Origin of the sequence: Devosia sp. FKR38 (genome assembly GCF_005222805.1) — a bacterium.
Classification (GTDB): domain Bacteria; phylum Pseudomonadota; class Alphaproteobacteria; order Rhizobiales; family Devosiaceae; genus Devosia.
This window is the reverse complement of the sequence record NZ_STGC01000002.1, coordinates 415,069-471,140: the sequence shown is the minus strand read 5'-3', so window position 1 is coordinate 471,140 and position 56,072 is coordinate 415,069. Positions and strand designations below refer to the sequence as shown.

The following is a 56,072-nucleotide window of genomic DNA, read 5'->3' as shown; positions in this document are numbered from 1 at the left end:
TCGATTATGCCCCGGCCTTCCAGATGGGCCACCCCAAGGCCTTCGAGCTGGCCAACCGCATCGTCGACATTGCGCCCAAGGGGCTCGACCATGTGCTGTTCACCAATTCGGGCTCTGAGTCGGTGGAGACCGCGCTCAAGGTGGCGCTGGCCTATCATCGCGTGAAGGGCGACGGCGCCCGCTCCCGCCTGATCGGCCGCGAGCGCGGCTATCACGGCGTCAATTTCGGCGGCATTTCGGTGGGCGGCATTGTCACCAACCGCAAGATGTTCGGCACGCTGCTCACCGGCGTCGACCACATGCCGCACACCCATAACCTCAGCAAGAACGCCTTCTCCAAGGGCCTGCCCGAGCATGGTGTGGACCTGGCCGATGAGCTCGAGCGCATCGTCACCCTGCATGATGCCTCCACCATCGCTGCCGTCATCGTCGAGCCGGTCGCCGGCTCCACCGGCGTGCTCATTCCGCCGGCCGGCTATCTCAAGCGCCTGCGCGAGATCACCAAGAAACATGGCATCCTGCTGATCTTTGACGAGGTCATCACCGGTTTCGGTCGCCTGGGCACGCCCTTTGGCGCCGACTATTTCGGCGTGACGCCCGACATCATGGTCACCGCCAAGGGCCTGACCAATGGCGTCATCCCCATGGGTGCGGTTCTGGTGTCCTCGGAAATCCACGATGCCTTCATGGATGGGCCCGAACACGTCATCGAGTTCTTCCATGGCTATACCTATTCGGGCAATCCGGTGGCCTCGGCAGCCGGTCTCGCCACGCTCGAAACCTATAAGGATGAGGATCTTTTGACCCGCGGCGCCGCGCTGGCCCCCGTCTGGCAGGATGCCCTGCATTCGCTCAAGGGCGAGCCCCATGTCATCGACATCCGTAACATCGGCCTGGTCGGCGCCATCGAGCTCGAGCCCATCGCCGGTTCGCCCACCAAGCGCGCCTTCTCGGCTTTCCTGAAATGCTTCGAAGATGGCTATCTGATCCGCACCACGGGCGACATCATCGCCATGAGCCCGCCGCTGATCATTTCCGAGAGCCAGATTGGCGAACTCATTGACGGCGTGCGCAGCGCCCTGCGGAGCATTGCATAATGCAGATCATCGAAAACGCCGTCGCCGGCAAACGCTATGTCTCGGCTTCCACCCGCCGCGTGCCGGTGTTCAATCCGGCCACCGGCGAAGTCTCCGCCGAACTGCCGCTGTCGACGCTCTCCGAACTCAATGACGCCGTCGCCTCCGCCAAGAAGGCGCAGGTCGCCTGGGGCAATACCCCGCCCATGAAGCGCGCCCGCGTCATGTTCAAGTTCAAGGCCCTGCTTGATCAATATGCCGACGATCTCGCCCGCGAGATTTCCAAGGAGCACGGCAAGGTGCATGACGATGCGCTGGGCGAAGTGGCCCGCGGCATCGACTGCGTCGACTTCGCCTGCGGTATTCCCCAGCTGCTCAAGGGCGAGTTCAGCCGCAATGTCGGCCCCGCCATCGACAGCTATTCCGATCGCCAGCCGCTGGGCGTGGTGGCCGGCATCACCCCGTTCAACTTCCCGGCCATGGTGCCGATGTGGATGTATCCGGCGGCCATTGCCTGCGGCAATGCCTTCATCCTCAAGCCGTCCGAGCGCGACCCCAGTGCGCCGATGTTGGCCTGGAACCTGTTCATGGAAGCGGGCCTCCCCGAGGGCATTCTCAACATCGTCCATGGCGACAAGGAAATGGTCGATGGCATTCTCGACCATCCCGATATCAAGGCGGTGAGCTTTGTCGGCTCGACCCCCATCGCCGAATATGTCTATCAGCGCGGCACCCGCGCCGGTAAGCGCGTCCAGGCCCTGGGCGGCGCCAAGAACCACATGGTCATCCTGCCCGATGCCGATCTCGACCAGGTCGCCGATGCGCTGATGGGCGCCGGCTATGGCTCGGCCGGCGAGCGCTGCATGGCCATTTCGGTGGCCGTGCCGGTGGGCAAGGACACGGCCGATGCGCTGGTCGCCAAGCTCAAGCCGCGCGTCGAAAGCCTCAAGATCGGCCCCTCCACCGACAAGGACGCCGAAATGGGTCCGGTGGTCACCAAGATGCACCGCGACAAGATCGTCGGCTATATCGACGCCGGCGTCGAACAGGGCGCTGAGCTGGTGGTCGATGGTCGTGGCTTCAGCCTCCAGGGCTATGAAGGCGGCTATTACGTCGGCGGCACGCTGTTCGACCACGTCACGCCCGAGATGACCATCTACAAGGAAGAGATCTTCGGCCCCGTGCTCTCGGTGGTGCGCGCTGATGACTATGCCCAGGCGGTCAAGCTGATCAATGACCACGAATATGGCAATGGCACCGCCATTTTCACCCGCGACGGCGACGCCGCCCGCGAATTTGCCGACAAGATCGAAGTGGGCATGGTGGGCATCAACGTCCCCATCCCGGTGCCGGTGGCCTATCACTCCTTTGGCGGCTGGAAGCGGAGCCTGTTTGGCGACCACTCCATCTATGGCCCCGAAGGCGTCCACTTCTACACCCGCCTCAAGACCGTCACCACCCGCTGGCCCGCCGGCATCAAGGGTGGCGCGGAATTCTCGTTCCCGAGCGTCAAATAGAAAGCACAGCCCATGTCTGCCCCTGGAGAAAACCTTCGTATCAATGGTGATCGGCTCTGGGATAGCCTGATGGACATGGCCAAGATTGGCCCCGGCATTGCCGGGGGCAATAACCGGCAGACGCTGACCGACGAAGATGGCGAAGGCCGTCGCCTGTTCCAGTCCTGGTGCGAGGACGCCGGCCTCACCATGGCCGTCGACAAGATGGGCACCATGTTCATGACGCGCCCCGGCACCGATCCCGATGCGCTGCCGGTCTATGTCGGCAGCCATCTCGATACCCAGCCCACCGGCGGCAAATATGATGGCGTGCTGGGCGTGCTCGCCGGACTCGAACTGGTCCGCACCATGAACGATCTGGGCATCAAGACCAAACATCCCATCGTTGTCACTAACTGGGCCAATGAGGAGGGCGCCCGCTTCGCCCCCGCCATGCTGGCCTCGGGCGTCTTTGCAGGCATCCATACCCTCGATTACGCCTATGGCCGCAAGGACATGGACGGCAAGAGCTATGGCGATGAGCTGCAGCGCATCGGCTGGGTCGGCGAGGAGCCCGTGGGCGCGCGCAAGATGCACGCCTATTTCGAATATCACATTGAACAGGGCCCGATTCTCGAAGCCGAGAACAAGCAGATCGGCGTGGTGACCCACGGCCAGGGCCTGTGGTGGCTCGAATTCACCCTCACCGGCAAGGAAGCCCATACCGGCTCGACGCCCATGCTGATGCGCGTCAATGCGGGCCTCGCCATGGCGCGCATTATCGAGGCGGTGCAGGCCATCGCCATGGATCACCAGCCCGGCGCCGTTGGCGGCGTGGGGCAGGTCAAGTTCACACCCAATTCCCGCAATGTGCTGCCGGGGACCGTGGTGTTCACCGTCGATATCCGCTCGCCCGAACTGGGCAAGTTGACCTCCATGCGCCAGCAGATCGAGGCCAGGGCACAGGCCATCTGCGCCGAGCTCGGTGTCGGCTACGCCATGGAGGCAGTGGGGCATTTCGATCCCGTGGCCTTTGACCCGACCCTGGTCGCCCGTGTCCGCGCCGCCGCCGAAAAGCTCGGCTATAGCCACATGGACATCATCTCGGGCGCCGGCCACGATGCCTGCTGGACCAACCGCGTTGCCCCCAGCACCATGGTCATGTGCCCCTGCGTCGGCGGCCTCAGCCACAACGAGGCGGAAGCAATCTCCAAGGAATGGGCCGCGGCGGGTGCCGATGTGCTGTTCCACGCAGTGGTCGAGACGGCGGAGATCGTTCAGTAAAAATTAACTATCGTCCGCCGGTTGCGAGGGGAAAGCGCCGGCGGACCAATAACCGACAGGGAACGCAGCATGAGCAAAGTCATCAAGAACGGCACCATTGTCACGGCCGATCTGACCTACAAGGCCGATGTCAGAATCGAGGGCGAAACCATCGTCGAGATCGGGCCCAACCTCTCCGCCGACGAGGTGCTGGACGCCACCGGCTGCTACATCATGCCCGGCGGCATTGACCCGCATACCCATCTCGAAATGCCCTTTATGGGCACTTATTCTGCCGATGACTTTGAATCCGGCACCCGCGCGGGCCTTGCCGGCGGCACGACCATGGTGGTCGATTTCTGCCTGCCCGGCCCCAACCAGAGCCTGCTTGAGGCCCTGCAGATGTGGGACAACAAGACCGGCAAAGCCTCTGCCGACTATTCCTTCCACATGGCGATCACCTGGTGGGGCGAGCAGGTCTGGCGCGAGATGGACGAGGTCGTCAAACGCGGCATCACCAGCTTCAAGCATTTCATGGCCTATAAGGGCAGCCTCATGGTCAATGACGATGAGATGTTCGCCAGCTTCCAGCGCTGCGCGGAACTCGGCGCCCTGCCGCTCGTCCATGCCGAAAATGGCGATGTCGTCGCCGCCATGACGGCCAAGCTCCTGGCCGAAGGCAACAACGGCCCCGAGGCCCATGCCTATTCGCGGCCCCCGGAAGTGGAGGGCGAGGCCACCAATCGCGCCATCATGATCGCCGACATGGCTGGCGTGCCGCTTTACGTGGTCCATGTCAGCTCCGAACAGGCGCACGAAGCCATCCGCCGCGCGCGCCAGAAGGGCATGCGCGTCTATGGCGAGCCGCTGGTGCAGCATCTGACGCTGGACGAAAGCGAATATGCCCATCCCGACTGGGACCATGCCGCCCGCCGCGTCATGTCCCCGCCCTTCCGCAACAAGCTGCACCAGGATTCGCTCTGGGCGGGCCTGCAGGCCGGCTCGCTCTCCTGCGTCGCTACCGATCACTGCGCCTTCACCACCGCGCAGAAGCGCAATGGCATCGGCAATTTCTCCAAGATCCCCAATGGCACCGGCGGCCTCGAAGATCGCCTGCCCGTGCTGTGGACGGCGGGCGTCAATACGGGTCGTTTGACCATGAACGAGTTCGTGGCCGTCACCTCGACCAATATCGCCAAGATCCTGGGGCTCTATCCCAAAAAGGGTGCCGTGCTGGTCGGTGCCGATGCGGACCTGGTGGTCTGGGATCCCAAGCGAGCCAAGACCATTTCGGCCGCCAGCCAGCAGTCGTCCATCGACTACAATGTGTTTGAGGGCTTTGAGGTCACCGGCCTGCCGCGCTTCGTGCTCAGCCGCGGCAAGGTCTCGATTGTCGAAAACGAGATCAAGGCCGAGCCCGGCCATGGCAAGTTTGTTGGCCGCGAGCCAAAGAACCCTGTGAACCAGGCCCTCAGCCAGTGGAAAGACCTCGTCGCACCGCGCAAGGTGGAGCGTACCGGCATTCCGGCCTCGGGGGTTTGATGCAGCAGCCGCAACTGGGCGAACCGATCACCATCGCATTGGCGGCCATCGTCAATTCGGCCGACCAGATGCTTTTGGTGCGCAAGGCGGGAACCACAAAGTTCATGCAGCCGGGCGGCAAGATCGACGCGGGGGAAACCCCGCGCCAGGCGCTTGACCGCGAACTGCTCGAAGAGATCGGCATTCGGCTCGATGGCGATGTCGCCTTTTGCGGCGTGTTCGAGGATGACGCCACCAACGAGCCGGGACGCCGGGTGCGCGGCCACGCCTTTTTTGCCCGCCGCGACATCAGCGCTACGCCCTCGGCCGAAATCGAGGAACTGCGCTGGGTGCCTCTGGCGGCGCCCGGTGATCTGCCCATCGCCCAGCTATCGGCCAACCACATCTTCCCGCTGGCCCGGCGCATGAGCGGCGCCGACCACAACACTCACCAGGATGGAGCGGCGCGCCCGTGACCGAACTCGCCCCCTCTTCGCAAGACGCCATGGCCGTGGTCCGCGCCCAAAACCTCGGGCTGACCTTTCCCACCAATGATGGCGACGTCATTGCGCTGAGCGACGTCAACCTGACCATCAACAAGGGAGAGTTCGTCTCCTTCATCGGGCCGTCGGGCTGCGGCAAGACCACGTTCCTGCGCACCATTGCCGATCTTGAGCAGCCCACATCGGGCACGCTGACCGTCAATGGCACCACGCCGTCGGATGCCCGCCTCAACCGCGCCTATGGCTATGTGTTCCAGGCGCCGGCGCTTTACCCCTGGCGCACCATCGCCCAGAACGTCGCCCTGCCGCTCGAAATCATGGGGCTATCCGACAAGGCCGAGCGCATCGCCCGCACGCTGGAGCTGGTCAACCTCACCGGCTTTGAGAACAAATATCCCTGGCAGCTCTCGGGCGGCATGCAGCAGCGCGCCTCGATTGCCCGCGCCCTGTCCTTTGACGCCGATCTGCTGCTGATGGACGAGCCCTTTGGCGCGCTCGACGAAATCGTGCGGGACCATCTCAACTCCGAGCTGCTCAAGCTCTGGGCCCGCACCAGAAAGACCATTGCCTTTGTCACCCATTCCATTCCCGAGGCGGTCTATCTTTCCACCAAGATCGTGGTGATGAGCCCGCGCCCCGGCCGGGTCACCGACATCATCGAGAGCGATCTGCCTGCCGAACGCCCGCTCGACATCCGCGAGACGCCAGAGTTCCTGCGCCTCGCCGCGCGGGTCCGCGACGGGCTGCGCGCCGGCCACAGCTACGAGGAATAGGGCGTGCGACAGCTCCTTGCCGGCAAGACAGCGCCCATCCTGATCGTCCTGCTGGCCATTGGCCTGTTCTGGTATGCCGCCGCCATCTGGATGAATGCCCCCTGGCAGACCACGCTCAACCAGCGCGCTGGGCTCGACAGCGTTGGCGCCACCGAATTCATCGGCCAGACCTGGAGCCAGGACAAGCCCGTGCTGCCCGCGCCGCATCAGGTGGCGGGCGAAATCTGGAATGCCACCGTGGGCACCGATATCGCCTCCAAGCGTTCGCTGGCCTATCACGCCAGCATCACCCTTTCGGCGACCCTGCTCGGCTTCGCGCTGGGCACGCTGTTGGGCATTGGCCTGGCCGTGGTCATCGTCCACAACGACGCCTCCGAGCGCTCGCTGATGCCCTGGATCATCGCCAGCCAAACCATTCCCATTCTGGCCATCGCGCCCATGGTGGTGGTGGGCCTGGGCGCCGTGGGCGTCACTGGCCTTTTGCCCAAGGCGCTGATCTCGATGTATCTCAGCTTCTTCCCGGTGGTGGTCGGCATGGTCAAAGGCCTGCGCACGCCCGAGGCCATCCAGCTTGACCTCATGCACACCTATAGCGCCACGCCCTGGCAGGTGTTCTCCAAGCTGCGCTGGCCGGCCGCCATACCGTTCCTCTTTGCCTCCATGAAGGTGGGCATCGCCATTTCCCTGATCGGCGCCGTGGTGGGCGAGCTCTCCAACAATGCCGGCGGTGGCCTGGGCGTGCGCCTGCTCACCGGCTCCTACAATGGCCAGACCATCCAGATCTGGGCAGCGCTGTTCATCGCCGCGGGCCTCGCGGCCGTGCTGGTCATCGCCGTTGGCGCCGCCGAGCGCCTCGTCAATCGTGCCATGGGAGCCCGGCCATGACCGCCATGACCCGCCCCACCCTCAGCCGCCTGCAACAGGGCCTGGCCCTCTTGGCCGGGCTGGTCTGCGCCCTGGCGCTGGTGCTGGCCCTGCTCAGTGGCGATGCGCCGCTGCCGCTCTTGGCCTTTGTCGGGCTGGGCACGCTGACCCTGCTGCGGGTCCGCCTGCCGGTGCCGCTATGGATCGATGGCCTGCTCATGCTGCTGGGCGCTATGGCCCTGCTGCAGGCCCTGCCGCTGTTTGCCACCGAGCCCGCCTATTTCTGGCTGGCGCTGGTCGCCTGTTGGGCCTTCGCCTGGCTGTTTGTCGAGCGCCTGTCGCAGGCCATCCGCAGCCGCCAGGTTTCGGGGCGTGTCTTCGGCCTCGTCATCCCGGTGCTCTTTGGCCTGGCGCTGCTGTTTGTCTGGGAGGTGGTGACGCGCGGCGCCAATGTGCCCCAGGTGCTGTTGCCGGCGCCCAGCCAGATCTGGACCCGGCTGCTCGCTTCGGTGCCAACCCTGGTGGCCGACTTCCAGCAGACCTTCCTCAAGGCCGTGCTGGCCGGCTATGCCATGGGCTGCGGCGCCGGCTTTATCGTGGCGATCCTGGTGGATCGCTCGCCCTTCCTCAAGCGCGGCCTGCTGCCCATCGGCAATTTCGTCTCGGCCCTGCCCGTCATCGGCATCGCGCCCATCATGGTGATGTGGTTCGGCTTTGACTGGCAGTCCAAGGCGGCGGTGGTGGTGGCGATGACCTTCTTTCCCATGCTGGTCAACACCGTCGCCGGGCTCAGCCAGGCCTCGTCCATCGAGCGCGACCTGATGCGCACCTATGCCGCCAGCTACAGCCAGACGCTGCTCAAGCTGCGCCTGCCGGCGGCAGCGCCCTTTATCTTCAACGCCCTCAAGATCAACTCGACTCTGGCCTTGATCGGCGCAATCGTAGCGGAGTTCTTCGGAACCCCCATTGTGGGAATGGGGTTCCGGATTTCGACCGAGGTCGGCAAGCTCAATATCGACCTGGTCTGGGCAGAGATCGCCGTGGCGGCGGTGGCGGGGTCTGCCTTTTATGGGGTGATAGCGCTCATCGAAAGGGCGGTCACCTTCTGGCATCCGTCCGTCCGTGGTGGACGGGCATAACTGGGGTAAGGGACGACAGAAATGAAGAAGCTTCTATTGGCATTGACCGCAAGCGCCTTCGCGCTGGCTGCAACCGCCGCGCATGCGCAGGACAAGCTGACGCTCCAGCTCAAGTGGGTCACCCAGGCACAGTTCGCCGGCTACATCGTGGCCAAGGCGAAGGGGTTCTACACCGATGAGAACCTGGACGTGACCATTGCGCCCGGCGGCCCCAATGTGGCGCCCGAGCAGGTGATCGCCGGCGGCGGCGCCGACGTGATCGTCGACTGGATGGGCGGCGCCCTGTCGGCCCGCGAAAAAGGTGTGCCCCTCGTCAATATCGCCCAGCCGTTCAAGCGCAGCGGCCTGATGATGATCTGCCCCAAGGAAACCGGCATCACCACCGAAGCCGATTTCAAGGGTCACACCCTGGGCGTCTGGTTCTTCGGCAATGAATATCCCTTCTTTGCCTGGATGAACAAGCTGGGCCTCAACACCGCCGAAGGCGGCGACGTCAAGGTGCTGCAGCAGAGCTTTGACATCCAGCCCATGATCCAGAAGCAGGCCGACTGTATCTCGGTGATGACCTACAATGAATATGGTCAGGCCCTCGATGCCGGCTACGGCCCGGACAATCTGACCATCTTCAACTATACCGACATGGGCAATGACCTGCTCGAAGACGGTCTCTATGTCATGGAAGACACCCTGGCCGATCCGGCCAAGGTCGACGCCTATACCCGCTTCGTGAAGGCCTCCATGGCCGGCTGGAAATATGCCCTCGACAATCCCGAGGAAGCCGCCCAGATCGTGGTCGACAGCGATGACACCGGCGCCGCTGAACTGGCCCACCAGCTCTATATGGTTGGCGAAGTCAGCAAGCTCGTCGATGCCGCCGACCCGGCCCTCGACATGGCCACCTATGACCGCACGGTCAAGGCGCTGCTCGACCAGAAGATCATCAATGCTGAGCCCGCCGGCGCCTACAGCACGGTCGTCACCGACGCGCTGAAATAAATCTCCATCTGGAATAATATCAGTAACGCGCTATCAGGACGGGGAGAAATCCCCGTCCTTTTTCTTGCCTCTTTTCAAATCTAGATATTGAAGTTCGATAGTCAGAACCGGCGGATTGATGCTGCTTCTGCAAATTGAATACTGAAAACTCTACTGATTTGAATGAGGGCTATCATGAATTCTATTATCTATCTCGTCGGTCTTGTTGTGATCGTTATGGCCATCCTGTCCTTTATTGGTCTTGCTTGAGTTTTTCGAGCGCTCTCGCACCCAAAAACCAGACAGGAGCTCCCACAATGAGCATTGATACAACGCCCGGCGTCATCGTGACCGATGCAGCCGCCCCCTCCCGGGAACAGTCGAGCTATGTCGATTGGTCCGCCATCATCGCCGGCATTGTCCTGGCCACCGCCATCAGCCTGGTGCTGATCAGCTTTGGCTCGGCGGTTGGCCTCAACTTCCTCGACTTCACCTATCGCAATGGTCCCAATCCTCTGGTGATCGGCATTGTCGCCGCCAGCTGGTTCCTCTGGGTGCAGATCTCCAGTTTCATGGCCGGCGGCTACCTGGCCGGCCGTCTGCGTCGGCGCCATTTCGACGCCACCGAAGATGAAAGCGACCTGCGCGACGGGGCCCATGGCCTGCTGGTCTGGGCGGGCGCAGCCATCCTCGGCGCGGTGATCGCTGTCGGTGGCATCGGCGCAGCGGCCAGTGCTGTCGGCTCTGCCGCCAGCACCGCCACCCTTGCAGCCTCCAATGTGGCTGAGGGCACGGGCGCCTCGCTCGACCCCAATGCCTATCTGGTGAACACCATGTTCCGCTCGACCGCCGGCACCGATACCGCCCCGGCCCGCTCGGAAGCCGCCGGCATCTTTGCCCAGGCAACCCTGGGTGATGGCACCGTGTCGGAAGCCGATCGCACCTATCTGGCCCAATCGGTTGCCGCAAATACGGGCCTGACCCCCGACGAGGCCAAGGCCCGTGTCGACCAGGCCGTCACCAGCTATGACGCTGCCCGTGCCGAGGCCATCAAGGCCGCTCGCCTGGCCCGCAACACCACCATCATCGGTGCGTTCCTGCTGGCCGCCTCGCTGCTGATCTCGGCGATTGGTGCCTTCTGGGCTGCCCAGAAGGGTGGCAATCACCGCGACAACAACACCGCCTTCGTCGACGTTTTCCGTCGCTTCTAGAGAAAGGACCAACCCATGTTTAGAGGACTTGCTCTCTGGCTGCTCGGCGTGCCGATCTGGCTGATCATCATCATCATTTTCTTCCTTCACTAGAGGCAGAAAACAAAAGAGGCGGGACGCAGGTCCCGCCTTTTTCTTGTCTGGAGCGTTTCGCTCTTCAGCGGATTTGCGGCTCCTTTGCCTCCCTCCCCCTTGAGGGGAGGGAACGAGGGAGGGGGTCATCCGGCGACCCACAGAACCACCCCCACCCCGACCCTCCCCTCAAGGGGGAGGGGGCGATCGAACCGCGTCAGTCGGACCTTGAAACGATCTAGTTGAACACCCGGCGCGGCCGGAACTGGCCATATTCCACCCAGCCGGTGGCCAGGGCCTCGCCCTTGTGGCTGGCCCAGCATTCCTCCAGCGACACCGGCGCCCCGGCGCCGGTCAGCAGCACCGGATTGCCATGGCGCACGCCATTGGCCTGGAGGGCATCGAGCCGGATCTCCGGCAGCGCGCCAAAGCCGGCCCAGACCGGCTTGAGCAGGCGGTCGCGCCCGTCCTGGTCCAGCGCTTCGAGCTGCTCGATGGTCACGGCATCACCGTCGTTGAACGGCCCCACCGCCGCGCGGTGCAGCAGGCTCACATGGCCCCGCGTTCCGAGCGCCTCGGCAATGTCGCGCGCCAGCGAGCGCACATAGGTGCCCTTGCCACAGCTGACCTCGAGCACCGACTGCTCGGCGCCATGCTCGACCAGGGTAATGCTGTCGACGTCGATCTCGCGCGGCTCCAGCGTCACCGTCTCGCCGGCCCGGGCCAGGTCATAGGCGCGTTCGCCATCGATCTTGAGCGCCGAATAGATCGGCGGCCGCTGCAGGATGGTGCCGGTGAAGGCCGGCAGCACCGCTTCAAGCGCCGCCCGGTCCGGCCGCACATCCGAGGTGGCGATCACCGCGCCCTCGGTATCGTCGGTGGTGGTGGCGCTGCCCCAGGCAATGGCGAAGCGATAGATCTTGGTGCCGTCCTGCACCTGCGGCACGGCCTTGGTGGCCTCGCCCAGGGCAATGGGCAGAATGCCGGTGGCCAGCGGATCGAGCGTGCCGGCATGGCCGGCCTTGGCCGCGCTGAACAGCCAGCGCACCTTGCCCACCGCCTGGGTGGACGTCATGTCATAGGGCTTGTTCAGCACCACCCAGCCGGAGATGGGTCGCTTGACGCGTTTGGGGGCGCTCAATCGGTCTCGCCGCCGTCGTCATCAAGGTCGCGCTGCACCTTCTGCGAGCGCAGCAGCGCATCGATGCGGCTGGCTTCCTCGAAGGTGTCATCCACCAGAAAGCGCACTTCGGGCGCAAACTTGAGGTTCACCTGCGGCGCCACGCGGCCGCGCACATATTTGCGATGCCGGTTCAGCGCCGCCACGATCTCGTCCGCATGGGCGCCGCCCAGGGGCATGATATAGGCATTGGCGATCTTGAGATCAGGGCTCATGCGCACCTCGGGCACGGTGATCACCGCGCCGCGCAGGGCGTCGTCATCGATGTCCCCACGGGCGAACATGTCGGCCAGGGCATGGCGGACCAATTCACCCACGCGCAGCGAGCGTTGGGTCGGACCGCTGGATTTGTTATCTTTGCTCATGGCGGGGAATTATGCCCTCCCCGCGCTCCCGTCAATCCGCCAGCGTCAGCCGGGCTTCGCTGCCGAACTGTTCGGCCCGCTGTTTGAGCCGTTCGGCATCCACCGGCCAGGTCTTGGGGTCGGAGGGATCGAACGCCTTGCCGCGCCATTCCTGATAGACAATGGCCACGCCCTTTTCGCTCTTGGCAAAGCTCACCACCATCACTTCGCCCTGGCCGCGATAGTCGGCCAGATGGTCCATATAGGCACCGCAGACAAAGCCCAGCGGCGCCAGGGCATCGCCCTGGTCTTCGCCGAAGGTGAAAAAGCCGGTGAGTTCTGGCTTGCAGGTCTGGCTATAGCCAAACATCACCGCGCTGCGATAATCGGTCAGCGGCCGCCCGGCCTCGAGCGTGATGCGCATGGCATAAAGCGTGCTCCAGGCCTTGGCATCCTCACCCTTGGGATAGAATTCGAGCAGGGCCTGCTTGGCGTCGGCATTATAGTCCGGCGTCACCAACGGCAGCACCTTGCCGCTCAGCCGCTCGGCCGGGGTCAGCCAATCGGGCAGCGGCACGCTGAAGCTGTGGCCCAGGGCATCGAGCACCAGCCCATTGCCCACTTCCTTGACGGGAATGTCAGCGCTGTCCTCAGCCAGCGCCGGGCTCACTGCCAGCAGCGCCAGACCCATTGCCGCCAAACGGCTCCATAGTTTCGCCATCGCCCGCGTCTCCTCACACTCACAGCGGTCACCTTCGGGGGCGCCGCCTCCTCAGGGGCGCCCGTGACCGGGCAGATCCATAGGCGAGATGACCCATGCCCGGCAAGCACCAATGAAATCGATTGCGATCACGTCTCCGGGCGAGGCCCCCGCGCGGCTCAGGCGCGCATGCGGCTCTCGGGCAGCACGCGATGCGGCGGCTGGTGCCCGTCCATGAAGGCGCGGATATTGACGATCACCGTCTCGCCCATTTCCACCCGCGCTTCCAGCGTTGCCGAGGCCATATGGGCCGTCAGCACCACCTTGTTGGCCTCCGCCAGCGCCAAGAGGCGCGGATCAATGCCATTGCGGTTCTCGAACACGTCGAGCGCTGCGCCACTGAGATGGCCTGTTTCGATCTCGTCCATCAGAGCCCGCTCGTCGAGCAGTTCGGGCCGGCTGACATTGACCACAAAGCTGCCTGGCCGCATCGCCTTCAGCCGCTCGGCCGAGAGCAGGTGATAGGTCTCGCGCGTCAGCGGCGTGTGCAGCGAGACAATGTCCACCGCCCGCACCATGGCGTCCAGATCGGGCCAATAGGTGGCCTCGAGCGGGGTCTCGATCGCCGGCGGGCGGCGATTGCGTGAGTAGTAATGGATGTTGAGGCCAAAGGCCCGGGCCCGCTGCGCCACGGCAGTGCCGATGCGGCCCATGCCCACAATGCCCAGCGCCTTGCCGCGCAGGCGGTGGCCGAGCATGGAGGTAGGCGACCAGCCGGCCCAGACCCCGTCGCGCACCAGCATCTGCGTGCCTTCCACCAGCCGCCGCGGCAGCGCCAGCATGAGCACCATGGCCATGTCGGCGGTGTCCTCGGTCAGCACGGAAGGCGTATTGGTCACGGTCACCCCGGCGGCGCGGGCCGCCTCGACGTCGATATTGTCGGTGCCATTGCCGAACTGGGCGATCAGCCGCACGCTGGGCGGCAGCCGGGCGATCAGCTCGGCATCGATCCGGTCGGTGATGGAGCTGACCAGCACCTCCTTGCCGTCCAGCCCTTCGATGATGTCATCGGCCGTCAGCGTCACATCGCCTTCGTTGACATCGGTTTCGAACAGGGTCGCCATGCGCGCCTCGATCGTCTCGGGCAGGCGCCGGGTCACCAGGACTTTGGGTTTGTGACTGGCCATAAGGTTCCGGTTTACGGCTGCCGCGGGTGTGGAAACCCCCACCCTTCAGCGACCATTAATCATCATGGGCTAGTGATAAGGCAATTCTGCACCATCTGCAAAGCCATGTTTGACCAGACCCCGACCGGCGTCTTCCGTCGCGTTTTTTCCGCGCTTGTCCGTTCCATTGCCCTGCTGCTGCTCGCGCTGCTCACGGTCGCGCCTGCCCTTGCCCAGTCGGCCAATCCCAGTGGCCTGCCGCTGCCGCGCTTCGCCTCGACCCGCTCTGAGCCGATCAATATCCGCGTCGGCCCCGGCACCAAATATGAGGTGGCCTGGACCTATCTCAAATCCGGCATTCCGGTGGAGATCGTCCAGGAGTTCGATACCTGGCGCAAGATTCGCGATGTCGATGGCTCCGAGGGCTGGGTGCATCAGAATCTGCTGTCGGGCACGCGCGTCGGCTATGCCACCCCGCTGACCGCCAATGGCGAAGCCGCGCTGCGCGCCAGCCCGTCCGACGATGCCACGCTGCGCGCCCGGCTCGGCGCGGGCTTCAAGGTGACCATCAAGCAATGCGACGGCGACTGGTGCGAGGTCACCGCCACCACCCAGGACGTCGGCCAGCGCAGCGCCAATTATTCCGGCTATCTGCATCAGGCCGAGCTCTGGGGCGTCTATCCCGACGAGAGCTTCGATTAGAGCGTTTCCAGCAAAAGTGGACACCACTTTTGCGGTTCGGAAACGCGACCAAACAAGGCTCTAACCCAGCTCCGCCAGCGCATTGGCGACTTGCCGGGCGCGCCGTAGGTCCTCTGACTGCTTGGGGCAGGTCGTGCAGAGCTGGTCGGGGGTGATGAGGTAGTCCAGGCAACAGCCCTTGCGCTTGACGATCAGCACCACGCGCCCATCGGGCAGGGTGACGGCCTCCAGCGTGCCTTCCCCCGCCACGCCCGCGGCGCTCAGCCAGCGCTCGGCATAGGTCAGCACTTGCGCGGGGGGGAGGCTGGGCTGCCGATGCTGCAGCCAGACCATCAGCCGCAGCAGCCGGTCGGCAAGCAGCCGCCGCGCCGGCAGCGGCTTGAGCCGCACCAGAACATTGATCTCGGCGACGAGCTGGTTGGACAATTGCGCCAGATGCGCCCCGGCCAGGGCAATGCCCTCCTCGGGGGTGACCGCGGTCTGCGCATCGGGCCGCAGGCGAAAACCATCGGCATAGATGCCGCGCCGCCGCTGGGTCAGGCTGGCGAAGTCGGGCAGCGCGCCATGCAGATGGGTGGCGATCACCGCCAGATAGGCCGGCTGCCAGATCAGATTGGTATAGAGCCGCACCGCCCAGAAGGCCGGGCCGGCCTGGGCATGGGTGGCCATCAGCGCGCCGTGCAACTGGGCGAGAAAATCGGCATTGTCACCGCCCGGACGATACCAGCCGGGCAGCGGTGCGCCCGGTTCACCCTTCATGAACCCGGTGGTCTGGGCCGCCAGGGCGAGCAGGCGCGTCGTGGCGACATCGGCATCGGTGGCGGCAAAGAGGAAAGATCGGGCCATGGCCCCGCTTCTAGCGCCCGCGTGCGGGCGTGAAAAGGCCGCCGGAGTGATCCGGCGGCCCCATTCCTCAGGCCTTGAGGATATTGAAGCGATAGAGCAGCCCGCCCAGCGCGCCGCCGACCAGCGGCGCCACGATGAACAGCCAGAGCTGCGCCAGGGCGGTGCCGCCCACCAGCACGGCCGGGCCAAAGCTGCGCGCCGGATTGACCGAAACGCCGGTCACCTGGATGCCCACCAGATGGATGGCGGCCAGGGTCAGCCCGATGGCGAGGCCGGCAAAGCCGGGCGCGGCCTTCTCGCCGGTCGAGCCCAGGATCACGACGACGAAGATGGCCGTGAACACGATCTCGAACAGCAGGGCCGCCTGCAGCGCATATTCGCCCAGATAGCCTGGACCCCAGCCGTTCTGCCCCAGGCTGGCATTGCTGCCCACAATGGCCAGCAGGATCAGGGCGCCAACCAGGGCGCCGGCAAACTGCGCCACCCAATATTGCACCATCTCGGTCAGCGACATGCGGCCCGCCAGATGCACCCCAAGGCTCACGGCCGGATTGATATGGCAGCCCGAGATCGGTCCGATGCCATAGGCCATCGCCACAATGGCTAGGCCAAACGCCAGGGCAATGCCGACCTGGCCGATGTGCTCGCCCCCCAGCACGGCCGCGCCGCACCCGATCAATACCAGCACCGCGGTGCCGATGAATTCGGCAATCAGTTTGTTCATCGCTCTTGGTCCCTCAAAAAAACGTCCCCACACCGGTCCCGAATCAGGGCCGCTGGGAAATGCTGCCTGCGGCGTCACGCCGCAGGCAAGGGATCAAGCTATTTTGGGCCCAGGATAATTCAGACCGCGGCCCGCGCTGCCGCAATCGTGGCGCGCACAAATTCGGTGTCGGTCACGGTGATCTCATATTCGCGCTCAATGGCCGTGCCGCCCATGCCGACATGCGGATTGCGGAAAGCCATGCCGCTCTTGAGCGTCTTGAGCGCGGCGAAATGCATTTCGTCGACGCCCGTCGCCCGGCGCACGCCGGCGATATTGTCCGCGTCGAGCGCCCCGCAGGCCATGATGACGATGCGGCCCTTGGCGGCATCCATGGTGTGCTTGAGAATGTCCTGGCCCTCGACGGCCGTGTCGCGCTGGCCACTGGTCAGCACGCGATCGACGCCGGCGCGGATCAGCGCCTCGATGGCGGCGTGATAGTCGGCAGTCATGTCAAAGGCGCGGTGGCAGGTCACAGCCATGGGGCGCGCCGCCTCGACCAGCGTGCGGGTGCGCGCCTCATCGATCTGGCCATCGGCGGTCAGGCAGCCGATCACCACGCCGGCAATATTGCCCATGTCGCGCAGCGCCTTGATGTCTTCCACCATGCTGTTGAACTCGACCTCTGAATAGAGGAAGTCGCCGCCGCGCGGGCGGATGATCACATGGAACGGGATGGTGGCGACGCGCACGGCCTCGCGGATCACGCCCATGCTGGGCGTCAGCCCGCCTTCGAGCAGGCTGGCGCACAGTTCCACCCGGTCGGCGCCCGCGTTCTGGGCGGCAATCAGCCCGTCGGTGCCTTCAACGCAGATTTCGATCTTGAACGGGTGCTGTCCCATGAGTGGTCTCCAATTGGTATTGCATTGGTAATGCGCGCGGCGGCCAGCGGCAAGCCGATTCCGCTGCGATGGGCCTTGACTCGTTGTTATAGTGTGCTAGTTATGTAGCACACTAACTAGGCCAAGCACATGGATGACTTTCACACCAGCCAGCCCATCTTCCTGCAGATCCGCCAGCGGCTCGCGCAGATGATCCTGGCTGGCACCGTCGCCGAAGGCGAAGCCTTGCCTTCGGTGCGCCAGATTGCCGCCGAGCTGTCCGTCAATCCGCTGACGGTCACCCGGGCTTTCGAGGCACTTGTCGATATCGGGGTCGTAGAAAAACGCAGGGGACTGGGCATGTTTGTCAAACCGGGCGGTCGCGCCGAACTGCTGACGCAGGAGCGCACCGCATTTCTCAAGCAGGAATGGCCGCGCATTCTCGGCCAGATCCGCGCGCTGGGCCTGGACCCGCGCGACCTGTTGTCGGCGCCGCAGGGCGCGCCAAACCCAACCCATGCCGAGGGGCAGCATCATGATTGAACCATCCACCACCGCACCGCTGCCATCGGTTGAGCCCATCGTTTCCGCACGGGGCCTGCGCAAGAGCTTTGGCCGCAAGGAAATCCTGCACGGGCTCGATTTCGATATTCCCCCCGGCCGCATCTATGGGCTGATCGGCCACAATGGCGCCGGCAAGACCACCACGCTCAATGCCATGCTGGGCCTGACCAATTGCCAGGGCACCATTCGCGTGCTCGGCGAGGACCCCTTCGCCAAGCGCGCCAAGCTGATGGAAAATGTCGCTTTCATTTCCGACGTCGCCAGCCTGCCGCGCTTCCTGCGAGTGCGCGAGCTCTTCGCCCTGCTGACCAATATCCATCCCAATTTCAGCCAGGACAAGGCGCGCGCCTTCCTCGAAGGCACCGACATCCGGCCGGAGATGAAGGTGAAACACCTCTCCAAGGGCATGGTGGCGCAATTGCACCTGGCCGTGGTCATGGCCATCGACGCCAAGCTGCTGGTGCTCGATGAGCCGACGCTGGGCCTCGACATCACCTATCGCAAGCGCTTCTACCGGCGCCTGCTGGAAGACTACATGACCGAGGAGCGCACCCTGCTCATCACCACCCATCAGGTCGATGAGATCGAGTTCATGCTCTCCGACATCATGTTCATCCGCGATGGCGATCTGATCCTGCACATGCAGATGGAGACCGTGAACGACAAGTTCACCCAGCTCGTCGTCAATGACGCGGCGGCCCAGCAGGCGGCCCGCGCCTATGGGCCGGTGTTTGAGGAAACCCGTTTCGGCCAGACCGTGATGATCTTTGACGGCGTCGACCGCGCTCTGCTCGAACCGCTGGGGCGCCTCTCGACCCCCACGCTGTCCGACCTCTTCGTTGCCCTCATGCAGCGGCCCACTGCCAATCCGGAGACCGCCCGATGAAGGCCTTCATCGCCCTGGTGCATCGCGAATATATCGAACACAAGGGAGCGTTCCTCCTCGGTCCGCTGATCCTGCTGACACTGCTGTTCGGCATCATCATCCTGGCGTTCACCGTCGGGCGCGTCGATATGCGCATGTCGGGTGCCGTGCTCACCGTCGTGCCGTTGATCGTCTATGAGATCGGCTTTCTCGGCCTTGGCTTTGCCTGGTCGCTCTATCTCACCGCGACCCTGTTCTTTTATTGCGCCGACGGCTTTGCCGCCGACCGGCGCAACAATGCCATGCTGTTCTGGAAATCCATGCCGGTGTCCGACTTCACCGTGCTGCTGAGCAAGCTCACCGCCGCCATCACCATCCTGCCGGCCATTGTGCTGGCCATCGCCATGCTCAGCGGCGTGCTGCTGTTCGGCGTCGCCTTTGCCACCATGCTGGTCAATGGCACCGCCACCATGGCGGCGCTGGGCGCCATCGTGGGCATCTATGGCCAGGTGGCGCTGGCCCTGACGGTGGCACTGGTCGCCTCGCTGCTGTGGTATCTGCCCTTCATGGCCATCGTCGGCGCCATGGCCACTGCCGTCGGCCGCTGGGCCATTCCCATTGCCCTGCTGCTGCCGGTGCTGGTCGCCACGCTTGAATGGGTGACCCTCGGGGGCCTGCATCCCTTTGTCACCCACACCTGGCGCTTCCTCGAGTACCGCGCTGCGCCGCCGGCCAGCAATTATGCTGACCAGTGGTTCGCCGGCTTTGAGGACCAGGTTGCCCCCAATCTCAGCACGCCGCGCTTTGACGGGCTCGGCTTTGCCGGCGACCTGTTGGGCCATTACGACTGGACCCAGATGGGCCTGGGCATCATCTTCGCTCTGGGCGTGCTCTATCTGGCCAGCGAATATCGCCGGCGCAGCAACGACAACTGACCCCTGTCCGCAACCGATGCCAAAGAGGCCGGCGCAGCCCCGCGCCGGCCTCTTGCTGTTGGGAGGTGGCCGCAGCCACCCCGGGTCTGCCCCCTGTCGCTGGAAGGCCACAAGCTTCTTGCGAATGATTTGCAATTGCACTAGAACCATCTCCGGTCCTGCCCGGAGTGTTTCATGCGTCGCCGCACATTTTCTGCCCTGCTCCTGTCCACCGCCGCCCTTGCCGCCCTGCCGGCGATGGCGCAACAGGCCAGCAGCAGCCGGCTCAAGGTCATCACCAGCTTCACCATCATCGCCGACATGGCCCGCAATATTGCCGGCGATGCCGCCGATGTGGTGTCGATCACCAAGCCAGGCGCCGAGATCCACAATTACCAGCCCACGCCGGGTGACCTGATCGCCGCCCAGGGTGCCGGTCTTCTGCTGTGGAACGGGCTCAATCTCGAACAATGGTTCCAGCGCTTCCTCGACAATCTTGGGGACGCCCCTTCGGCGGTGGTCTCCGACGGGGTCACGCCGCTCAGCGTGGGCGAGGGCCCCTATGAGGGCAAGCCCAATCCCCATGCCTGGATGTCGCCCACCGACGCGCTGATCTATGTCGAGAACATCCGCAAGGCGCTGGGTGCGGCCGATCCGGCCAACAGGGCCGTCTATGACGCCAATGCCGCCGCCTATGCCGCAGCGATCACCGCCACCGTCGCCCCCATCCGGGCGGCCATCGCGGCCATTCCGCCCGAGCGGCGCTGGCTCGCCACCTCTGAAGGCGCCTTCAGCTATCTGGCGCGCGACTTCGGCCTCAACGAGCTCTACCTCTGGCCGATCAATGCCGATCAGCAGGGCACGCCCCAGCAGGTGCGCCGCATGATCGATGCCGTGCGCGAGCACCATATTCCGGCGATCTTTTCGGAATCCACCATCTCGCCCAAGCCCGCCCAGCAGGTGGCGCGCGAAACCGGCGCCGCCTATGGCGGCGTGCTCTATGTCGATTCGCTATCCGAGCCCGACGGGCCCGTGCCCACCTATCTCGACCTGCTCAGCGTCACCGCATCCACCATCGTCAAGGGCCTCTCCCAATGACCGCCTCGACCGCGCCTGGCCTTGTCGTCGACGATATCACCGTGGCCTATCGCAATGGCACCACCGCCATGCGCCATGCCAGCTTTTCTATCCCGCGCGGCTCCATCACCGCCCTGGTGGGTGTCAACGGCTCGGGCAAATCCACCCTGTTCAAGGCCATCATGGGCTTTGTGCCGCTCTCGGCCGGCTCGGTGACCATTCTCGGCGTGCCGGGCCGGCAGGCACTCAAGCGCAACCTGGTTGCCTATGTGCCCCAATCCGAAGATGTCGACTGGAACTTTCCGGTGCTGGTCGAGGACGTGGTGATGATGGGCCGCTATGGCCATATGGGCATTTTCCGCCGCCCCCGCGCCGTCGACAAGGCCATGGTCACCCAGGCGCTCGAGCGGGTGAACATGCTCGAGTTCCGTTTTCGCCAGATCGGCGAACTGTCCGGCGGGCAGAAAAAGCGGGTCTTCCTCGCCCGCGCCCTGGCGCAGGAAGGCCAGGTGATCCTCCTCGATGAACCCTTCACCGGCGTTGACGTCAAGACCGAGGATGCCATTGTCGCCCTGTTGCGCGACCTGCGCGACGAGGGCAAGGTCATGCTGGTTTCGACCCATAACCTCGGCTCGGTGCCTGAGTTCTGTGACCGCACCGTGCTGGTCAAGGGCACGGTGCTGGCCTCGGGCCCCACCAGCGAAATTTTCACCCGCGAATGGCTGGAACAGACCTTTGGCGGCGCGCTGCGCCACTTCGTGCTGGCCGGGGCGGGCCTGCATGACGATGACGATCCCCGCCATCTCTCGGTGCTCACCGATGATGAGCGCCCGCTGGTGCTCTATGGCGAAAAGGGCAAGATGACCACCCAGCAGTCGGGGCCCGTCGACAAATGATCGATACCCTGCTGCTGCCCTTTTCCTATCACTACATGGTCAATGCCATCTGGGTTTCGGCCCTGGTGGGCGGCGTCTGCGCCTTCCTCAGCGCCTATCTCATGCTCAAGGGCTGGTCGCTGATCGGCGACGCGCTGAGCCATTCCATCGTCCCCGGCGTGGCCGGGGCCTATATGCTGGGCCTGCCCTTTTCGCTGGGCGCCTTCTTCTCGGGCGGGCTGGCCGCCGGCGCCATGCTGTTTCTGACCCAGCGCACCAAGCTCAAGGAAGATGCTGTTATCGGGCTGATCTTCACGGCCTTCTTTGGCCTTGGGCTCTTCATGATTTCGCTGTCGCCCACCTCGGTGAACGTCCAGACCATCGTGATGGGCAATATCCTGGCCGTGACGCCCGAGGACACGCTGCAACTGGTCATCATCGCCCTGGTGAGCCTGATCGTCATGCTCTTCATCTGGAAGGATTTGATGGTCACCTTCTTTGACGAGAGCCATGCCCGCTCCATCGGCCTTAATCCGCCGCTGCTGCGCGCCATCTTCTTTACGCTCCTGGCCGCCTGCACCGTTGCCGCCATGCAGACCGTGGGCGCCTTCCTCGTCATCGCCATGGTGGTGACTCCCGGCGCCACGGCCTATCTGCTCACCGATCGCTTCTCGCGCCTGATCCTGATCGCCATTGCCGTGGGCACGCTCTCGGCGCTGTTTGGCGCCTATATTTCCTTCTTCCTCGATGGCGCCACCGGCGGCGTCATTGTCGTGCTGCAGACCGTGGTGTTCCTGCTCGCCTTCGTCTTCGCCCCCAAGCATGGCGTGCTGGCCGCGCGCCGCCGCCGCAATGCCAATATCGCCGGGGAGGGCGCGCCATGAACGAGGTCCTGACCTATGCCCTCTGGCCGTTCCAGTTCCCCTTCCTCACCTCGGCCATGGCCATCGCCATCATGGTGGCGGTGCCCACGGCGCTGCTGAGCTGCTTTCTTGTGCTCAAGGGCTGGTCGCTGATGGGCGACGCCATCTCCCATGCCGTGCTGCCCGGCGTGGTGCTGGCCTATATCGTCGGTCTGCCGCTCGGCATCGGCGCCTTCGCCGCCGGCATGGGCTGCGCCCTTTCGGTGGGGTTTCTCAAGCAGAACAGCCGCATCAAGGAAGATACCGTCATGGGCGTGGTATTTTCCGGCATGTTCGGCCTGGGCATCGTGCTCTACACCTCCATCCAGACCGATGTGCATCTCGATCACATCCTGTTCGGTGACATCCTGGGCATCAGCACCGCTGACATGATCCAGACCGGCATCATCGCCCTGGTGGTCACCGCCATCGTGCTGGCCAAATGGCGCGACCTGCTGCTGTTCATCTTCGATCCCCAGCAGGCTGGCGCCATCGGCCTGCCGGTCCGTGTCCTGCACTATGGCCTGCTGTCGCTGCTGTCGCTCACCATCGTGGCAGCACTCAGCGCCGTGGGCATCGTGCTGGTCATTGCCCTGCTGGTGGCCCCGGGCGCCATTGCCTTCCTCATCAGCAAGCGCTTTGCGCCCATGATGCTGATCGCGGTCACCATTTCGGTGCTCTGCTCGGTGGTGGGGATCTACCTTAGCTTCTTCATCGACTCTGCTCCCGCGCCGACCATCGTTCTGCTGATGAGCGCGACCTTTATCGTCACCTTCCTGATCACGGCGACGCGGCGGCCCCAACCCGCCCTGGCCTGACCGGTCCGCACAGTCCGCCCCTTCCCCGATCTGGGGGAGGGGCGCCGCTTATCCCCGCCCCATCCGTCTGGCCGGATACTCCTGCAAAAGGAGATATCCCATGAACCAGACCCCCCGCCTGTCGCTGCCCTACATCATGTCCGGCCAGGCGCAGAAACACATCACCCACAACGAGGCCATCCAGGCGCTCGATGCGCTGGTGCAGGCCAGCGTTGAAAGCGGCAGCCTCACCGCGCCGCCGTCATCCCCGCTTGAAGGCGAATGCTGGCTGGTGCCGTCTGGCGCAAGCGGTGCCTGGGCCGGCCATGGCAATGAACTCGCCAGCTGGCAGGCCGGCGCCTGGCTGTTTCTCGATCCCGCCGCCGGCTGGCTGGTTTTCTGCAAGGCCGATCAGGCCCTGCTGGTGTTTGACGGCACGGCCTGGCAGCCCCTCGCGGCTCTGGGCAGTGCCCTGCCGCGCCTGGGCATCAACACCAGTGCCGACACCACCAATCGCCTTGCCGTCGCCGCGCCGGCCACGCTGCTGACCCACGCCGGCAATGGCCACCAGCTCAAGCTCAACAAGAATGCCACCGCCGATACGGCAAGCCTGCTCTACCAGACCAATTGGTCCGGCCGCGCCGAAATGGGCCTGGCCGGCGATGACAGCTGGCGCCTCAAGGTCAGCGCCGATGGCACCAGCTGGGTCAACGCCATCACAGTGAGCCCGGCGACGGGCATGATCAGCCTCGGCGGCGCGCTGCGCCCGGCGTTCGACAATGCCGTGACGCTGGGGGCGTCAGGCGCGCGCTGGTCCAGTATCTGGGCCGCCACCGGCACCATCCAGACCTCCGATATCAGGCAAAAGACCGACATTGCCCCCTGCGATCTCGGGCTCGACTTCATCCTGGCGCTGCAGCCGGTGCGCTATCGCTGGGCTGTCGGCGGCACAGAGGCGGACGGCACGCCGCGCCCTGGCCGCCGCACCCATTATGGCTTGATCGCCCAGCAGGTGGCGGACGCTGTGGCGGGCAAGGATTTTGCTGGCCATGTTCTGGCTGACCCGGCTGATCCGGACAGCGAACAGGGCCTGCGTTACGACGCCTTGATTGCGCCGCTGGTCATGGCGATCCAGGAGCTGGCTCTGCGCCTCAAAAACGCGCGAAGCTAGGTCTTGAGACCGCGCACCAGCGCCTTGATGGCTTTGCGATAGTCGGCCTGCTCCGCCTCGGGCGCCATGGCCGCCCGGTCGACCATGGCGCTCAGCAATTGCGCCAAGGGCTCGATCGGCAGGCGGCGGATGGCACCGGCCTCCATGGCGTCGTCCAGCCTATGCACCATGGCCGAAAGTCCATGCGTGCCGGCAATCGCGGCCATCGCCTCTGGTCCCAGCACGGCCGGCGCGTCCACCAGCATGATGCGTCGCCGCCCGGGATCGGCCATGGCGTCCAGAAAGGCGTAGCAGCCGCCCAGCACCACCTTGATCGGCCCCGGCTCGTCCTCGCCGGCCGCCGCCGCATTGACCGCCATGGCGATCAGCAGGTGCTCTTCGGCCACCACGGCGGCGAACAGGGCTGCCTTGTCGGCAAAGTGGTGATAGAGGGCCCCGCGCGTCACCCCTGCCGCCACCGCAATCTCCGGCGTGCTGGTGCCGGCAAAGCCCTTGTCGGCAAACAGCCGCCGGGCTGCGGCAATCAGTGCCCGCCGCGTCTGCTCCCGCCGTTCCGCCTGGGTCTTGGTCGCTCGCAAAACAAACGTCCTGAATCGCTATCTATACAAACAGCACGTATCTATGCCTGCCAGCCACCAGTAAGTGAAGCTCTTTTCATAGCGGACTTCCACGCCGCGGCGCCCTGAAACGCATCTCCGCCAACTCCAGAAAACACATTCTGCGCAATCCAAATAAAATGGCCGCACCGGCTGGCGCGATGCGCCCGACATCGCTAGTTTGCCGCCATATTCTGAGGAGGATTGCGCAAATGACCACCAAGCGCCTTGGCGTCGGCTTCATCGGCACCGGCAATATTTCGTCCGCCTATCTGCGGGCGATCACCGGCCATGACAACCTTGCGGGCTTTCCCATGCTCGATATCAAGGGCCTGGCTGACATGCGCCCCGAGGCGTCCGAGGCCCGCGCGAGCGAGTTCGGCCTGAAATCGATGTCCATCGACGCCATGCTGGCTGATCCGGAAATCGCGCTGATCGTCAACCTCACCATTCCGCGCGCCCATGTCGAAGTCGGCCTCAAGTGCCTGGCCGCCGGCAAGCATGTCTATTCCGAAAAGCCCCTCGGCATCAATTATGCCGAAGGCCGCAAGCTGCTCGACGCCGCCAACAAGGCCGGCCTGCGCATTGGCTCGGCGCCCGATACCTTCCTGGGCGGCGCGCATCAGCAGGCCCGTGCCGTGGTCGATAGCGGCGTCCTCGGCCAGATCATCGGTGGCACCGCCTTCATGCAGGTGCCGGGCCATGAAGCCTGGCATCCCGATCCGGCCTTCTACTACGATATCGGCGGCGGCCCGGTGCTCGACATGGGCCCCTATTACATCACCGATCTGGTCAATCTGCTGGGCCCGGTCGCCCGCGTCTCGGCCATGGCTTCGCGCCTGCGCAAGCAGCGCCCCGTGCTGTCCGAGCCCAAGAAGGGCCAGATCATGGATGTGCATGTCGATACCCATGTCACCGGTTCGCTCGGCTTTGCCAATGGCGCCATCGTCCAGGTCGGCATGAGCTTTGACGTTGCCGCGCACAAGCATGTGCCGCTCGAACTCTATGGCACCGAGGCGAGCCTGATCATCCCCGATCCGAACCTGTTCGGTGGCGATGTCGAGCTGCGCAAGCGCGGCCGCGACGAGGCCTGGGCCGGCGTGCCGGTCACCCAGCCCTATGCCGATGGCAATTATCGCTCGCTCGGCGTCGCCGACATGGCCCTGGGCATCCTGGGCAATCGTCCGCATCGCGCCAATGGCGATCTGGCCCTGCATGTGCTGGAGGTCATGGAAGCCTTCGAGATCGCCGCGCGCGAGGGCCGCACCATCGACATCAAGACCCCGGTCGAGCGCCCGGCGCCGCTGGCCACCTCGCTCAGCAACGGCGCCCTGGCCTGATCCCAGCGCGCCGGGGGTGACAGGGCAGTGCCTGCTGGGCTAACACAGCCCGGCACCTGCCCTGTGATCCGGACGGCCATGACCACTGCCTTGCCCACCATCGTCAGCTTCTGGCACGGACCCATGAGCTGGCTGGAGCGGCTGAGCATTGCCTCTTTTCACCGGGCTGGCCATCGCGTGGAGGTCTATGCCTTCGACCCCATCGTCGGCCTGCCGCCCGAAGCCATCGCCTGCAATGCCGCCGATGTGCTGCCGCGCGAGACCCTGGTGTTCTACAAGGGCAAGGGCACGCCGGGCGTGTTCTCGGACTATTTCCGCATGATGGCGCTGCGCCAGGGCCGCGGCGTCTATGCCGATCTCGACGTCTATTGCGTGCGCGCCATCGAAGGCCCGCCCGACTATCTGATGGCCTATGAGCGGCCCGGCTCGATCAATGGCGCCGTGCTGCATATCCCGCCCGATGCGCCCCTGCTCGATGATCTGCTCTCGATCTTCACCGATCCCGAACGGCCGCTCCTGGAGCCGCATCTGCCCATCTTCCGGCGTCTCGAGGTCGCGGCCCGGCGCCTGCTCGGCCAGACCGTTGCCCCCGAAGACATGCAATATGGCGCCACCGGCCCCATGGCGCTGACCCATTATATGGCCCAGCGCGGCCTCGCCGATCTGGTCCGCCCCAGCAGCGTGCTCTATCCCATACCCTATGAGGGCATCCCGGCCCTGATGCAGGCCGGCTCCAGCGTCGATGCCGCCATTGGCCCGGAGACCCTCGCTATTCATCTCTGGCGCAGCCAACTCACCCGCCGCGGCCGCGCCGACCTGCCCCTGCCCGAACCCGGCAGCGCCCTCTGGACGCTGTGCCAGCGCGAAGGCATTGCCCTGACCTGAGGTCTAGCGCAGCCGCAGCTTCTTCTTCCACCAGCGCGCCCAGCGGTGCCGGGCGAAGCGGTAGAACAGCGCATTGGTCATCACATGCCGGTAGAGCCGGGCAAAGGCCACGGACTGCAGCATGCCTGAGAGCACGCCCCAGGGCTTGGTCTTGCCGGTGTAGTGCAGGATCGCCGGGTCGAGCCCCTCATGCGCATGACGGGCGTCGATGGTGTTCCAGCGCCAGGGCAACTGCAGCCAGTTGCGCGCGAACACCAGGTTAAGAAAATCCTGGTCGTAATAGATCCGCGCCATCACGCCATCGGCCAGCGCCTGTTCCATGCGCCCGATCAGGTCCGCAGCCCGCCATTGCTGGACGTCGATCAGCACCATGCCGGCATTGAAATAGGGGTCGGCGATGTTGAACAGGTCCGCGTTGGACCGGAGGTCGCGCCCGCCGGTGATGAAGGCGCCGATACTGTCGCGCACCGCAGCGATCGGATGCCCTTCCATGTCGATGTCATAGAGTTTCTCGATATTGTCACGCACCAGCATGTCGCAATCGAGATAGAGCACGCGCTCAACCTCCGGTCCCACCAGCCGGTCGATCATCAGCCGTGCATAGACGATATTGCTCAGCCGCTTGTTCTCCGGCATGCGCTTGGCCACATCCCGGAACAGCGCCGAGGCGTCCAGATCATACCAGTGCAGTGTCACCGGAAACTCGCTGGTGATTGCCGCGATATCGGCCCGGTGCGCATCGGTCAGCGTGCGGTGGCACAGGTGAAAGACCAGGTCGCTGCGGCGATGGCTGAACAGGCACACCGAGCGCATGGTGGCATAGGCCGGCGCCCAGAAATTGTCGTCGAAGGTCAAAGCGATATGGATCGGTGTACCGGTCACGGCAAGTCTCTTGGAGAGGGGTAGGCCAGGGTCGCCATCAGCGACAGGATGACGCCAAAAAGCACGGTCTGGGTCAGAAGGCCCAGCATGGCATTGGTCAGGCCCATGCTGAAATAGCCCAGGCTGGTGACGACGCCAAGATAGAGCACCACCGGCCGGTCAGGGCCGCGCGCCGTCAGACCGCCCACCAGTGGCGCGGCAATCAGCAGGCCATAGCAGGCCAGCCCCAGCACGCCGCCAATCACGGCGAAATCGGCGATGTCATTGTGCAGATGCCCCGAAGGCGCATAATTATACTGTGGCGGCATATAGGGCGCCACCAGCGTGGTGAAATCGATCATGCCAAAGCCGAACCAGGGCGACGCCTGAAAGGCATTCCACGCAGTCTGATACATCGACAAGCGTTCGGTCACCGCGCCATCGGTCGGTTCGCCGCGCACCAGGGCCAGCGCGACATCGAGCAAACCGCTGATCCGGCCGCCCAGGCCAAGCGCGAAGGTTGCACCCAGCGCCAGGACGATGCCAGCCACGCCCAGGCCGACCAGCTGCCGGGCCCGTCGCCGTGGCAGGATGAGGAAGGCCAGCAGCCCGCCCCCAACCACAAGCATGGGCACCAGCGCGACCAGCGCGCCACGCGCGCCCGTGTAGCCAATCGCCACGGATGCCAGCACCGGCCCCGCCAGGAACAGCAGACGCCGCGGTCGCGGGTCAAACAGGCCCACTAGCGCCACGCATCCCAGCATCAGCGTGAGATCGGCAAGGTGAATGGGATTGTTCACCAGCGATCCGCCGCGACCCTGCTGCCGCACCAGCACGTCAAATGCGGCAATGCCGGCGCCGGCGGCGGTTCCCACCAGGGCAAGACTGCCGATGACCACCGGCGTCAGCCGTGCCCGGATGCGCGCGAGCAGGGCCGCGTGGCCGCCAGCGAACCACAAGGGCGCCAGCACCAGGATCGCCAGCACATGCAGCGGCGATTTGGCGGTGATCACCAGCGCAATCAGCAGCAAGCCGCCGGCCAGCAGCGGCAGCATAATCACTGGCTGCCCCAGCACCCCGCGCGCCTCCGGCGACACCACAAGGATGATCACCCCGACGCCGAGCAGCACCAGGGTGACGACATTGGCGATTTCAGGGGTCGGTGTGGTCAGGCACAGCCCTGCGAACAGGGCTGCCCAGGCCAGAAGACGCAGCAATTTGGGCAACACGGTCGCGGTCCCGGATCAATTCGGGCCGGACAATGTCGTCTGGTCACCCCGGCGTCAACCTCTCGGTCGGCGCCGGCCTACCAGCGCCAGGTCAGCGCCGCGGCGCTCGCGGGGTCGAAATGCAGCGTCACCGGCGTGTCGCGGCTCGCGTCATAGGCGCCATCGACATATTGCCGCTGCAGCAGGGTAATCGTCTGCGCCGCGGTGTCGGCGCCTTGCCAGAGATAGTCAAAGCAGTTCCTGGTGCTGTCGCCATCGGCGATTTCAGCGGCAATGTCGGCCTTCAGCGTGGCCAGGGCCCGGCCGCTGACCACACTGCCATCGGCCCGCAGGCTGGCGCGCACGCTGGGCACCCAGTCAAAGCCGGTCTCGCAGATAGAGCGATTGTCCTCAAACACGCCCTTGTCGACAAAGGCGATGTCATAGGTCTCGTTCCAGGCATTGCTGATTTCATAGTCGGCGCCGGCGTCGGTGACCTCGAGATAGACGTCCGACCAGTCGCAGGTGGTGCCGTCCTGATTGTAGCACCAGCGCTCGCTCGACCGCATCAGCTGGGCGACATCGGTGATGTTGATCGGCTTGCCAGCCTTGTGGTGCGCAACGATGGCCGCAGTGGCTTCATCAAAGGCCAGGCTTGGCGTGGCACAGCTCAGGCTCAGGGCCGCGATGACCAGCACTTTCTTCACGATCAGTCCCCCCACTGCTGTCGACTTGAACCTCAGCATAGCATTGCCGGCAGCGGGCGACAGCAGCAAGTGCACAACAGGGTTGACGGTCGCGTTATCAAGTAACATATAAAGTTACATAATCGGGCGGGCGGCGGGCCTGCCGCTGTCCGGCCTGCCAGACCGCCTCCGCACAAAGGTATTCTCATGTCCCAAGACGACGTCCTCATCATCGGCGGCAGCTTCGCCGGCCTCGCCGCGGCCCTGCAGCTCGGGCGCGCCCGCCGCGCCGTCACCGTTCTCGACACCGGGCAGAACCGCAATCGCTTTGCCGGCCATTCCCATGGCCTGCTGGGGCACGACCATCGTCCCCCGGCCGCCATTCTGGCCGACGCACGGACGCAGTTGCAGCGCTATCCCAGCGTCAGGCTCGTATCGGCCCGTGCCGAAGCCATATCCGGCGCCAGCGATGACTTCGTCGTCACCACCAGCGACGGTGCCGCCCTGCGCGCCCGCCGCCTGCTGCTCAGCTATGGCGTGGCCGACCAGATGCCGGCCATTCCCGGCTTTGCCGATTGCTGGGGTCGCTCGATTGTCTCGTGCCCCTTCTGTGATGGTTTCGAGGTTGCCGACCGCCATTGGGGCCTGCTGTGGTCGGGCGAGCACAGCGCCCATGCGGCCATGCTCTATGGCCTGTGGACCGGCCACCGCACCGTCTTTGCCAATGGCCACGACATCTCAGAGGCCGTGCGCGCCGATCTCGCCGCGCGGCAGGTCGATCTGATCGAGGGCAATGTGATTGCCATCCAGCATGTTGATGGCCAACTGTCGCAGATTGTCCTCGATACCGGCGCCAGTGTCAGCGTCGATGTGCTGTTCGCCCATCCGCGCTCGGCGCCATCGGCGGGCCTGCATGCCGCGCTCGGTCTGGCCATGGTCGACCATCCCCTTGGTCAGGTGATCAAGGTCGATGATCGCCGCGAAACCTCGCTTGCCGGCATCTATGCCGCCGGCGATCTCACCAGCCCCATGGCCTCGGTCACCCTGGCCTCCTCGGGCGGCGCCATGGCCGGCATTTTTGCCCTGCAGTCCATGCTGGTCTGACGCTGCGGCCGGCCCGCATTGGGCGCATGGGCTTGCCAACAGTTTGGAATGATTCTAGACATTGTTTAGAACCATTCTAAAAAGTCTTCATCCATGCTCAGCTTTTTGCCCGATAGCCGCCGGCCGTTTTCCTCTCTCACCGAGCGGGAAATCCTCGCCCTGGCCATTTCGGCCGAGGAGGAAGATAGCCGCATCTATGCCGAGTTCGCCACCAAGCTGGTCGGCAATTATCCGGGCTCAGCGGCCTTGTTTGAGGGCATGGCGGCCGAGGAGAACGAGCATCGCCGGCGGCTCCTCGATCTCTATGTCGAGCGCTTCGGGCCGCAGCTGGCCCCGATCCGCCGCGAGAATGTTCGGGGCTTCCTCGCCCGCAAGCCGATCTGGCTGATGAACAATCTCAAGCTCGAGGATGTGCGCCAGCTGGTCTGGGAAATGGAGGAATCGGCCTACCATTTCTATCTTGAGGCGGCCAAGCAGGCGGGCGACGCCAATGTGCGCAAACTGCTCGGCGACCTGGCGGCGCAGGAGCGCAAGCATGCCGAGGCCGCCGACCGCATCGATGCGGCGGTTCTGGGTGCCGAAGGCCGCCACGTCGAGGCCGGCGAGGCCCATCGCCAGTTCGTGCTGACCTATGTGCAGCCGGGCCTCGCCGGGCTGATGGATGGCTCGGTCTCCACCCTGGCGCCGGTCTTTGCCGCTGCCTTTGCCACGGGCGACACGCACCAGACTTTCCTGGTCGGCCTCGCCGCCGCCGTCGGCGCCGGCATTTCCATGGGCTTTACCGAAGCGGCCTCCGACGATGGCAAGCTCACGGGCCGCGGCTCGCCCATCAAGCGCGGCCTCGCCGCTGGCATCATGACGGCCATCGGCGGCCTGGGCCATGCCTTGCCCTATCTCATCCACGACTTCACCATTGCCACCGCCGTGGCCTTTGTCGTCGTGCTGGTCGAGCTCTGGGCCATCGCCTTCATTCAGAACCGCTATATGCACACACCGTTCTGGCGGGCTGCGCTGCAGGTGGTGCTCGGCGGCGCGCTGGTCTTTGCCGCCGGCATTCTGATTGGCAGCGCCTGACGCGACCGCGCCTAGCTGGGATTCTGTTTGAGGGCAGGGCGCCCCATCCCGCGCCCGGCCCGACGCACCAGCCAGATGGCACCGGCGCCCACCAGCAGCGACACCACGATGAAGATAGCGCTCTCGGTCGGCCCGGCGCCCTGGGGCCCGAACACCACCTGGTTCATGATGCGTCCGGGCATGAAGGTGAACCAGCCCGTCAGCACCAGCGCCAGCAGATAGGTCGCCTGCATGGTGCGCCGATGCGCTGAGATCTGGTGCTTGCGGGCCAGGCGCACGCCCAGCCACAGGCTCACCAGCGAGCCCAGCGACAGCAGGTGGATCGGGCTGAACAGCCCGAACATGCGCAGTTCCCAGATGAACAGCGAGCTGACCGCCACCGCAACCATCAGCCCCACCCAGATGCGGCCGGCGCTCTTATGTGCCCCATCGCCCTTGCGGCGGAACAGCACCACCCCGCCCAGCCCGAAGGCCAGCATGGCGGCAAAGGCATGGATCTGGATGATGGGACTGGCAGACAGCAGGGGCGCAAGGGACATGGACGCAAGCCTCGGGTAAAACGTCTCGGGTTGAACTTGTTGTCCTGCCTTTTCTCACTACACTGGCCGCTGCAACGCTTCCTTCGTCAGCGGTCCAGATTGTCCGTGAAATCGCGCCCCCTGCAGTTCGCGCTGCGTGAAATACACCGCCTCGCCGCCCATCCCACCAGCTGGCTGGTGCTGGCGGGCGCCAGCCTGCTCATGGGCATGGTGGGGCCATTCGGTACCTTTGAAATGCCGCTCGGTCCCCGGCTCGCCTATTGGACCGTCGTGGTGGTCATCACCGCGGCGCTGGGCACTCTGGTCGATATTGTGGTGCTATCCCTCTTGCCCAACCACTGGCCGCGACCAATGGCGGCCGGGCTGGGCGGCGCTGTCGCCGGCCTGCCCATCGCCCTTTCCGTCTGGCTGATCAATCTGCTGGCCTTTGATGGTGTCGAGCCATCCATCAGCCTGCCGGTGCTCGCGGCCTATTGCATCCCCATCGCCGCCCTCGTCACCACGGTTGCCGCCGGCCTGCGCCAGTCCGCGCCCGCGCCTGTCGCTGCGCCTGTGCCGGCGGCGACAATCCGGCCGCCCCTGCTCGATCGGCTGGCCTTGCCGCAGCGCGGCCGGCTGCTGCATCTGGCCGTCAACGACCACTATGTCGATGTCACCACCGATCGCGGCACCACGCTGGTGCTGATCCGCCTGTCTGACGCCATCCGCGAGACGGCACCCGTGCCGGGCCTCCAGGTCCATCGCTCCCACTGGGTGGCGCTGGACGCCGTCAGGCGCTCGTCCCGACAGGCCGGCAAGCCGGTGCTGGAGCTGGAAAACGGCACCATCGTGCCGGTGAGCCGCACCTTTCTCGATGCGGCCCGCGCGGCCGGGCTCCTCGCGCGCTAGGCGCCCCCGATCAGGCTGGCCGCCTTGCTGCCGATGGCCATGGCCGGGGCATTGGTATTGCCCGACACGATCTGCGGCATGATCGAGCAGTCGATCACCCGCAATCCGTCGATGCCTTTTACCTTCAGATCCGGCGTCACCACGGCGCTGGGGTCGCTGTCGAGCCCCATGCGCAGCGTGCCCACCGGGTGGTAATTGGTCTTGACGGTCTGGCCGCAATAGCGCTCCAGCGCCACCGGGTCCGCCATCACCTCTGCTCCGGGCAGCAGCTCCTCGGCTATTTTGCTCCTGAACGGTTCGGTGGCCAGCAGCGCCCGTGCTGTCTCGAGCGCCGCCATGGTCAGCCTGAGATCGTCGCGATCGCCAAAGAAGTTGCAATTGACCAGCGGCTGGTCGGCCGGGTCGGCCGAGCGCAGCGTCACGCTGCCGCGCGCCTTGGGCCGCAACAGACATGAGGTGAAGGTCACGCCCCAGGTCGGCTCGGCGGCGCTGACGTCGCGGTCGAGATAGACGATGGGCGCGCAATAGAGCTGGATGGTTGGTCGCTCGCCGCCATCGGGGTCAAAGAACAGGCAGGCCTCGATGCCCGTGGTCGTCACGGGTCCCGAGTTGAACGCCAGATATTGCAGCCCGTTGCGCAGCATGGCCCAGCCCTTGTCCTGGCCGAAATAGCCCGACTTGCCGCGCGTGGTGGCAATTACCGGCACTTCATGGTGGTCCTGCAGATTCTGTCCGACGCCCGGCAGGTCCGCCACGACGGCAATGCCATGCGCACGCAAGTGCGCGGCCGGCCCCAGCCCGCTCAGCATCATCAGCTTGGCGCTGTTGTAGCTGCCGGCCGCCACCAGCACTTCGCGCGAGGCCCGCACGATCTGGCTCTCGCCGTCCTTGCGATATTCCAGGCCCACGGCCCGGCCATTCTCGATCAGGATGCGGTCCACCCGCGCATCGGTCACAATGGTCAGGCGCGGATCGTCTTCGAGCGGCACCAGGAACGCCTTGCGCGCATCCGACCGCTCGGTATAGCGCCCCCATTGCCCATAGGTGTGCTGCATGATGCCCACCCCGTTCTGGCGGGCACCGTTGAAGTCGGGATTATAGGCGTGCCCTAGTCCCTGCGCCGCCCGCAAAAAGTCCTCGGTGGTCGGCGAGATATGCGCCGGCTCGGAGACGCGCAGATTGCCATCAATGCCGTGGAATTCATCGTTGAAGCGACTATTGGCTTCGATGCCAGTGAAATGGGGCAGCATGTCCGCATAGGACCATGCGCCGCTGTTGCCCAGCCCGGCCGCCCAGCCGTCATAGTCCGCCGCCTGGCCGCGCATATAGACCATGGCATTGACCGCACTGCCGCCGCCCAGCGCCTTGCCCACCGGCACGATGGGGGCGCGGCCGCCCAGTTGCGGCTGCGGCACGGTCTTGTGCATTTCGAGGAAATCGTCCCGCGCCAGGAACTTCATATAGCCAGCCGGCATATCCATCAGCCGATGCGTCCGCGCCGGTCCACGCTCGATCAACAGCACCGAACAGCCGAAATCGCGCACCAGCCGCATCGCGGCCACGCAGGCGGCCGATCCGCCGCCCGCGATGACAAAGTCATACTCAACCATAGGCGCAGTCCCCCTCACGCCTGCGCGAGCATCTCGTCCAGGCGGTCCTCGATGATAATGCCCACATTGGCGCATTCATGCGCAATCTCGCGCACAAAATCGGCGAGCATTTCGCGCTTGAGCGCCGCCGCCGAGCGCACCACCATGGCGGTGTCGCGGTGCAGCGGCTCGAAATGGGTCGGCGCGATCTCCACCAGCCGCCCCGCCGCCACATCCTCGGCAATGGCCGACTGCACGAAGAACCCCAGCCCCTGGCCCTTCATGGCCAGCCGCCGTGCCGGCCCGGTGGGCAGGTCAACGCTGGTCTGCGCCATGCGGGCCAGTGCCGCCGCCTGTTCCGGCTCGGCCTGCCACCAGCGCAGCGATATCACGCGAGGCACCAGCGCCAGCACCTCCTCGATCTCGGGCTGGCTGGAGAGTTTTGATGCGATCTCGGGCGACACCACCAGCGGCACCCGCTCGCGCATCACCATCAGCGGCTGCAGGTCGACCACCAGCGGATCAAGATTGGGCCAGCACAATATGCCCATTTCCACATTGCGCTCATGCAGCATGGCGACGATTTGCGACTGCCGCCCCTCGTTCACCACCACATCGACATGGGGGTATTTTTCCTGGAAGCGCAGCAGGGATTCGGTGATCAGTGGCGACACCAGCGTGCGCAGCGAGGCAATGGCCACCCGCCCGCGCTCGGCCAGCCGCAGCGCCTCGCGCGCTTCCTGCGCCGTGCCGATGATGCGCCGCGCAAACGGCAGAAAGGTCATGCCCTGGTCGGTCAGCGTCACCGTGCGCCCGCGCTGGAACAGCGTCACGCCCAGCAATTGCTCCAGCGCCCGGATGCGCATCGAGGCCGTGGCCTGGGTAATGTTGAGATGGGCCGCCGCGCGGGTGAAACTCTGCTCGCGCACGATGCGGTCAAAGGTACGGAGCTGATCGAGGTCCATTGGTTTGGCTTATATGCTCGGGAATTTTCTCGCCTAAACCCAGACTAACATTGCCTTTTACGATGTCAAAGTCTGCCGCGCGCGCACGTCCGCGGCACCTGCCTTGACGCTAAGGGTCCCACCGGCCAGCTTGGCCGCATGCGCCCTGATTCGCCGAGTGTCCGGCCATGACCTGGCTTGCCGAGACCGCCATGCTCAGCCATGGCTGGCGCCGCTTCCTGCTGCTCGTGCTGGCCGGGGCCCTCGCCGGGCTGTCGATCCCCCCGCTCTTCGTGCTGCCGGCGCTCTTTGTCGCCTTCCCCATCTGGGTCTGGTGCCTGGATGGCGCCACGCCCGGCCGTGGCTGGCGGCGGCTGTTCGGCCAGGCCTTCACCATCGGCTTTGCCTTTGGCTGGGGCTATTTCACCGTCGCTTTCCATTGGCTCGGCGCCGCCTTTTTCGTCGATGGCGGCGTCATGCTGGTCATCATGCCCTTTGCCATTCTCGCTCTAGCGGCGCTCATCGCCTTCTTCTGGGGCCTCGCCAGCGCGCTGGCGCATCTGTTCTGGTCGCATGGTCCCTGGCGCATTGTGACCCTGGCTACCTTTCTGACCATGGCCGAATGGGCCCGCGGCCATCTCCTGACCGGTTTCCCGTTTGACCTGTTGGGCTATGCGCTCACCCCCAATGACGAGATGATGCAGCTGGCCGCCGTCATCGGCATCTATGGGCTCACTTTGCTGGCCGCGCTTCTCGCCATGACGCCGGCGCTGATCTGGCCTGCCGACGGCCGCAGCCTCAATCGGCGCCTCTTGCCGTTCTTTTTGGCCATCGGCGTCATTGCCGCCCAACTCGGCTACGGCTCCAACCGCATCAGCGGCACCATCGTCACCCCGCGCACCGATGTCAGCCTGCGCCTGGTGCAGCCGCTGGTCTATGAACATGCCGACTGGGCCAAGGCCGACCCCGTCGCGCTGATTGACCGCCTGCTCATGCTGTCGGAAATGCGCATGGACCCGGCCGATCAGGGCCTGGCCGATATCAACACCCTGGTCTGGCCCGAATCCAGCCTGCCGTTCTTCCTCTCATCCTATCCCGAGGCTCTGGCGCGCATCGCCCGCATGCTGCCCGAGGGCGCGACGCTGCTGGCCGGTGCGCCCCGGCAGGATTATCTGCCCGGCGCCAGTGCCAGCGCCGGCCCGCCCTACAATGCGCTTCTGGCCATCGACACCAATGGCGAGGTCATCGCCAGCTATGACAAATCCCATCTGGTGCCCTTCGGCGAATTCCTGCCCTTTGCGCCCTTCTTTGCCCAATTGGGCATCAAGCAATTCGTCCCCGGCGCCGAGGGCTGGGCGCATGGCGATGCCAAGCGGCGGCTGATGAGCCTGCCCGGCATGCCGGTGTTCCTCGCCGTCATCTGCTACGAGATCCTGTTCTCCGGCGATCTGGGCGACACCCAGACCGCGCAATACCTGCTCAACATCACCAATGATGCCTGGTTCGACAATTCCATTGGCCCCGCCCAGCATGCCCAGCACGCCCGAGTCCGCGCCGTCGAGGAGGGCATGAGCCTGATCCGCGCCGCCAATTCGGGCCTGACCTTTGCCACCGACCCGCTCGGCCGCATCACCGCGCAATTGCCGCCGTTGCAGATGGCCGTGCTCGATGTGGTGCCCGATGAGCGCCTGCCGCCCACCCCCTTTGCCCGCTGGCGCTATTGGCCGCTGCTGGGGGCGCTGCTGCTCGGCCTGGGCATAGCCGTGCTCAGCAGCCGCCGGCGCAAGTCGCCCATCTGAGGCCGACCTGAAGCCGCGCCCCCCATGCCTTCCCAACGCCTTGATGCTGTGTCATCACCAGACAAGCAAACTCATCGAGACCACCATGGCCATCCGACTGCATCGCGGCGATCTGCCCAATCTGTCCAATTATGACGGGCGCGCCGTCGCCATCGACACCGAAACGATGGGCCTTGATCCGCATCGCGATCGCCTCTGCGTCGTCCAGCTCTCCCCCGGCGATGGCAGTGCCGATATCGTGCAGATCCCCAAGGACGCCACTGATGCGCCCAATCTGGTCAAGCTGCTGTCCGATCCTGCCATCACCAAGATCTTCCACTATGCCCGCTTCGACGTCGCCGTGCTGCGCCAGCGCTTCGGCGTCGTCACCGGCCCGATCTATTGCACCAAGATCGCTTCGCGCCTCGTCCGCACCTATACTGACCGGCATGGCCTCAAGGACCTCTGCCGCGAGCTGCTGAACCTGGACATTTCCAAGCAGCAGCAGAGCTCGGATTGGGGCAGCGACAAGCTCAGCGATGCCCAGCTCGATTATGCCGCCGCCGATGTGCTGCATCTGCATGATCTGCGCCGCCATCTCGATCGCATGCTGGCCCGCGAGGGGCGCACCGCGCTGGCCCAGTCCTGCTTTGACTTCCTCAACACCCGCTGCGAGCTCGATCTCCTCGGCTGGGGCGAAGTCGACATCTTCGCGCATAGCTGATGGCAGCCACTGGCTTTGATTTCTCGGCCGATGCCGCCCGGCGCGCCGCCATCTACCAGGGGCTGATGCGGCGCAATCGCCGCGTGCGCGTGCTGCGTCTCGCCGTGCCGCTGGCTGGCGCCCTGGTGCTGACCGCGTTGCTCGGCGAAATCTATATTTCGAGCTTGGGCACCCGCTTCGGCGTCGGCCGCATTTCGGTCACCCGCGACAGTGTCTCGATTGAAACGCCCGAATATTCCGGCGTCCTGGACAATGGCACCACCTATCGCGTCTGGGCCGGCCAGGCCAAGGCCGCCATCGGCAGCACCGATCGCATCGCGCTCACCGATGCGCGCCTCGTGCTGCGCAAGCTCAATGGCGTCACCACCACCATCACCGCGGTCGATTCCACGCTCGATATGGCCGCCGAGACCGTCACCATCCCCGGCGTCGCCAATATTTCGGAATCCACCGGCACCACCGGCACCATCGTCAATTCCGTCTTCGACTATGCCAACCAGCAGCTGGTGGGGCAGGGGCCCGTCCATGTCGATCAGGCCGATGGCACCACGCTCGACAGCGTCGGCATGAGCTATGATACCAATGCCGCGCGCTGGACATTCTCGCGCGCCAACGTCACCCTGCCGTCGACGCCCGGATCAAAATCACCATGATGCTTCGCCCGCTCGCATTCCTCGCCCTGGCTCTGGCCCTGTTGGCGACACCGGCCCTGGCGCAGAGCAAGGTCAATATCACCGCCGATTTGTTTGACCTCGACGAGGCCAATCACACCGCTGTCTTCACCGGCAATGTCGTGGTGGTCCATCCCACCGTCACCGTCTGGGCGCCCAAGGTTGTCGCCACCTATGGCGATGGCGGCACCAGCGACATCAAGACCTTTGAGGCCACCGGCGACGTCAAGCTGCAGACCGTGGATCAGACCGCCACCGGCCAGCGCGCCGTCTTCACACCGGCCGACCAATTGCTGCGCCTCACCGGCGATGTCGTGGTGGTCAATGCCGGCGGCACCGTCAACGCCAGCGAACTGGTGGTGAACCTGGAGACCAATGTCTCCACCTTCACCAGCGGCCAGTCCGGCCGGGTCACCGGGGTGTTCAACTCGCAATGACCCAGGACCCCAAGCCGCGAATCGACCGCACGGGCTGGCTGGTCGCCCACAGCCTTGCCAAGAGCTTTGGCAAGCGCGTGGTGGTGCGCGACGTCTCCATTGCCCTGCGCCGCGGCGAGGCCGTCGGCCTGCTCGGCCCCAATGGCGCCGGCAAGACCACGGTCTTCACCATGATCATGGGCCTGGTCAAACCCGACGCGGGCAGTATCCAGATCGATGGCCGCGACATCACCCGCCTGCCGCTGTTCCAGCGCGGCCAGCTCGGCATCGGCTATCTGCCGCAGGAGCCCTCGATTTTCCGCGGGCTGACCGTGACCGGCAATATCATGGCCGTGCTCGAAAACCACATTTCCGACCGCAAGGCCCGCAAGGCGCGGCTCGCCTCGCTGCTCGAGGAATTCTCCATCCAGCATCTGGCCAATTCCAACGCGCTGGCCCTCTCGGGCGGCGAACGCCGCCGCGTCGAGATCGCCCGTGCCCTGGCCGCCGATCCCGCCTTCATGCTGCTCGACGAGCCCTTTGCCGGCGTCGATCCCATCGCCGTGGCCGAGGTCAAGGGCCTGGTGCGCCAGCTCACCCATCGCGGCATTGGCGTGCTGATCACCGACCACGCCGTGCGCGAAACGCTGGGCCTGGTGGATCGCGCCTATGTCATCCACGGCGGCAAGGTGATGATCCAGGGCCGCCCGGAAACCATCAGCGCTGACCCCGACGCCCGCCGCGTCTATCTCGGCGAGAATTTCGAGATCTGATCCGGCCCGGTGCCAACCGGCTTTGGCCGGCGCCAGCATGATACTGGCATGAAACTTGCTGGTTCTGTTTTTTTGAGGCATGGTCCGCGCTGGGAAGTGGCTGGAAACAGCCGGAATTTGCGCTAAAGGTCTCCGCCGTATGGCTCTTTCGCCGCGTCTTGAATTTCGCCAGGCCCAGAGCCTGACGCTGACGCCGCAGCTGATGCAGTCGATCCGTCTGCTGCAGCTGAGCCATCTTGAGCTCAATGACTTCGTCGAAGCCGAGCTGCTGCGCAATCCGCTGCTCGAGCGCGAGGATGGCGCCGAGCCCGGCGATGCCGAACCGGCCCAGCCGCCCGAGCGCTCCACCGAAATCAGCGCCTATGAGGATACCGTCGATCGCGGCGACCGCATCCAGGATGCCACCTCCATCGCTGATGGCTATGACACCGCCGTCGAGAATGTCTTTCCCGATCAGGGCGCGCAGGACCAGTTGGTGCCCAGCACGCGGCTCGACCGCAATGGCGCCAGCGAGGGCGGCGAGGCCCCCGACATCGACCAATATGTCGCCTCGCGCCCCGTTCTGGGCGAGCACCTCGAGGCGCAGGCCAATATGCTGCTGCGCACCACGGCCGACCGGCTGATTGCCCGCCATCTCATCGATGGTCTCAACGAGGCCGGCTATCTGACGCTCGATATTGCCGCCCTGGCCGAGCAGCTGGGCGCCGAAGTGGCCGATATCGAGGCCGTGCTCGGCGTGCTGCAGGGCTGCGATCCGGTTGGCGTCTTTGCCCGCACCGTGCCCGAGTGCCTGGCCATCCAGCTGCGCGATCGCGACCGGCTCGACCCCATGATGCAGGCGCTGCTCGACAATATTGGCCTGTTGGCCGAGCACGACATGCTGGGCCTGATGCGTGCCGTCGGCTGCGACCGCGAGGATCTCACCGACATGCTGGCCGAGATCCGCCAGCTCGATCCCAAGCCGGGCCTGGCCTTTGACAGTGGCCCGGTGGAAACCGTGGTCCCCGATGTCTTCGTGCGCCGCGGCAATGATGGCGCCTGGCAGGTCGAGCTCAACACCGAAGTGCTGCCGCGCGTGCTGATCAACCGGGTCTATTACGCGACCGTCTCCAAATTGACCCGCAACCCGGCGGAAAAGGCCTTTCTGTCCGACAGCCTCTCGACCGCCAACTGGCTCACCAAATCCCTCGACCAGCGCGCCCAGACCATTCTCAAGGTCGCCAGCGAGATCGTGCGCCAGCAGGATGGCTTCCTTACCCATGGCATTGCCCATCTCAAGCCGATGACCCTGCGCATGGTGGCCGAAACCATCGACATGCACGAATCCACCGTCAGCCGCGTCACAGCCAACAAATATATCGCCACGCCGCGCGGCCTGTTTGAGATGAAATATTTCTTCACCACCGCCATCGCCTCCAGCGACGGTGGCGTCGATCACTCGGCCGAAGCCGTGCGCCACCGCATTCGCCAGCTTATCGCGGCCGAAGTGGTCACCGATGTGCTCAGCGACGATACCATCGCCGATATGCTCAAGCAGGAGCAGGGCATCGATCTGGCGCGGCGCACCGTGGCCAAATACCGCGAGGCCATGAACATCCCCTCGTCGGTCATCCGGCGCCGCCAGATGAAAAATCTCGAGCGCATGGCCTGAATCACTTGGCCACCGGGCGAAACTGCCCGCGAAAGTTAAGGCCAATTTCAGGCGAAGTCCAAAGGATAAACAAACCAGAACGGGCAGTTGCGCATTGCGCCTGCGTTGGACGCAGGTCTAGCATTGCACCTGTCGCATACCCACATCCTGTGGGTAGGCAACAGGCGCGAGACCCGATGTCCGCAACCCGGCTTTCGGCAGCTCTCGCGTCGCACAACGACGAGAAAGAAAGAGGAAGCCATGACCTTACGCGTTTCGGGAAAGAACATGGACGTCGGCGATGCACTCCGCGGCAAGGCGGAAGAGCATTTCGAGGCTGTCGTGGGCAAGTATTTCGACGGCGGCTATGACGGACATTTGACCCTCACCCCCGATGGCATTGGTTTCCGGGCCGACTGCGTGGTTCACCTCGATTCCGGCGCGACGCTGCAGGCCAGCGCCCAGGGTGGCGATGCCACGGCGGCCTATGAAGTGATGGCGCTCAATATCGAGAAGCGCCTGCGCCGCTATAACCGCAAGCTCAAGCAGCACCGTCGCGGCGCCAATGGCGATGGCGAGGTTATGGCGCAGTATACGGTGTTCGATTCCGGCGATCAGTTTGACGAGCTCGATGCCGACTACGCGCCGGCCGTGATTGCCGAAACCACCAAGAACCTGCGCCAGCTCAGTGTTGAAGAGGCGGTGATGGAGCTCGATCTCAGCGGCGGACAGGTTGTGATGTTCCGCCACGCTGGACATGGCGGGCTCAATGTGGTCTACCGCCGCTCCGACGGCAATATAGGCTGGATTGATCCAGCACTCGGAGCCAATTGAAGGCTGCCGCGCCGACAATTGTATGACTGATCTCAGGGCGAATTGTATGGAATTGGCCGATATCCTGGCTGAGCGTGCTGTGCTTTGCTGCACGGGCGTAGAAACGAAACGCCAGTTGTTTGAACAACTTGCTGAGCGGGCTGCCGAATTGACCGGCAGCCCCCAGGCCGAGATCCTTTCCGCTATCGTCAGCCGGGAGGATCTGGGCTCGACCGGTCTCGGCAATGGCATCGCCATTCCCCATGGCAAGATCGCCGGCCTGGGCGGTGTGACGGCCCTGTTTGCCCGGCTCGACCAGCCGATCGATTTTGATTCGCTGGACGATCAGCCGGTCGATCTGGTGGTCATGCTCCTGGCCCCCACCGGGGCCGGGGCCGATCACCTCAAGGCCCTCTCAATAGTGGCCCGCCTGCTGCGCACCGAATCGGTGGTCGACGAGCTGCGCCGCATGGACGATTCTGCCCGCATCCATGCGCTGCTGACCGCCCCGATCGCCACCCACTACGCGGCCTGATCGGGCCGGATAAACAAAAAACCCTCCGGCCTTGCGGTCGGAGGGTTTTTTGTTGGCCGGTGCCGGCCGCTGCGCCTAATGCAGCGTTGCCAGGCCCAGGCTGCTCTCTTCGAGCCAGTCGGTTACGCCCTCGGCGGTATCGGTCACCAGCAGCGGCTTGCCATCGGCCGACATCACCAACTGATACTCGCCCTCGGGCTCGAATGTGGCGTCTTCAATCATCTCGCCCAGCACGGCGCCGCTGACGGCGCGGGTATAGGCGACGGCATTGCCACCCAGGGCTGCAAACTGCGCCCGGGTCAGAGACTTCAGGGGATGGATCACGTGATCCGCAGCGGCCTGGTCGTTTCTTTTTTCATACATGGTCGGCCCTTTCCTCAAAGTGAGCGAATCTCGATACGGCGGGCGGTCTTGGCCAGCTTCGGGCGCTCGATCTCGATCACCAGCATACCATGTCCCAGCGTCGCGTCCTTCACGATCATGCCATCGGCCAGAAGAAACGCCCGCTGGAACTGCCGCGCGGCAATGCCGCGATGCAGGAACTGGCGTCCGCTGTCATCCTTCTGCTTGCCGCGCACCACGATCTGGTTGTCCTCGGCCGTCACGTCCAGTTCCTGGGCGCTGAAGCCGGCAACAGCGATGGACACCAGGAACCTCTCGGTTCCATCGGCCTCCACATGGCGCTCGATATTATAGGGCGGATAGCCATCGGCGGATTTGGCGAGTCGATCCACACGCTCCTCGAAGCTGTCGAAGCCGAGGAGAAACGGGGCGGAAAACACCGATATGCGCGTCATACAGGCCGTCCTTGAGATCAAGCAACGTATCGTGCGCGGCCCGATTGGTGTGGCACCGCGCGTCTGCCAGAGATATGGGACATGGGCTTAGTCTGTTCAAGTCCGGTGCTCTGCCCATGTCCTCAACCATTGCCGTGGTCACCCCCGCCTTCCGGGCCGAAACCACGATCGTCACCACCGTGCGCAGCGTGCTGGCCCAGACCCACACCGATTGGCAGCTCTGGCTGGTGGCCGATGATGGCTTCGACTATGCCGGCTTTCTCGCGCAGCACGGCATTGCCGATGCTCGCATCATCCACACCACCAGCGGTGGCATTGGCCTGGGCGCCTCGCGCACCCGCAATGTGGCGCTGGAGCAAATCACCGCGCCTTTTGTCGCCATTCTCGATGCCGACGACCGCTTCAAGCCCAACAAGCTCGAACGCGCCATCTCGGCTCTCGCCGATCACGCCATTGTCACCTGTGCGCTTGATGTGATGACCGACAGCTTCGACCATCTGCGTTTTGTCGGCACCGGCCCTGACCGCGTCCTGACGCCGGGCCAGCATAAATGGGTCAGCCTCTCGATGGATTCCATGGTCATCTGGGATCGTCGGCGCACCGATGCGCGCTATGATGTGACCATGAGCAACATGACCGATCTCGAACTGCTGCTGCAGCTCTATCGTGCCGTGCCGGCCTCGTTTCACCTCGGCACGCCGCTGCATGACTATATCAAGCGCTCAAGCTCGATGAGCAATGGCGCCAATGTCGCTGCCGGCATGATCGCCTCCAAGACCACGCTGCTCGATCGCTTGCGCGCCGGTGCCTATGGCCTGCCCGAGGCCGATGTCACCGGGCTTGTCGACTTTCTCGAGATCTCGCTGGTCGCGGAAGGCGAATATGCGGCCGCGCTGGCCGCCCGGCCGGGCCTGCTGTTTGAGGATCATCTCGAACCGCGCCTGCAATAGAAAAGGCCGACCCCGAAGGGCCGGCCATCGTCACAACGGGGAGGGCGCTGTGGAAAGCTCTTACAGTGCGTAGAGCGTCAGGCTGTTCTGCTCGCCGCTCACACCCACGATCTGGTCGACCGTAAAGCCCTGGCGTTCGATGGATTCGACCAGCCACTTGTTGTTCTTGATATTGGCCTGCACCGAGGCAATGTCATTGTCGCCACGCAGCGACAGCTCCTGGCCGCCATTGAGCTTCTGCACGGTGGCCGTGGTGGCTTCCTGGATGGCGCCCAGGGATTCAACGCCGCCCATCACATTATAGGGGCTGGCAGAGACGGCCGAAACGCCGGCAAACAGGGTGGCGGTCAGGGCGATGATCTTGAACAGCTTCATAATATCTTCCTTTGTGTAATTTGCGCTCGCTGTGGTCTCGAGCTATGGGAAACTACGAAGCCTGGCCGCGATAAGTTTCACCGCTGTTGCAGAAAACCGAACGAGCCCTGCAAACTGAGGGGCTTCGGTGCCCGTTCTGCCCCTTGCCAGCCGGGCGGATTGCCCCTATAGAGCCCACTTCTCCGGATCGCCCGGCCAAAAGGCATGCCGTGGCGATCTCTGAATGCGATGGGCCCCAATCCATCCAAGTTTCTTACAAGGACCCGCAAAATGCCCAAGATGAAGACGAAATCTGGCGCCAAAAAGCGTTTCAGTTTCACAGCGTCCGGTCGTGTCAAGGCAGGCGTCGCCGGCAAGCGCCACCGCCTGATCAACCACAACGCCAAGTACATCCGCACCAACCGCGGCACCAAGATCCTGTCCAAGGGCGACGAGGGTCTGGTCAAGTGGTACATGCCGTACAACCGCTAACGCTGAAAGGAAGCTGACACATGTCACGCGTTAAAAGAGGCGTTACCAATCACGCCCGTCACAAGAAGGTTTTGAAGGCTGCGGAGGGCTATTATGGCCGCCGCAAGTCGACGATCCGTATCGCCAAGCAGGCCGTCGAAAAGGCCGGCCAGTACGCTTACCGCGATCGTCGCGTCAAGAAGCGCAACTTCCGCGCCCTGTGGATCCAGCGCATCAACGCTGCCGTCCGTGATCATGGGCTGACCTATGGTCGATTTATCGACGGCCTCAGCAAGGCTGAGGTTGCCGTTGACCGCAAGGTGCTGAGCGATCTCGCGATCACCCAGCCCGAAGCGTTCGGCGTGCTGGTCGCAAAGGCCAAGGCTGCCCTGGCGTATCTGGAAGGCGTGGACGCTGTCACCCACGCCCGCGTCACCGCCTAACACTCCCAGCTCTGCTGAGGTCAAAATAGCGCCTTGCGCCGCCCTTTGGGCTGGCGCGGGGCGTTTTGTTTTGCTCTAAAGCCACTGCATTTCCTTTAGACCTCATGGCGCGCCTGTCGAACCACGAGGTCGGTCACCCCGATCCTGCCACGGCCGCGTCTGACCACGGTCGCAGGATAAGGCCCACTGAGAGTTTCTGATGTCCCTCGAGAACCAGATCGCCACCCTGCGCGCCGAACTGGGCGCCGCCATCGCCGCCGCCACCGATGAGGCCGCGCTCGATACCGTCCGCGTCGCCGCCCTGGGCAAGAAGGGCAGCGTTTCGGCGCTGCTGGCCTCGCTGGGCAGCATGGCCCCCGATGAGCGCAAGAGCGCCGGCCCCGCCATCAATGGCCTCAAGACCGAGATTGCCGGGCTCATCGAGGACAAGTCGACCGCCCTCAAGGCCGCTGCCCTCGACGCCCGCCTCAAGGCCGAGACGCTCGATGTCACCCTGCCGCTGCAGCCCGCGCCCACCGCCCGCGGCCGCATCCACCCCATCAGCCAGACCATCGACGAAATCACGGCGATCTTTTCGGACATGGGGTTCTCCATCGCCGAAGGGCCCGATATCGAGACCGACTATTTCAACTTCACCGCGCTCAATTTCCCCGAGGGGCATCCGGCGCGCGAGATGCACGACACCTTCTTCATGAAGCCCGGTGCCGATGGGGTCAAAAAAGTGCTGCGCACCCACACCTCGCCGGTGCAGGTCCGCGTCATGCAAAAGACCAATGAAAAGCCGGCTGCCGCCTATATGACCCCCGCCATGGATCCGCCGATCCGCGTGGTCATTCCCGGCCGCACCTATCGCAATGACAGTGACCAGACCCACACGCCCATGTTCCACCAGGTCGAGGGTCTGGTCATCGACAAGTCCAGTCACATCGGCCAGTTGCGCTGGGTGCTCGAGGAATTCCTCAAAGCCTTCTTTGAAGTGCCCAATGTCACGCTGCGCTTCCGCCCCAGCTTCTTCCCCTTCACCGAGCCGTCCATGGAAGTGGACGTGCAGTGCGATCGCTCGGGCTCCGAGGTCAAGATCGGCGAAGGCAATGACTGGCTGGAGATCCTGGGCTGCGGCATGGTCCATCCCAATGTCATCGCCAATGCCGGGCTCGATCCCGATGTCTACCAGGGCTTTGCCTGGGGCATGGGCATCGATCGCATCGCCATGCTCAAATACGGCATGCCCGACCTGCGCGCCTTCTTCGACGGCGACCAGCGCTGGCTCGACCACTATGGCTTCCGCCCGCTCGATCTGCCGACGCTCTTCGGCGGCCTGAGCAGCTAAGCCCGCTTTCCCATGCCCTGCAGCCCCTGCGCGCAGCACACCTGACTTCCGCTAAAGGCGATAGATATGAAATTCACCCTCGACTGGCTCAAGGAGCACCTCGATACCGACGCATCGGCCGATGAGATCGGCACGACGCTAACGCTGATCGGGCTCGAACTGGAAGGCGTCGAAGATCAGGGCAAGGCGCTCAAGAGCTTCGTGACCGCCCATGTCGTTTCGGCCGAACAGCATCCCAATGCCGACAAGCTGCGCGTCTGCAAGGTCGATGCCGGCACCGGCGAATTGATCGACGTCGTCTGCGGCGCTCCCAATGCGCGCACGGGCCTCAAGACCGTGTTCGCCTTTCCCGGCACCTATATCCCGGGCAAGGACATGACCATCGGCAAGGGCAATATTCGAGGGCAGGTCAGCAATGGCATGCTCTGCTCCAATGCCGAGCTGGAACTGTCCGAGGATCACGACGGCATCATCGAGCTGCCCGCCGATGCGCCCATCGGCGTCAGCTATCCCGCCTATGCCGGCATCGATGGCGTGGTGTTCGACATTTCCATCACCCCCAATCGTGGCGACGCCACCGGCGTCTATGGCATTGCGCGCGACCTCGCCGCCTATGGCCTGGGCACGCTCAAATCGACCGACATGAGCCCGGTGCCCTCCAAGGGCAAGAGCCCGATTGCGCCGCTGCCGCACCAGTTCGGCGCCGATGAACCCAAGGCCATCCGCCGCTTTGGCGGCCGCTATATCAAGGGCGTCAAGAATGGCCCGTCCCCGGCCTGGCTGCAGCAGCGCCTGCGCGCCGTTGGCCTGCGGCCCATCAATGCCATTGTCGACATCACCAATTGGGTCTCGCTCGGCTGGGGCCGTCCGCTGCACGCCTATGATGCCGATAAGCTCAACGGCCAGCCCGTGCTGCGCAATGCCCGCAACGAGAGCTTCGATGCGCTCGACAACAAGGTCTATACCCTCGACGAGACCATGACCGTCATCGCCGATGACACCGGTCCGCTCTGCCTGGGTGGCATCATGGGCGGCATCCGCTCCGGCGTCACCGATGGCACGGTCAATGTGTTCATGGAATGCGCGAGCTGGGACGCCGATCTCATCGCCCGCACCGGCCGCAAGACCGGTATTGTCAGCGATGCCCGCTATCGCCTCGAGCGCCATGTCGATCCGGCCCTGACCGATCCCGGTCTCGAGCTGGCCACCCGCCTGGTGCTCGAGCTCTGCGGCGGCGAGGCCATGGAGCCGGTGTTTTCGGGTGAGGATGTCTATCCCAACACCACCATCGACTTCCCGCTCGGCGAAGTGGCCCGCCTCACCGGCCTTGCCGTCGAACCCATGGTCGCCACCGCTATCCTGAGCCGCTTGGGCTTTGCCGTCACGCCCAAGGGCGATGGCTTCTCGGTCAAGGTGCCGAGCTGGCGTCCCGACGTCACGCTCAAGGCTGATCTGGTCGAAGAAATTATGCGCATGGTGGGCGTCGACAATATCCCGGTCGAGCCGCTGCCGCGTCTCAACCACGTCGCCCCGCGCATGCTCACCGCCATCCAGAACCGCCGCCGCATCGTGCGTCGGGCGCTGGCCGCGCGCGGCCTCGACGAGGCGGTCACCTGGAGCTTCATCAGCCATGCCGAGGCCACTCGCTTCGGCGGCGGCCAAGAGAGCCTGCAACTGGCCAATGCCATTGCCGCTGACATGACGGACATGCGGCCCTCCCTGCTGCCCGGCCTGCTCGCCGCCGCTCGCCGCAATGCCAATCGCGGCATTGGCGATCTGGCGCTGTTCGAAGTCGGCCAGGTGTTCCTGTCCGATGCGCCCGAAGGTCAGCACACCCATGCCACCGGCATTCGCACCGGCAGCGCGGGTCTCAGCGGTTCCGGTCGCCACTGGGCGGCCAAGGCTGCGCCGGTCGGCGTCTATGATGCCAAGGCCGATCTTGGCGCCGCGCTCGATGCGCTGGGCTATGACATCGACAAGATGCAGATCCTGGCCGAGCCGGCGCCCTGGAGCCATCCCGGCCGTGGTGGCCGCGTCGCCCAGGGCCCCAAGACCATTGCCTGGTTCGGCGAGCTGCACCCGGCCTTCGCCGCCGAGCTCGATATTGCCGGTCCCGTCGCGGCCTTCGAGATCGATCTCGATGCTCTCCCCGAGCCGCGCCGCAAGCCCACGCGCACCAAGCCGGCCCTGGCCCTGTCCCAGCTCATGCCGCTCAGCCGCGACTTCGCCTTTGTGGTCGATCAGTCGGTCACCGCCGCGGTGATCCTCAAGGCCGCGCGCGGCGCCGACAAGGCGCTGATCAAGGACGTGACGATCTTTGACGTCTTCGCCGGCAGCCATGTTGGCGAAGGCAAGAAGTCCGTCGCCATCGCCGTGACGCTGCAGCCGCTCGACAAGACGCTGACCGACGAGGACATCGACAAGGTCTCGGGCGCCATCATCGCCGCCGTCACCAAATCCACCGGCGGCGTCCTGCGGGCCTAACGGGCGGCCTCCATCTCACCTCACACACCAGACTGCACCTCCCCCTTGATGGGGGAGGTTGGGAGGGGGTGCGAGAGCCCCGATATCGGGGCCAACCACCCCCACCCAGCCGCCATTCGGGCGTAGCCCTCATGGCCTTCTTGCCTCGGATCACGCCGCTGGCGTGATCCGCCCGTCGGGACGGCGCGAAGCCCCACAAGGGGGAGGGTGTCGACTGAGGTGTCGGTGCAAAGGGCCGCCGCTCTTGCCACTCGCCCGCTCTCCGGCTCATATCCGCCCATGAGCGACACCAGCCGATTCCCCGATGTCATGCTGCTGGCCGCTGGCCTGGGCAGCCGCCTGCGGCCCATCACCGACACCGTGCCCAAGCCGCTGGTGCCGGTGGCCGGCGTGCCGCTGATCGAGCGGGTGATGGACAATGCCAAGGCCGAGGGCGCCAAGCGCTTCATCGCCAATGCCCATTATCGCGCCGACCAACTGCTCGCCCATTTCGGCGGCCTGCTCAAGCTCAGCCGCGAGGAGGCCCTGCTCGATACCGGCGGCGGCGTCAAACAGGCCCTGCCCATGCTGGCCTCCGACCCCTTTGTGGTGATGAACACCGATGCCTTCTGGCCATTGGGCAGCGACCAGCCCATCGCCCGCATGCTCAAGCGCTACACCGGCCCCGAGGATATCGTTCTGCTCTGCGTGCATCCGCGCGATGCCCATGGCTTTGCCCGCAGCCATGATTTCTGCCTCGCCCCCGATGGGCGCATCACCCGCGACTATGGCGCGCCGGTGATCTATGGCGGCGTCGCCATCATGGGCAAACCCCTGTTTGCCGATACGCCCGACGGCGCCTTCTCGCTCAATCTGCTGTTCGAGCGCTGCCTGGCGCGCGAAAGCCTCTTTGGTGTGGTGCTCGATGCCCCCTGGTTCCATGTCGGCGATCCCGCCGCGCTGGCCCTGGCCGAAAGCGCCCTCGCGGCCCCCACAGCGCCATGACGCTGTTTTCCATCGCCCCGCACGCGCCCTTCATCGCCACCCTGGCCGATCGCATCATCGATGGCACGCTGCTGGGCGGCGCCGACCGCAGCCAGCCCTTCTGGCTCACCGATGTCACCATCGTGCTGCCCACCCGCCGCGCCAAGCTGGCGCTGGCCGATGAATTCGCGCGCCGGGGCCTCGGCCTTCTGCCCGATATCCGCACCTTTGGTGGCGAAGTCGCCGACGAAGAGCCCTTCCTGCCGCCCTTTGATGCCCCGACCCCGCTGCCGGCCGCCAGCGCGCTCGAGCGGCGTCTGGTGCTGTCCCGCCTCGTCCATGCCTGGGCCAATACAGAGGGTGGCCAGCGCGCCTTTTCCACGCCCCCCACAGCGGGCGAAATCCTCTCCATGGCCGAATCGCTCGGCCATCTCATCGATGATCTGCTGACCGAGGAGCGCAGCCCGGCCGACATTGCCGCCATCGCGCCATCGCTCGAAGCCAATCTCAGCGACTATTGGCTGCAGACCATCAGCTTTCTCGATATCGCCTTGCGCTATTGGCCCGAGCATCTGGCCGGCGCCCGTGCCGATACCGCCGCCCTGCGCGGCCAGCGGCTCGACCGCCAGGCCATGGCCGCCCCGCTGGTCTATCGGGACCGCCCGGTGATTGCCGCCGGCTCCACCGGCTCCATTCCGGCCACGGCGCGGCTCCTGGCGGCCATCCATGCCCTGCCGCGCGGCGCCGTCGTGCTGCCCGGGCTCGATTGCGCCATGACCCCGGCCGATCACGCGGCTCTCTTGCTGCCCGACAGCAATCCGCATGGCCATCCGCAATATGGCCTCGCCCGCCTGCTGCGCAGTCTGGGTGCCGCCATCAGCGATGTCACCGAGCTGGCGCCGGGCGACCATCCCCGCACCACGCTGGTGCACCGCGCCCTGGCGCTCACCGAAGACACCGCCCGCTGGAACCGCCAGCGCCTCACGCCCGAGCAACTGGCCGAGGCTGGCGCGGGCGTCACCATCATTCGCGCCCGCACCGAGGACGAACAGGCCCGCGCCATTGCCCTCGCCGCCCATGCCGCGCTCAGCGACAAACAGACTGTCGGTATCGTCACCCCCGATCGCAACCTGGCCCGGCGCATTGCCGCCGAGCTGCGCCGCTTCGGTGTGGTGGTCGATGATGCCGCTGGCGTGCCGCTGTTCCAGTCCGCGGCCGGGCGCCTGCTGCGCCAGATCCTGGCCTTGGCCAGCTCCAATATCGCCGCCGTGCACCTGATGGCGCTGCTGCGCAACCGGGCCATCCGCTTCGGCCGTGACCGTGCCGAGATTTCCCGCCTGGCCGATGATATCGAGCTGGGTCTCTTGCGCGGTCAGCGCCCCAATCCCGGCTTTGCGGGCCTGCTCGCTGCGCTCTCGGCCAATATCGACAAGACCATCACCCACCCGGCCCGCCGCCTGTCCGAGGGGGATCGCGCCCCCATCACCGGCCTCCTGGACGCCATCGCCGCCGCCATTGCGCCGCTGACCAGCCTCCTCGAAACCCCCGTCATCACCGCCAGCAGCCTCGCCGCCGCCCTCTGTGCCGCCTTTGATGCCGTGGCCGATGGCGCCGAGATCCCCGGCCGCCGCGAACTGGCCGACTGGGCCCAGCAGATGGCCAGCCACACCGGCGAAGGCCACAGCTTTGCCCCGCGCCAGCTCGATGGCGTCCTCAGTGCCCTCATGCTGGGCGCCCAGGTCCGCACCATAGAAGAGCGCCGCAGCGACATCGCCATCTGGGGCCAGCTCGAAGCCCGCCTGCAAAACCCGGACCTGCTGGTGCTGGCTGCGCTCAATGAGGACAAATGGCCCGAGCCGGCCGATCCCGGTCCCTGGCTCAGCCGCGGCATGCGCCTGGCCGCCGGGCTCGATCCGCCGGAACGCAAGCAGGGCCTCGCCGCGCACGATTTTGCCCAGGGCCTGGGCAATGCCAAAGTTATCCTCAGCTATGCCGACCGCGTCGGCGCCAGCCCCGCCATCGCCTCGCGCCTGCTGCAGCGGCTCACCGCCTTTGCCGGCACCGAGGAGGCTGCGCGCTGGATTGCGCGGGGCGCCCATTGGCTCGATCAGGCCCGCCGTCTCGATATGGTGCCCGAAACCCGGCCCGCCCCGCGTCCGGCGCCCAATCCCCCCGTGGCGACCCGCCCGCGCGCCCTTTCGGTCACCGAGATCGAAACGCTGATGCGCTCGCCCTATGACATCTATGCCCGCCATGTGCTGGGCCTGCGCGCGCTCGATCCGCTGGGCGACACGCCCGACGGCCGCGAACGCGGCACCATCATCCACGACATTTTCGCCCAGTTCGTCATCGATGGGCATGACGTCATGGCCCCCGATGCCATCGATGTGCTGATGGCCATTGCCGTCGACAAATTCTCCGGCCTTGATGCCATTGGTGAACGCCGCGACATCTGGCTGCGCCGCTTCCACACTGCCGCCACCCAGTTCCTCGCCTTCGAGCGCGCCCGCGAGCCCATGGTGGCCCAGCGCCACGCCGAAATCCGCGGCGAAATGGTCTTCCCCATGGCCGAGCCCTTCACCCTCAGCGGCCGCGCCGACCGCGTCGATGCGCTGCGTGATGGCACGCTGGAGATCATCGATTTCAAGACCGGTTCGCCCCCCACCAAGGGCGCCATGCAGGCCTTCGAGGTGCCGCAACTGCTGCTCGAGGCGCAGATGGCCGCTGCCGGCGCCTTCCCTCAGCTCAGTGCCGCGCCCACCACGGCGCTCACCTATATCAAGGTTGGCCTGGGGCCTGATGCCTTCACCGCCAAGCCCTTCATTCCCCATGACGAGCACGACGTCATGTCTGCCGCCGACGAGATCGCTCGGCGCATGCAGCGCCATGTCGAGCTCTTCCTGATGCATGAAACGCCCATGCCCGCCCGCCTGCTGCCGCTGCCCGGCCAGCGCTTTGCCGGCGCCTATGACCATCTGGCGCGGCTGGCCGAATGGACCGCCATCGATGGCGGGGAGGGCGAGCCATGAGCGAGCGCGGCCGCCTCGTCGTCCCCTCTGACACCAGCCGCCACCAGGCATTGGCCGCCGATCCTGCCTGGTCGATCTGGGTGTCGGCCAATGCCGGCTCGGGCAAGACCTTTGTGCTCACCCGCCGCGTGCTGCGCCTGCTGCTCTCGGGCGTCGCGCCCGAAGCTATCCTCTGCCTCACCTATACCAAGGCCGCCGCCGCCGAAATGCGCCGCCGCGTCGCCGATCGCCTGGCCGAATGGGCGCTGTTCGACGATTCCGCCCTCGACAAGGCCCTGCGCGACATCGAGGGCCGCGAGCCCGACGCAGCCCTGCGCAATCGCGCCCGCACCCTTTTCGCCCGGGCGCTCGAAACCCCCGGCGGGCTCAAGATCGTCACCATCCACGCCTTCTGCGAATCGGTGCTGCACCGGTTCCCACTCGAAGCCGGCGTGCCCTTTGACTTCTCCGTCATTGAGGACGATGAGCGCACCGCCCTGCTGCTGGCGGCGCGTGAAACCGTGCTGGCCCAGGGCCTGGGCGTCGCCGGTGCGGTGGAAACCCTCTTTGAAACGCTGAGTGATGATCAGATCAAGAACGCCATCAACGCGGCCCTGGCCGATGGCCGCAAGCTCAAGCTGGTCCTCGCCGATCCCGCCCGCGCCAAGGCCAATCTGCGCGCGCTGATCGGCGCCGCAGCCACCCTCTCCGTTGACGAGATCGAAGCGGCCATCACTGGCGAGCGCCTGATTGGCCCGGCCGACCTCCAGGCGCTCTTTGCCATCACCCCGCCCAAGGGCGGCAATCGCAGCCTTGAGGACAAGCTGGCCGCGCTCGATGCCAGTAGTCCTGCCCCCGACGCCTGGCTGCGCGCCTTCCTCACCAAGGATTTGACGCTCCCGTCTCGCCTCGTGGTCAAGGCGGTCACGACGGCCAATCCCGATCTGGCCGACCAGCTCCAGGCCGAAGCCGAGCGCCTCGCCGCCCTGGCTGCGGCCCGCAGCGCCGCCGCGCTGGTCGATCGCAGCGAAGCCCTTCTCGATATCGTCGCCGCCGTCGGCCAGCGCTACGAGGCCACCAAGCGGGCGCGCTCCCTGCTAGATTTCGACGACCTGGTCGAGCGCCTCGCCGATCTCTTCCAGAACCAGTCGGGCGACTGGGTCCGCTACAAGCTCGATTCCGGCATCGATCATATCCTGGTCGATGAAAGCCAGGACACCAATGGCGAGCAGTGGCGTGTGGTGCGCGCCATCGCCGAGGAATATTTCGCTGGCGCCGGGGCCGTCACCCGCCCGCGCTCACTGTTTGCCGTGGGCGATCAGAAACAGTCCATCTATTCCTTCCAGGGCGCCGAACCGGCCCTCTTCGGCCAGACCGGTGGTGACTACCAGTTGCGCGCCCGCGAGGCCGAGGTGCAGTTCCAGCCCGTGCCGCTGCGCACCAGCTTCCGCACCCTGCCCGAAATCCTCGCGGCCGTGGATCTGGTCAGCGATCGCCCGGACATCCAGGCGGCCCTGCTGGAAACCGAAAAAGTCCATCACAACACCGCCCGCACCATGCGCGGCGGCAGTGTCACGCTCTGGCCGCCCATCCAGCAGCCCGGCGAGGCCCGGGCCGATGCCGATTGGCCCACCAGCG

The 56,072-nt window shown here is 65.1% G+C and carries 56 protein-coding genes and 1 pseudogene (2 of these 57 only partly in view); 40 read left to right on the top strand and 17 right to left on the bottom strand.

Going from position 1 to position 56,072, the window contains the following annotated elements:
- The 10 genes from E8M79_RS02250 to E8M79_RS02205 all read left to right on the top strand — a co-directional run.
- Window positions 1-1,097, top strand: the 3' portion of a protein-coding gene (locus E8M79_RS02250; protein ID WP_248304896.1) for an aspartate aminotransferase family protein. 184 nt of this gene lie to the left of the window's left edge; the window shows 1,097 of its 1,281 coding nt (coding positions 185-1,281); its start codon lies off the left edge, out of view; its stop codon occupies window positions 1,095-1,097.
- The gene (locus E8M79_RS02245) at window positions 1,097-2,593 is read left to right on the top strand and encodes a CoA-acylating methylmalonate-semialdehyde dehydrogenase (RefSeq protein WP_137150301.1); all 1,497 of its coding nucleotides are present in this window, start codon (window positions 1,097-1,099) and stop codon (window positions 2,591-2,593) included. The genes E8M79_RS02250 and E8M79_RS02245 overlap by 1 nt, the downstream gene beginning before the upstream one ends.
- 12 nt (window positions 2,594-2,605) lie before the next feature.
- The gene (locus E8M79_RS02240; RefSeq protein ID WP_137150300.1) at window positions 2,606-3,856 is read left to right on the top strand and encodes a Zn-dependent hydrolase; all 1,251 of its coding nucleotides are present in this window, start codon (window positions 2,606-2,608) and stop codon (window positions 3,854-3,856) included.
- A gap of 69 nt (window positions 3,857-3,925) precedes the next feature.
- Window positions 3,926-5,377, top strand: coding sequence for a dihydropyrimidinase (gene hydA, locus E8M79_RS02235; RefSeq protein WP_137150299.1), 1,452 nt, complete (start codon window positions 3,926-3,928; stop codon window positions 5,375-5,377).
- On the top strand, window positions 5,377-5,832 hold the full coding sequence (locus tag E8M79_RS02230) for an NUDIX domain-containing protein (RefSeq protein ID WP_137150298.1): 456 nt from the start codon (window positions 5,377-5,379) through the stop codon (window positions 5,830-5,832). Before hydA ends, E8M79_RS02230 begins: the two co-directional genes overlap by 1 nt.
- 29 nt (window positions 5,833-5,861) lie before the next feature.
- Window positions 5,862-6,632 (top strand): ABC transporter ATP-binding protein, encoded by a 771-nt coding sequence (locus E8M79_RS02225; RefSeq protein WP_137150843.1) that lies wholly within the window; start codon window positions 5,862-5,864, stop codon window positions 6,630-6,632.
- Between the two features lie 3 nt (window positions 6,633-6,635).
- Window positions 6,636-7,517 (top strand): ABC transporter permease, encoded by an 882-nt coding sequence (locus tag E8M79_RS02220; protein WP_248304863.1) that lies wholly within the window; start codon window positions 6,636-6,638, stop codon window positions 7,515-7,517.
- Between the two features lie 5 nt (window positions 7,518-7,522).
- Complete coding sequence (locus tag E8M79_RS02215) at window positions 7,523-8,635, top strand: ABC transporter permease (RefSeq protein WP_248304895.1); 1,113 nt, start codon at window positions 7,523-7,525, stop codon at window positions 8,633-8,635.
- 21 nt (window positions 8,636-8,656) lie between these two features.
- The gene (locus tag E8M79_RS02210; protein WP_137150297.1) at window positions 8,657-9,631 is read left to right on the top strand and encodes an ABC transporter substrate-binding protein; all 975 of its coding nucleotides are present in this window, start codon (window positions 8,657-8,659) and stop codon (window positions 9,629-9,631) included.
- A 296-nt stretch (window positions 9,632-9,927) separates the two neighbouring features.
- Window positions 9,928-10,821: a hypothetical protein gene (locus E8M79_RS02205; RefSeq protein WP_137150296.1), complete on the top strand. Its 894-nt coding sequence runs from the start codon at window positions 9,928-9,930 to the stop codon at window positions 10,819-10,821.
- Window positions 10,822-11,131: 310 nt separating this feature from the next.
- On the opposite strand, the gene truB is transcribed toward E8M79_RS02205, so the two are convergent.
- The 4 genes from truB to E8M79_RS02185 all read right to left on the bottom strand — a co-directional run bounded on the left by truB (window position 11,132) and on the right by E8M79_RS02185 (window position 14,304).
- The gene (gene truB / locus E8M79_RS02200) at window positions 11,132-12,034 is read right to left on the bottom strand and encodes a tRNA pseudouridine(55) synthase TruB (protein WP_137150295.1); all 903 of its coding nucleotides are present in this window, start codon (window positions 12,032-12,034) and stop codon (window positions 11,132-11,134) included.
- Window positions 12,031-12,438: a 30S ribosome-binding factor RbfA gene (gene rbfA, locus E8M79_RS02195; RefSeq protein ID WP_137150294.1), complete on the bottom strand. Its 408-nt coding sequence runs from the start codon at window positions 12,436-12,438 to the stop codon at window positions 12,031-12,033. Before rbfA ends, truB begins: the two co-directional genes overlap by 4 nt.
- Before the next feature lie 31 nt (window positions 12,439-12,469).
- The gene (locus tag E8M79_RS02190; protein WP_137150293.1) at window positions 12,470-13,138 is read right to left on the bottom strand and encodes a hypothetical protein; all 669 of its coding nucleotides are present in this window, start codon (window positions 13,136-13,138) and stop codon (window positions 12,470-12,472) included.
- 158 nt (window positions 13,139-13,296) lie between these two features.
- Window positions 13,297-14,304, bottom strand: a complete 1,008-nt coding sequence (locus E8M79_RS02185; protein WP_137150292.1) for a D-glycerate dehydrogenase — start codon at window positions 14,302-14,304, stop codon at window positions 13,297-13,299.
- A 105-nt stretch (window positions 14,305-14,409) separates the two neighbouring features.
- Between E8M79_RS02185 and E8M79_RS02180 the strand changes: the two genes are divergently transcribed.
- Window positions 14,410-14,985, top strand: coding sequence for an SH3 domain-containing protein (locus E8M79_RS02180; protein ID WP_137150291.1), 576 nt, complete (start codon window positions 14,410-14,412; stop codon window positions 14,983-14,985).
- Window positions 14,986-15,045: 60 nt separating this feature from the next.
- Here the strand turns inward: E8M79_RS02180 and E8M79_RS02175 are convergent, their stop codons facing one another.
- From E8M79_RS02175 to E8M79_RS02165, 3 genes are all read right to left on the bottom strand, one after another.
- A complete protein-coding gene (locus tag E8M79_RS02175; RefSeq protein WP_137150290.1) occupies window positions 15,046-15,831 on the bottom strand; it encodes a siderophore ferric iron reductase in 786 nt (261 codons plus the stop codon).
- Window positions 15,832-15,898: 67 nt separating this feature from the next.
- A complete protein-coding gene (locus tag E8M79_RS02170; protein ID WP_137150289.1) occupies window positions 15,899-16,555 on the bottom strand; it encodes an aquaporin in 657 nt (218 codons plus the stop codon).
- Between the two features lie 119 nt (window positions 16,556-16,674).
- On the bottom strand, window positions 16,675-17,436 hold the full coding sequence (locus tag E8M79_RS02165) for a copper homeostasis protein CutC (protein WP_137150288.1): 762 nt from the start codon (window positions 17,434-17,436) through the stop codon (window positions 16,675-16,677).
- A 129-nt stretch (window positions 17,437-17,565) separates the two neighbouring features.
- Between E8M79_RS02165 and E8M79_RS02160 the strand changes: the two genes are divergently transcribed.
- The 8 genes from E8M79_RS02160 to E8M79_RS02125 all read left to right on the top strand — a co-directional run bounded on the left by E8M79_RS02160 (window position 17,566) and on the right by E8M79_RS02125 (window position 24,580).
- On the top strand, window positions 17,566-17,958 hold the full coding sequence (locus E8M79_RS02160; RefSeq protein WP_137150287.1) for a GntR family transcriptional regulator: 393 nt from the start codon (window positions 17,566-17,568) through the stop codon (window positions 17,956-17,958).
- A complete protein-coding gene (locus tag E8M79_RS02155; protein WP_137150286.1) occupies window positions 17,951-18,865 on the top strand; it encodes an ABC transporter ATP-binding protein in 915 nt (304 codons plus the stop codon). Before E8M79_RS02160 ends, E8M79_RS02155 begins: the two co-directional genes overlap by 8 nt.
- Entirely contained in the window at window positions 18,862-19,779 is a 918-nt protein-coding gene (locus E8M79_RS02150) for a hypothetical protein (RefSeq protein WP_137150285.1), read from the top strand. Before E8M79_RS02155 ends, E8M79_RS02150 begins: the two co-directional genes overlap by 4 nt.
- A gap of 174 nt (window positions 19,780-19,953) precedes the next feature.
- Window positions 19,954-20,856 (top strand): zinc ABC transporter substrate-binding protein, encoded by a 903-nt coding sequence (locus E8M79_RS02145; RefSeq protein ID WP_137150284.1) that lies wholly within the window; start codon window positions 19,954-19,956, stop codon window positions 20,854-20,856.
- Entirely contained in the window at window positions 20,853-21,731 is an 879-nt protein-coding gene (locus E8M79_RS02140) for a manganese/iron ABC transporter ATP-binding protein (RefSeq protein WP_137150283.1), read from the top strand. The genes E8M79_RS02145 and E8M79_RS02140 overlap by 4 nt, the downstream gene beginning before the upstream one ends.
- Window positions 21,728-22,594 carry a metal ABC transporter permease gene (locus tag E8M79_RS02135; RefSeq protein WP_137150282.1) on the top strand — a complete coding sequence of 289 codons (867 nt, stop codon included), beginning with the start codon at window positions 21,728-21,730 and terminating at the stop codon, window positions 22,592-22,594. The genes E8M79_RS02140 and E8M79_RS02135 overlap by 4 nt, the downstream gene beginning before the upstream one ends.
- Entirely contained in the window at window positions 22,591-23,430 is an 840-nt protein-coding gene (locus tag E8M79_RS02130; RefSeq protein ID WP_137150281.1) for a metal ABC transporter permease, read from the top strand. The genes E8M79_RS02135 and E8M79_RS02130 overlap by 4 nt, the downstream gene beginning before the upstream one ends.
- Before the next feature lie 100 nt (window positions 23,431-23,530).
- Window positions 23,531-24,580 (top strand): DUF2793 domain-containing protein, encoded by a 1,050-nt coding sequence (locus E8M79_RS02125; protein WP_137150280.1) that lies wholly within the window; start codon window positions 23,531-23,533, stop codon window positions 24,578-24,580.
- Here E8M79_RS02125 and E8M79_RS02120 read toward each other — a convergent pair.
- Window positions 24,577-25,158, bottom strand: coding sequence for a TetR/AcrR family transcriptional regulator (locus E8M79_RS02120; RefSeq protein ID WP_137150279.1), 582 nt, complete (start codon window positions 25,156-25,158; stop codon window positions 24,577-24,579). The two genes, E8M79_RS02125 and E8M79_RS02120, sit on opposite strands and share 4 nt — an antisense overlap.
- A 230-nt stretch (window positions 25,159-25,388) precedes the next feature.
- Between E8M79_RS02120 and E8M79_RS02115 the strand changes: the two genes are divergently transcribed.
- Complete coding sequence (locus E8M79_RS02115) at window positions 25,389-26,516, top strand: Gfo/Idh/MocA family oxidoreductase (RefSeq protein WP_137150278.1); 1,128 nt, start codon at window positions 25,389-25,391, stop codon at window positions 26,514-26,516.
- Window positions 26,517-26,594: 78 nt separating this feature from the next.
- Window positions 26,595-27,401 carry a hypothetical protein gene (locus E8M79_RS02110; protein WP_137150277.1) on the top strand — a complete coding sequence of 269 codons (807 nt, stop codon included), beginning with the start codon at window positions 26,595-26,597 and terminating at the stop codon, window positions 27,399-27,401.
- Between the two features lie 3 nt (window positions 27,402-27,404).
- Here the strand turns inward: E8M79_RS02110 and E8M79_RS02105 are convergent, their stop codons facing one another.
- From E8M79_RS02105 to E8M79_RS02095, 3 genes are all read right to left on the bottom strand, one after another.
- A complete protein-coding gene (locus tag E8M79_RS02105; protein WP_137150276.1) occupies window positions 27,405-28,283 on the bottom strand; it encodes a glycosyltransferase family 8 protein in 879 nt (292 codons plus the stop codon).
- A complete protein-coding gene (locus tag E8M79_RS02100) occupies window positions 28,280-29,491 on the bottom strand; it encodes an O-antigen ligase family protein (RefSeq protein WP_137150275.1) in 1,212 nt (403 codons plus the stop codon). The genes E8M79_RS02105 and E8M79_RS02100 overlap by 4 nt, the downstream gene beginning before the upstream one ends.
- A gap of 77 nt (window positions 29,492-29,568) precedes the next feature.
- Window positions 29,569-30,177, bottom strand: coding sequence for a hypothetical protein (locus tag E8M79_RS02095; RefSeq protein ID WP_137150274.1), 609 nt, complete (start codon window positions 30,175-30,177; stop codon window positions 29,569-29,571).
- A gap of 186 nt (window positions 30,178-30,363) precedes the next feature.
- Between E8M79_RS02095 and E8M79_RS02090 the strand changes: the two genes are divergently transcribed.
- Window positions 30,364-31,260 (top strand): NAD(P)/FAD-dependent oxidoreductase, encoded by an 897-nt coding sequence (locus E8M79_RS02090; RefSeq protein ID WP_137150273.1) that lies wholly within the window; start codon window positions 30,364-30,366, stop codon window positions 31,258-31,260.
- 93 nt (window positions 31,261-31,353) lie between these two features.
- Window positions 31,354-32,334: an iron exporter MbfA gene (gene mbfA / locus E8M79_RS02085; protein ID WP_137150272.1), complete on the top strand. Its 981-nt coding sequence runs from the start codon at window positions 31,354-31,356 to the stop codon at window positions 32,332-32,334.
- Window positions 32,335-32,345: 11 nt separating this feature from the next.
- Here mbfA and E8M79_RS02080 read toward each other — a convergent pair whose 3' ends face one another.
- A complete protein-coding gene (locus E8M79_RS02080) occupies window positions 32,346-32,873 on the bottom strand; it encodes a DUF2306 domain-containing protein (RefSeq protein WP_137150271.1) in 528 nt (175 codons plus the stop codon).
- A gap of 105 nt (window positions 32,874-32,978) precedes the next feature.
- Between E8M79_RS02080 and E8M79_RS02075 the strand changes: the two genes are divergently transcribed.
- A complete protein-coding gene (locus E8M79_RS02075; protein ID WP_171015672.1) occupies window positions 32,979-33,761 on the top strand; it encodes a LytTR family DNA-binding domain-containing protein in 783 nt (260 codons plus the stop codon).
- Here E8M79_RS02075 and E8M79_RS02070 read toward each other — a convergent pair.
- Both E8M79_RS02070 and E8M79_RS02065 read right to left on the bottom strand, forming a co-directional pair.
- Window positions 33,758-35,371 (bottom strand): GMC family oxidoreductase N-terminal domain-containing protein, encoded by a 1,614-nt coding sequence (locus tag E8M79_RS02070; protein ID WP_137150269.1) that lies wholly within the window; start codon window positions 35,369-35,371, stop codon window positions 33,758-33,760. The two genes, E8M79_RS02075 and E8M79_RS02070, sit on opposite strands and share 4 nt — an antisense overlap.
- A 14-nt stretch (window positions 35,372-35,385) precedes the next feature.
- On the bottom strand, window positions 35,386-36,315 hold the full coding sequence (locus tag E8M79_RS02065; protein WP_137150268.1) for a LysR family transcriptional regulator: 930 nt from the start codon (window positions 36,313-36,315) through the stop codon (window positions 35,386-35,388).
- A gap of 167 nt (window positions 36,316-36,482) precedes the next feature.
- Between E8M79_RS02065 and lnt the strand changes: the two genes are divergently transcribed.
- The 8 genes and pseudogenes from lnt (at window position 36,483) to E8M79_RS02025 (ending at window position 43,634) form a co-directional block, all read left to right on the top strand.
- Complete coding sequence (gene lnt / locus E8M79_RS02060; RefSeq protein ID WP_137150267.1) at window positions 36,483-38,093, top strand: apolipoprotein N-acyltransferase; 1,611 nt, start codon at window positions 36,483-36,485, stop codon at window positions 38,091-38,093.
- 85 nt (window positions 38,094-38,178) lie between these two features.
- Entirely contained in the window at window positions 38,179-38,796 is a 618-nt protein-coding gene (locus E8M79_RS02055; protein WP_137150266.1) for a ribonuclease D, read from the top strand.
- Window positions 38,796-39,449: a hypothetical protein gene (locus tag E8M79_RS02050; RefSeq protein WP_137150265.1), complete on the top strand. Its 654-nt coding sequence runs from the start codon at window positions 38,796-38,798 to the stop codon at window positions 39,447-39,449. Before E8M79_RS02055 ends, E8M79_RS02050 begins: the two co-directional genes overlap by 1 nt.
- Window positions 39,446-39,904, top strand: a complete 459-nt coding sequence (locus tag E8M79_RS02045) for an LptA/OstA family protein (protein ID WP_137150264.1) — start codon at window positions 39,446-39,448, stop codon at window positions 39,902-39,904. Before E8M79_RS02050 ends, E8M79_RS02045 begins: the two co-directional genes overlap by 4 nt.
- Window positions 39,905-39,924: 20 nt before the next feature.
- A pseudogene (gene lptB, locus E8M79_RS02040) lies at window positions 39,925-40,656 on the top strand (LPS export ABC transporter ATP-binding protein); the annotation flags it as partial.
- Window positions 40,657-40,795: 139 nt separating this feature from the next.
- Complete coding sequence (gene rpoN / locus E8M79_RS02035; RefSeq protein WP_137150262.1) at window positions 40,796-42,307, top strand: RNA polymerase factor sigma-54; 1,512 nt, start codon at window positions 40,796-40,798, stop codon at window positions 42,305-42,307.
- A gap of 240 nt (window positions 42,308-42,547) precedes the next feature.
- A complete protein-coding gene (gene raiA, locus E8M79_RS02030; protein WP_137150261.1) occupies window positions 42,548-43,120 on the top strand; it encodes a ribosome-associated translation inhibitor RaiA in 573 nt (190 codons plus the stop codon).
- A gap of 46 nt (window positions 43,121-43,166) precedes the next feature.
- The gene (locus E8M79_RS02025; RefSeq protein ID WP_137150260.1) at window positions 43,167-43,634 is read left to right on the top strand and encodes a PTS sugar transporter subunit IIA; all 468 of its coding nucleotides are present in this window, start codon (window positions 43,167-43,169) and stop codon (window positions 43,632-43,634) included.
- A 75-nt stretch (window positions 43,635-43,709) separates the two neighbouring features.
- Here the strand turns inward: E8M79_RS02025 and E8M79_RS02020 are convergent, their stop codons facing one another.
- A complete protein-coding gene (locus E8M79_RS02020; protein ID WP_137150259.1) occupies window positions 43,710-43,997 on the bottom strand; it encodes a DUF1150 family protein in 288 nt (95 codons plus the stop codon).
- A gap of 14 nt (window positions 43,998-44,011) precedes the next feature.
- Window positions 44,012-44,431: an Hsp20 family protein gene (locus E8M79_RS02015; RefSeq protein ID WP_137150258.1), complete on the bottom strand. Its 420-nt coding sequence runs from the start codon at window positions 44,429-44,431 to the stop codon at window positions 44,012-44,014.
- A 116-nt stretch (window positions 44,432-44,547) separates the two neighbouring features.
- Here E8M79_RS02015 and E8M79_RS02010 point away from each other — a divergent pair, with 116 nt between their 5' ends.
- On the top strand, window positions 44,548-45,381 hold the full coding sequence (locus tag E8M79_RS02010; RefSeq protein ID WP_171015671.1) for a glycosyltransferase family A protein: 834 nt from the start codon (window positions 44,548-44,550) through the stop codon (window positions 45,379-45,381).
- A gap of 60 nt (window positions 45,382-45,441) precedes the next feature.
- Here the strand turns inward: E8M79_RS02010 and E8M79_RS02005 are convergent, their stop codons facing one another.
- The gene (locus E8M79_RS02005; protein ID WP_137150256.1) at window positions 45,442-45,756 is read right to left on the bottom strand and encodes a hypothetical protein; all 315 of its coding nucleotides are present in this window, start codon (window positions 45,754-45,756) and stop codon (window positions 45,442-45,444) included.
- A gap of 270 nt (window positions 45,757-46,026) precedes the next feature.
- On the opposite strand from E8M79_RS02005, the gene rpmI reads away from it, so the two are divergent.
- The 7 genes from rpmI to addA form a co-directional block, all read left to right on the top strand.
- A complete protein-coding gene (gene rpmI / locus E8M79_RS02000) occupies window positions 46,027-46,227 on the top strand; it encodes a 50S ribosomal protein L35 (protein WP_137150255.1) in 201 nt (66 codons plus the stop codon).
- A gap of 20 nt (window positions 46,228-46,247) precedes the next feature.
- Window positions 46,248-46,649: a 50S ribosomal protein L20 gene (gene rplT / locus E8M79_RS01995; RefSeq protein ID WP_137150254.1), complete on the top strand. Its 402-nt coding sequence runs from the start codon at window positions 46,248-46,250 to the stop codon at window positions 46,647-46,649.
- A gap of 199 nt (window positions 46,650-46,848) precedes the next feature.
- A complete protein-coding gene (pheS, locus tag E8M79_RS01990; protein ID WP_137150253.1) occupies window positions 46,849-47,979 on the top strand; it encodes a phenylalanine--tRNA ligase subunit alpha in 1,131 nt (376 codons plus the stop codon).
- 66 nt (window positions 47,980-48,045) lie between these two features.
- On the top strand, window positions 48,046-50,463 hold the full coding sequence (gene pheT, locus E8M79_RS01985; RefSeq protein WP_137150252.1) for a phenylalanine--tRNA ligase subunit beta: 2,418 nt from the start codon (window positions 48,046-48,048) through the stop codon (window positions 50,461-50,463).
- Window positions 50,464-50,742: 279 nt separating this feature from the next.
- Window positions 50,743-51,447: a nucleotidyltransferase family protein gene (locus E8M79_RS01980; protein WP_137150251.1), complete on the top strand. Its 705-nt coding sequence runs from the start codon at window positions 50,743-50,745 to the stop codon at window positions 51,445-51,447.
- Window positions 51,444-54,455, top strand: coding sequence for a double-strand break repair protein AddB (gene addB, locus E8M79_RS01975; RefSeq protein WP_137150250.1), 3,012 nt, complete (start codon window positions 51,444-51,446; stop codon window positions 54,453-54,455). Before E8M79_RS01980 ends, addB begins: the two co-directional genes overlap by 4 nt.
- Window positions 54,452-56,072, top strand: partial view of a double-strand break repair helicase AddA gene (gene addA / locus E8M79_RS01970; RefSeq protein WP_171015670.1) — the 5' end (the start) only. It continues 1,811 nt past the right edge of the window; only the first 1,621 of its 3,432 coding nucleotides appear in the window; the start codon lies at window positions 54,452-54,454; its stop codon lies off the right edge, out of view. The genes addB and addA overlap by 4 nt, the downstream gene beginning before the upstream one ends.

Coding starts and splice junctions, on each gene's coding strand:
- pheT (WP_137150252.1), top strand. CDS start 48,046: ATGAAATTCACCCTCGACTGGCTCAAGGAGCACCTCGATACCGACGCA.
- addB (WP_137150250.1), top strand. CDS start 51,444: ATGACGCTGTTTTCCATCGCCCCGCACGCGCCCTTCATCGCCACCCTG.
- E8M79_RS02135 (WP_137150282.1), top strand. CDS start 21,728: ATGATCGATACCCTGCTGCTGCCCTTTTCCTATCACTACATGGTCAAT.
- E8M79_RS02210 (WP_137150297.1), top strand. CDS start 8,657: ATGAAGAAGCTTCTATTGGCATTGACCGCAAGCGCCTTCGCGCTGGCT.
- mbfA (WP_137150272.1), top strand. CDS start 31,354: ATGCTCAGCTTTTTGCCCGATAGCCGCCGGCCGTTTTCCTCTCTCACC.
- E8M79_RS02080 (WP_137150271.1), bottom strand. CDS start 32,873: ATGTCCCTTGCGCCCCTGCTGTCTGCCAGTCCCATCATCCAGATCCAT.
- E8M79_RS02180 (WP_137150291.1), top strand. CDS start 14,410: ATGTTTGACCAGACCCCGACCGGCGTCTTCCGTCGCGTTTTTTCCGCG.
- E8M79_RS02205 (WP_137150296.1), top strand. CDS start 9,928: ATGAGCATTGATACAACGCCCGGCGTCATCGTGACCGATGCAGCCGCC.
- E8M79_RS02215 (WP_248304895.1), top strand. CDS start 7,523: ATGACCCGCCCCACCCTCAGCCGCCTGCAACAGGGCCTGGCCCTCTTG.
- E8M79_RS02190 (WP_137150293.1), bottom strand. CDS start 13,138: ATGGCGAAACTATGGAGCCGTTTGGCGGCAATGGGTCTGGCGCTGCTG.
- E8M79_RS02140 (WP_137150283.1), top strand. CDS start 20,853: ATGACCGCCTCGACCGCGCCTGGCCTTGTCGTCGACGATATCACCGTG.
- rplT (WP_137150254.1), top strand. CDS start 46,248: ATGTCACGCGTTAAAAGAGGCGTTACCAATCACGCCCGTCACAAGAAG.
- E8M79_RS02240 (WP_137150300.1), top strand. CDS start 2,606: ATGTCTGCCCCTGGAGAAAACCTTCGTATCAATGGTGATCGGCTCTGG.
- E8M79_RS02005 (WP_137150256.1), bottom strand. CDS start 45,756: ATGAAGCTGTTCAAGATCATCGCCCTGACCGCCACCCTGTTTGCCGGC.
- lnt (WP_137150267.1), top strand. CDS start 36,483: ATGACCTGGCTTGCCGAGACCGCCATGCTCAGCCATGGCTGGCGCCGC.
- E8M79_RS02125 (WP_137150280.1), top strand. CDS start 23,531: ATGAACCAGACCCCCCGCCTGTCGCTGCCCTACATCATGTCCGGCCAG.
- rpoN (WP_137150262.1), top strand. CDS start 40,796: ATGGCTCTTTCGCCGCGTCTTGAATTTCGCCAGGCCCAGAGCCTGACG.
- E8M79_RS02045 (WP_137150264.1), top strand. CDS start 39,446: ATGATGCTTCGCCCGCTCGCATTCCTCGCCCTGGCTCTGGCCCTGTTG.
- E8M79_RS02185 (WP_137150292.1), bottom strand. CDS start 14,304: ATGGCCAGTCACAAACCCAAAGTCCTGGTGACCCGGCGCCTGCCCGAG.
- E8M79_RS02245 (WP_137150301.1), top strand. CDS start 1,097: ATGCAGATCATCGAAAACGCCGTCGCCGGCAAACGCTATGTCTCGGCT.
- E8M79_RS02055 (WP_137150266.1), top strand. CDS start 38,179: ATGGCCATCCGACTGCATCGCGGCGATCTGCCCAATCTGTCCAATTAT.
- E8M79_RS02165 (WP_137150288.1), bottom strand. CDS start 17,436: ATGGGACAGCACCCGTTCAAGATCGAAATCTGCGTTGAAGGCACCGAC.
- E8M79_RS02050 (WP_137150265.1), top strand. CDS start 38,796: ATGGCAGCCACTGGCTTTGATTTCTCGGCCGATGCCGCCCGGCGCGCC.
- rbfA (WP_137150294.1), bottom strand. CDS start 12,438: ATGAGCAAAGATAACAAATCCAGCGGTCCGACCCAACGCTCGCTGCGC.
- E8M79_RS02170 (WP_137150289.1), bottom strand. CDS start 16,555: ATGAACAAACTGATTGCCGAATTCATCGGCACCGCGGTGCTGGTATTG.
- E8M79_RS02065 (WP_137150268.1), bottom strand. CDS start 36,315: ATGGACCTCGATCAGCTCCGTACCTTTGACCGCATCGTGCGCGAGCAG.
- E8M79_RS02155 (WP_137150286.1), top strand. CDS start 17,951: ATGATTGAACCATCCACCACCGCACCGCTGCCATCGGTTGAGCCCATC.
- E8M79_RS02090 (WP_137150273.1), top strand. CDS start 30,364: ATGTCCCAAGACGACGTCCTCATCATCGGCGGCAGCTTCGCCGGCCTC.
- rpmI (WP_137150255.1), top strand. CDS start 46,027: ATGCCCAAGATGAAGACGAAATCTGGCGCCAAAAAGCGTTTCAGTTTC.
- E8M79_RS02160 (WP_137150287.1), top strand. CDS start 17,566: ATGGATGACTTTCACACCAGCCAGCCCATCTTCCTGCAGATCCGCCAG.
- E8M79_RS02150 (WP_137150285.1), top strand. CDS start 18,862: ATGAAGGCCTTCATCGCCCTGGTGCATCGCGAATATATCGAACACAAG.
- E8M79_RS01980 (WP_137150251.1), top strand. CDS start 50,743: ATGAGCGACACCAGCCGATTCCCCGATGTCATGCTGCTGGCCGCTGGC.
- E8M79_RS02130 (WP_137150281.1), top strand. CDS start 22,591: ATGAACGAGGTCCTGACCTATGCCCTCTGGCCGTTCCAGTTCCCCTTC.
- E8M79_RS02225 (WP_137150843.1), top strand. CDS start 5,862: ATGGCCGTGGTCCGCGCCCAAAACCTCGGGCTGACCTTTCCCACCAAT.
- E8M79_RS02175 (WP_137150290.1), bottom strand. CDS start 15,831: ATGGCCCGATCTTTCCTCTTTGCCGCCACCGATGCCGATGTCGCCACG.
- pheS (WP_137150253.1), top strand. CDS start 46,849: ATGTCCCTCGAGAACCAGATCGCCACCCTGCGCGCCGAACTGGGCGCC.
- raiA (WP_137150261.1), top strand. CDS start 42,548: ATGACCTTACGCGTTTCGGGAAAGAACATGGACGTCGGCGATGCACTC.
- E8M79_RS02010 (WP_171015671.1), top strand. CDS start 44,548: ATGTCCTCAACCATTGCCGTGGTCACCCCCGCCTTCCGGGCCGAAACC.
- E8M79_RS02020 (WP_137150259.1), bottom strand. CDS start 43,997: ATGTATGAAAAAAGAAACGACCAGGCCGCTGCGGATCACGTGATCCAT.
- E8M79_RS02025 (WP_137150260.1), top strand. CDS start 43,167: ATGGAATTGGCCGATATCCTGGCTGAGCGTGCTGTGCTTTGCTGCACG.
- E8M79_RS02230 (WP_137150298.1), top strand. CDS start 5,377: ATGCAGCAGCCGCAACTGGGCGAACCGATCACCATCGCATTGGCGGCC.
- E8M79_RS02145 (WP_137150284.1), top strand. CDS start 19,954: ATGCGTCGCCGCACATTTTCTGCCCTGCTCCTGTCCACCGCCGCCCTT.
- E8M79_RS02015 (WP_137150258.1), bottom strand. CDS start 44,431: ATGACGCGCATATCGGTGTTTTCCGCCCCGTTTCTCCTCGGCTTCGAC.
- E8M79_RS02115 (WP_137150278.1), top strand. CDS start 25,389: ATGACCACCAAGCGCCTTGGCGTCGGCTTCATCGGCACCGGCAATATT.
- E8M79_RS02070 (WP_137150269.1), bottom strand. CDS start 35,371: ATGGTTGAGTATGACTTTGTCATCGCGGGCGGCGGATCGGCCGCCTGC.
- E8M79_RS02110 (WP_137150277.1), top strand. CDS start 26,595: ATGACCACTGCCTTGCCCACCATCGTCAGCTTCTGGCACGGACCCATG.
- hydA (WP_137150299.1), top strand. CDS start 3,926: ATGAGCAAAGTCATCAAGAACGGCACCATTGTCACGGCCGATCTGACC.